41 protein-coding genes, 1 tRNA gene and 1 riboswitch (1 of these 43 running past the window's edge) are annotated in these 49798 nt (G+C 72.7%); of the genes, 24 read left to right on the top strand and 18 right to left on the bottom strand.

Going from position 1 to position 49798, the window contains the following annotated elements:
• Positions 1 to 88: 88 nt before the first annotated feature.
• A complete protein-coding gene (locus NE235_RS30885) occupies positions 89 to 880 on the bottom strand; it encodes an SDR family oxidoreductase (protein WP_252809158.1) in 792 nt (263 codons plus the stop codon).
• A gap of 287 nt (positions 881 to 1167) precedes the next feature.
• Positions 1168 to 2307, bottom strand: coding sequence for a helix-turn-helix domain-containing protein (locus NE235_RS30880; protein WP_252809156.1), 1140 nt, complete (start codon positions 2305 to 2307; stop codon positions 1168 to 1170).
• 126 nt (positions 2308 to 2433) lie between these two features.
• Here NE235_RS30880 and NE235_RS30875 point away from each other — a divergent pair, with 126 nt between their 5' ends.
• Positions 2434 to 2769 carry a hypothetical protein gene (locus NE235_RS30875; protein ID WP_252809154.1) on the top strand — a complete coding sequence of 112 codons (336 nt, stop codon included), beginning with the start codon at positions 2434 to 2436 and terminating at the stop codon, positions 2767 to 2769.
• Positions 2770 to 3001: 232 nt separating this feature from the next.
• On the opposite strand, the gene NE235_RS30870 is transcribed toward NE235_RS30875, so the two are convergent.
• Complete coding sequence (locus tag NE235_RS30870) at positions 3002 to 4228, bottom strand: MFS transporter (RefSeq protein WP_252809152.1); 1227 nt, start codon at positions 4226 to 4228, stop codon at positions 3002 to 3004.
• Between the two features lie 250 nt (positions 4229 to 4478).
• Between NE235_RS30870 and NE235_RS30865 the strand changes: the two genes are divergently transcribed.
• Positions 4479 to 5123, top strand: a complete 645-nt coding sequence (locus NE235_RS30865) for a hypothetical protein (RefSeq protein ID WP_252809150.1) — start codon at positions 4479 to 4481, stop codon at positions 5121 to 5123.
• Between the two features lie 2 nt (positions 5124 to 5125).
• Positions 5126 to 5710 carry a TetR/AcrR family transcriptional regulator gene (locus tag NE235_RS30860; protein WP_252809148.1) on the top strand — a complete coding sequence of 195 codons (585 nt, stop codon included), beginning with the start codon at positions 5126 to 5128 and terminating at the stop codon, positions 5708 to 5710.
• On the opposite strand, the gene NE235_RS30855 is transcribed toward NE235_RS30860, so the two are convergent.
• From NE235_RS30855 to NE235_RS30845, 3 genes are all read right to left on the bottom strand, one after another.
• Complete coding sequence (locus tag NE235_RS30855) at positions 5711 to 6289, bottom strand: Uma2 family endonuclease (RefSeq protein WP_252809147.1); 579 nt, start codon at positions 6287 to 6289, stop codon at positions 5711 to 5713. It lies immediately after the preceding gene.
• Between the two features lie 89 nt (positions 6290 to 6378).
• Entirely contained in the window at positions 6379 to 7404 is a 1026-nt protein-coding gene (locus tag NE235_RS30850; protein ID WP_252809145.1) for a hypothetical protein, read from the bottom strand.
• A 180-nt stretch (positions 7405 to 7584) separates the two neighbouring features.
• A complete protein-coding gene (locus NE235_RS30845) occupies positions 7585 to 9045 on the bottom strand; it encodes a benzaldehyde dehydrogenase (RefSeq protein WP_252809143.1) in 1461 nt (486 codons plus the stop codon).
• A gap of 162 nt (positions 9046 to 9207) precedes the next feature.
• Here NE235_RS30845 and NE235_RS30840 point away from each other — a divergent pair, with 162 nt between their 5' ends.
• Positions 9208 to 11292, top strand: a complete 2085-nt coding sequence (locus NE235_RS30840; protein ID WP_252809141.1) for an ArnT family glycosyltransferase — start codon at positions 9208 to 9210, stop codon at positions 11290 to 11292.
• A 65-nt stretch (positions 11293 to 11357) separates the two neighbouring features.
• Here NE235_RS30840 and NE235_RS30835 read toward each other — a convergent pair whose 3' ends face one another.
• Positions 11358 to 14267 carry a glycoside hydrolase family 35 protein gene (locus NE235_RS30835; protein ID WP_252809139.1) on the bottom strand — a complete coding sequence of 970 codons (2910 nt, stop codon included), beginning with the start codon at positions 14265 to 14267 and terminating at the stop codon, positions 11358 to 11360.
• A gap of 199 nt (positions 14268 to 14466) precedes the next feature.
• On the opposite strand from NE235_RS30835, the gene NE235_RS30830 reads away from it, so the two are divergent.
• A tRNA-Arg gene (locus NE235_RS30830) sits at positions 14467 to 14543 on the top strand.
• A 958-nt stretch (positions 14544 to 15501) separates the two neighbouring features.
• Here NE235_RS30830 and NE235_RS30825 read toward each other — a convergent pair.
• The 3 genes from NE235_RS30825 to NE235_RS30815 all read right to left on the bottom strand — a co-directional run bounded on the left by NE235_RS30825 (position 15502) and on the right by NE235_RS30815 (position 18109).
• Positions 15502 to 16128: a TetR/AcrR family transcriptional regulator gene (locus NE235_RS30825; RefSeq protein ID WP_252809137.1), complete on the bottom strand. Its 627-nt coding sequence runs from the start codon at positions 16126 to 16128 to the stop codon at positions 15502 to 15504.
• Between the two features lie 89 nt (positions 16129 to 16217).
• Positions 16218 to 16880 (bottom strand): response regulator transcription factor, encoded by a 663-nt coding sequence (locus tag NE235_RS30820; protein WP_252809135.1) that lies wholly within the window; start codon positions 16878 to 16880, stop codon positions 16218 to 16220.
• A gap of 14 nt (positions 16881 to 16894) precedes the next feature.
• On the bottom strand, positions 16895 to 18109 hold the full coding sequence (locus NE235_RS30815; protein WP_252809133.1) for a sensor histidine kinase: 1215 nt from the start codon (positions 18107 to 18109) through the stop codon (positions 16895 to 16897).
• Positions 18110 to 18217: 108 nt separating this feature from the next.
• Between NE235_RS30815 and NE235_RS30810 the strand changes: the two genes are divergently transcribed.
• A complete protein-coding gene (locus NE235_RS30810; protein WP_252809130.1) occupies positions 18218 to 19159 on the top strand; it encodes an ABC transporter ATP-binding protein in 942 nt (313 codons plus the stop codon).
• A gap of 2 nt (positions 19160 to 19161) precedes the next feature.
• Positions 19162 to 19896 (top strand): ABC transporter permease, encoded by a 735-nt coding sequence (locus NE235_RS30805; protein ID WP_252809128.1) that lies wholly within the window; start codon positions 19162 to 19164, stop codon positions 19894 to 19896.
• A gap of 34 nt (positions 19897 to 19930) precedes the next feature.
• On the opposite strand, the gene NE235_RS30800 is transcribed toward NE235_RS30805, so the two are convergent.
• Positions 19931 to 21043, bottom strand: a complete 1113-nt coding sequence (locus tag NE235_RS30800) for an alpha/beta hydrolase (RefSeq protein ID WP_252809126.1) — start codon at positions 21041 to 21043, stop codon at positions 19931 to 19933.
• Positions 21044 to 21174: 131 nt separating this feature from the next.
• On the opposite strand from NE235_RS30800, the gene NE235_RS30795 reads away from it, so the two are divergent.
• Positions 21175 to 22305, top strand: coding sequence for a sensor histidine kinase (locus NE235_RS30795; RefSeq protein WP_252809124.1), 1131 nt, complete (start codon positions 21175 to 21177; stop codon positions 22303 to 22305).
• Positions 22293 to 22946: a response regulator gene (locus NE235_RS30790; protein WP_252809122.1), complete on the top strand. Its 654-nt coding sequence runs from the start codon at positions 22293 to 22295 to the stop codon at positions 22944 to 22946. The genes NE235_RS30795 and NE235_RS30790 overlap by 13 nt, the downstream gene beginning before the upstream one ends.
• A gap of 55 nt (positions 22947 to 23001) precedes the next feature.
• Here NE235_RS30790 and NE235_RS30785 read toward each other — a convergent pair whose 3' ends face one another.
• Positions 23002 to 23247: a DinB family protein gene (locus NE235_RS30785; RefSeq protein WP_252809120.1), complete on the bottom strand. Its 246-nt coding sequence runs from the start codon at positions 23245 to 23247 to the stop codon at positions 23002 to 23004.
• 333 nt (positions 23248 to 23580) lie between these two features.
• Between NE235_RS30785 and NE235_RS30780 the strand changes: the two genes are divergently transcribed.
• Positions 23581 to 25239: a catalase gene (locus tag NE235_RS30780; RefSeq protein WP_252809119.1), complete on the top strand. Its 1659-nt coding sequence runs from the start codon at positions 23581 to 23583 to the stop codon at positions 25237 to 25239.
• 1324 nt (positions 25240 to 26563) lie between these two features.
• The gene (locus NE235_RS30775) at positions 26564 to 26869 is read left to right on the top strand and encodes a hypothetical protein (RefSeq protein ID WP_252809117.1); all 306 of its coding nucleotides are present in this window, start codon (positions 26564 to 26566) and stop codon (positions 26867 to 26869) included.
• Positions 26870 to 27235: 366 nt separating this feature from the next.
• Here the strand turns inward: NE235_RS30775 and NE235_RS30770 are convergent, their stop codons facing one another.
• Positions 27236 to 28003, bottom strand: coding sequence for a bestrophin-like domain (locus tag NE235_RS30770; protein ID WP_252809115.1), 768 nt, complete (start codon positions 28001 to 28003; stop codon positions 27236 to 27238).
• Between the two features lie 443 nt (positions 28004 to 28446).
• Between NE235_RS30770 and NE235_RS30765 the strand changes: the two genes are divergently transcribed.
• The 7 genes from NE235_RS30765 to NE235_RS30735 all read left to right on the top strand — a co-directional run bounded on the left by NE235_RS30765 (position 28447) and on the right by NE235_RS30735 (position 36634).
• Complete coding sequence (locus NE235_RS30765) at positions 28447 to 29346, top strand: isocitrate lyase/PEP mutase family protein (protein WP_252809114.1); 900 nt, start codon at positions 28447 to 28449, stop codon at positions 29344 to 29346.
• Between the two features lie 239 nt (positions 29347 to 29585).
• The gene (locus NE235_RS30760) at positions 29586 to 30452 is read left to right on the top strand and encodes an SIS domain-containing protein (protein WP_252809112.1); all 867 of its coding nucleotides are present in this window, start codon (positions 29586 to 29588) and stop codon (positions 30450 to 30452) included.
• Positions 30449 to 31330, top strand: coding sequence for an ROK family protein (locus tag NE235_RS30755; RefSeq protein WP_252809110.1), 882 nt, complete (start codon positions 30449 to 30451; stop codon positions 31328 to 31330). The genes NE235_RS30760 and NE235_RS30755 overlap by 4 nt, the downstream gene beginning before the upstream one ends.
• Positions 31327 to 32424, top strand: a complete 1098-nt coding sequence (nagA, locus tag NE235_RS30750; protein WP_252809108.1) for an N-acetylglucosamine-6-phosphate deacetylase — start codon at positions 31327 to 31329, stop codon at positions 32422 to 32424. Before NE235_RS30755 ends, nagA begins: the two co-directional genes overlap by 4 nt.
• Positions 32421 to 33353 carry a 1-phosphofructokinase family hexose kinase gene (locus NE235_RS30745; RefSeq protein ID WP_252809106.1) on the top strand — a complete coding sequence of 311 codons (933 nt, stop codon included), beginning with the start codon at positions 32421 to 32423 and terminating at the stop codon, positions 33351 to 33353. The genes nagA and NE235_RS30745 overlap by 4 nt, the downstream gene beginning before the upstream one ends.
• On the top strand, positions 33263 to 34090 hold the full coding sequence (locus NE235_RS30740; RefSeq protein WP_252809104.1) for a class II fructose-bisphosphate aldolase: 828 nt from the start codon (positions 33263 to 33265) through the stop codon (positions 34088 to 34090). Before NE235_RS30745 ends, NE235_RS30740 begins: the two co-directional genes overlap by 91 nt.
• Positions 34091 to 34207: 117 nt before the next feature.
• Positions 34208 to 36634, top strand: a complete 2427-nt coding sequence (locus NE235_RS30735) for a transglycosylase domain-containing protein (protein ID WP_252809102.1) — start codon at positions 34208 to 34210, stop codon at positions 36632 to 36634.
• Between the two features lie 77 nt (positions 36635 to 36711).
• On the opposite strand, the gene NE235_RS30730 is transcribed toward NE235_RS30735, so the two are convergent.
• On the bottom strand, positions 36712 to 37077 hold the full coding sequence (locus NE235_RS30730) for a hypothetical protein (protein WP_252809100.1): 366 nt from the start codon (positions 37075 to 37077) through the stop codon (positions 36712 to 36714).
• A 122-nt stretch (positions 37078 to 37199) separates the two neighbouring features.
• A riboswitch (SAM riboswitch) is annotated at positions 37200 to 37313 on the top strand.
• Positions 37314 to 37357: 44 nt separating this feature from the next.
• Between NE235_RS30730 and NE235_RS30725 the strand changes: the two genes are divergently transcribed.
• From NE235_RS30725 to NE235_RS30710, 4 genes are all read left to right on the top strand, one after another.
• Positions 37358 to 38608, top strand: coding sequence for an aminotransferase class V-fold PLP-dependent enzyme (locus NE235_RS30725; RefSeq protein WP_406567654.1), 1251 nt, complete (start codon positions 37358 to 37360; stop codon positions 38606 to 38608).
• 228 nt (positions 38609 to 38836) lie between these two features.
• Positions 38837 to 41896: an SseB family protein gene (locus NE235_RS30720; RefSeq protein ID WP_252809097.1), complete on the top strand. Its 3060-nt coding sequence runs from the start codon at positions 38837 to 38839 to the stop codon at positions 41894 to 41896.
• Entirely contained in the window at positions 41896 to 42261 is a 366-nt protein-coding gene (locus NE235_RS30715; protein WP_252809095.1) for a hypothetical protein, read from the top strand. Before NE235_RS30720 ends, NE235_RS30715 begins: the two co-directional genes overlap by 1 nt.
• Positions 42262 to 42424: 163 nt before the next feature.
• Positions 42425 to 43435 (top strand): hypothetical protein, encoded by a 1011-nt coding sequence (locus NE235_RS30710; RefSeq protein ID WP_252809093.1) that lies wholly within the window; start codon positions 42425 to 42427, stop codon positions 43433 to 43435.
• A gap of 125 nt (positions 43436 to 43560) precedes the next feature.
• On the opposite strand, the gene NE235_RS30705 is transcribed toward NE235_RS30710, so the two are convergent.
• Together NE235_RS30705 and NE235_RS30700 are read right to left on the bottom strand one after the other, a co-directional pair.
• Positions 43561 to 44868 (bottom strand): carotenoid oxygenase family protein, encoded by a 1308-nt coding sequence (locus NE235_RS30705; RefSeq protein WP_252809091.1) that lies wholly within the window; start codon positions 44866 to 44868, stop codon positions 43561 to 43563.
• Between the two features lie 74 nt (positions 44869 to 44942).
• Positions 44943 to 45524 carry a hypothetical protein gene (locus NE235_RS30700; RefSeq protein WP_252809089.1) on the bottom strand — a complete coding sequence of 194 codons (582 nt, stop codon included), beginning with the start codon at positions 45522 to 45524 and terminating at the stop codon, positions 44943 to 44945.
• Between the two features lie 76 nt (positions 45525 to 45600).
• On the opposite strand from NE235_RS30700, the gene NE235_RS30695 reads away from it, so the two are divergent.
• A complete protein-coding gene (locus NE235_RS30695) occupies positions 45601 to 46152 on the top strand; it encodes a PadR family transcriptional regulator (RefSeq protein ID WP_252809088.1) in 552 nt (183 codons plus the stop codon).
• A 72-nt stretch (positions 46153 to 46224) separates the two neighbouring features.
• On the opposite strand, the gene NE235_RS30690 is transcribed toward NE235_RS30695, so the two are convergent.
• Together NE235_RS30690 and NE235_RS30685 are read right to left on the bottom strand one after the other, a co-directional pair.
• Positions 46225 to 47106 (bottom strand): TrmH family RNA methyltransferase, encoded by an 882-nt coding sequence (locus NE235_RS30690; protein ID WP_252809085.1) that lies wholly within the window; start codon positions 47104 to 47106, stop codon positions 46225 to 46227.
• Between the two features lie 45 nt (positions 47107 to 47151).
• A complete protein-coding gene (locus NE235_RS30685) occupies positions 47152 to 48135 on the bottom strand; it encodes an endonuclease/exonuclease/phosphatase family protein (RefSeq protein WP_252809083.1) in 984 nt (327 codons plus the stop codon).
• Positions 48136 to 48511: 376 nt separating this feature from the next.
• Here NE235_RS30685 and NE235_RS30680 point away from each other — a divergent pair, with 376 nt between their 5' ends.
• Positions 48512 to 49798: the 5' portion of a substrate-binding domain-containing protein gene (locus tag NE235_RS30680; protein ID WP_252809082.1), read on the top strand. Its footprint extends 1251 nt past the window's final position; the window shows 1287 of its 2538 coding nt (coding positions 1-1287); it begins with the start codon at positions 48512 to 48514; the stop codon falls past the right edge of the window.

The raw sequence follows: 49798 nt of genomic DNA, 5'->3' as shown, positions 1-49798 counted from the left end.
CGAGTGCCCGGCCACGGCCCCGCCGAAAAACACCTGCGCGCCGCCCAGGGCCAGACGATCGAAGGGAGACGGCGCAACGCTCGGACACTCAGCCCTGTTCGACCGGGACGACGACGAGCTCGGCCACGTTGACGTGGGGCGGGGCCGCGACCGCGAAGGCGATGGCCTCGGCGATGTCCTCGGGGTCCAGCGGACGCATGCCGGCGCGCATCTGCGCCAGAGCCTCCGTCATCTCGGCGTCCCGCATGTCCGCACCCAGTTCGGTGAGGGTCACCCCGGGCTCGACGTTCTTGACGCGGACGCCACGCGGCCCGAGCTCGGCCCGCAGGTTGCGGGTGAGGTGGGCGACGGCGGCCTTGGTCGCCGAGTAGACCGACCAGCCGGGATAGAGGGCGTGCCCGGCCACCGAGCCGACGTACACGAGGTCCGCGGGACCGCCCTTCGCCGCCGCGCCGATCAGGTCGTCGGTGAACGCGCGTGACGTGTGCAGCAGGCCGCGCAGGTTGACGTCGATCATGCGCTCCCACTCGTCGGTTCCCGCCGTCTCGAACGGCGCGCCGAGCATCACCCCGGCGCTCGCGACGACGAGGTCCACCGCCCCGAGTTCCGCGCCGACCGTACGGGCCGCGGCGCGAACACCCTCGGGATCGGTGAGGTCGACGGCCAGCGGCAGCACGGCTCCCGCCGCCGTAGGCCGCATTTCGTCGGCCAGTTCCTTCAGGCGGTCCTCGCGCCGGCCCAGCACGGCGACGGACGCCCCGCCGGCGGCCAGCCGACGGGCGGTCGCCGCGCCGATCCCACTGGAGGCACCGGTCACGACCGCGACGCGACCGGCGAGAGGACCAACTGCGCCATCGGACCTGATTGTTGCGTTGCTCATGCCGACCACCCTGCGGCCGCACCGCCCGTACGATCCAGACCGCGCCCCGCCCGGGACCAGCGCTCATAGGAGTCCCCCGGCCACCTTCCCTACGTCCGTACGTCGCGGACCCGGCTGCGGCGAAGTGGTACCGATCACTGCATGAGACCGGCAGCGAGGCATGCATGAGACCGGTACTCACCGCTGCATGAGAGCGGTACTGGCTCCATCTCCGGATGACCGGGCTGACCGCACGCGAACGCCGGTGCCGGGCCTCTGCTCAGCCCGGATCGCGATCGCTGGGCCGGTCAGGCTTTCACCGAGGGCTGTACGGCTTTCAACTGCTCACGCGCCTCCCGCATCTCCGGCACACTCGCCCACCGCGCGGATTCCGCCAGGATCTCATCGACCTTCTGGTCGAATCGGCACGAGGTGATCAGAGGACTCAGCCGGGCGACGGCCCGCATCTGGTGCGCGGCCCGGTTCGGATCGGCCGCCCGCAGCGCCGCGTGCGCGCTTTCACCGAGCCACAGGCCATGGAGGAGCGGGAGCCCCTGGAAGCGGCGCACCGCTTCATCGAGGTAACGCTCGCCCTCTTCATGGTGACCGAGGTGACTGAGAACGATGCCGGAGCTTCCCAGAATCATCGCTCCGCTCTTGGACGAGGCGCCGTCATAGCCGTGCGCGATGTCGAGCAGGTTGCGGGACCGGCGCTCGGTACCGCCTGCGTTCGTCTTAGCGAGACAGACGCCCAACCGGACGCTCAACCGCGCCTTGCACTCATCCGTGAGCGCCGGAAGCCCGAGACCGCGTTGTGCGTACATGGCCGCTCGCCGGTGGTCGCCTCGGTAAGAGCTGACCTGGCTCAACAACTCGAACGCGTTAGCCGTGTCCTCAGCATGATCGGCCCTTTTCGCCAGAATCAACGCGAAGTTGCCCGCCTTTTCCGCCTTGTCGAACATACGGGCGTCGTACAGCACCACGGATGCCGCGCGGGCCAGGCCGGCCGATGCCACCTGAACGTCCGGGTCGAGTGCGTTGATCGAGTGCCCGATCCTACCGAGGTGCCGTAAAGCGGTCGCGACCAGCGGAACTCCGCCGATCTCGTACCGCGTGGTGCGAAGTTGTGTCGCCAGCGCACGGAGATAATGCGGATCTTCATAGGGGCCGACCTTTGCCGACGGCAGAAGTGCGACCGAGGCCGCCGTTGCGATGAATGATCTCCGCTTCAAGGGATCCTCTTCCTCCCCTATAGGCGTTATGCGCAACTCCCAGCCTACGCGGGCGAGAAGCCTGCTCGCCTTGATGATCCCTGGATCGCGCCGTTCACGCGAGACCTGCGAGACCCAGACCTGCGACATGCCCAGCTCCCGGGCGAGTTTCACCTGGGACCACCGGCGGCTTTTCATGATCAATTTGAGGGCTTCTGCCAGGCTCCGCGCTTCCACGGCGACAGGCTATAACCGGTCGCGATTACGCACTACCCGATTACAGGAGGTGGCCGAAACGATAAGGCGACGCCGAGAAGAGACGAGTATTCCGCCCCCCGGAAACCTTGATCGAAAGGCACGATTATGGCCGCACAGGAGCCGGACGGCGAAACGTCCAGAGAAGCACGACTCATCGCGACCCGACTGGGCGAACTCTCCACCGCCCTCACCGAACGGGGCCTGACCGTCCGGGTCGGCGCGGCGGCGGTGATGGCGTGGAATCCGGCGGCGTCACGACTGTCGCAGTACGTGGCACTGTGCGGTCACGCGGACCGCTCACTCCATTGGTACTGGTGCTGGACCGGCCCGTCCCGGAAAGCGCCACTGGAGACGGAGTACATGTGCGCGGCCGAGGAGATCACGCACGCGGCCGACCTCATCGCGAAGGTCCTCCGCGTCGGCGACTCCGAGGACGGCTGACCGATGGAGGCCGGCGGTCTTCCGGGTCCGCGCGACACACGCGTCGACCACGAACCCGGTCCCCGACGGGGAGACCTGGGCGGGACCGACCCGGCGCTGTGGCTGGCCCGCCTGCGCCGGGAGTTCCCCCGCTGGGGGATTCTGCACGACCCCTTCGCGCCTGCCTGGATCGCCGTACGAGGCCGCGCGCAGATGGAAGTGACGCGGACGGCCTTCGAACTGCGTGACCGCCTCAGGTCGCACTCCGGCCGGCCGGATGGGTCGCGATGACCCGGCGATGACGGCCCACCACGGTCATCACCATGATCACGGCGGTGGCCCCGCCGAGCAGCATGGCGGCCCGCAGGGACGTGCGATCCACGACGAGGCCGCCGACCAGGGCGCCGGTCGACAAGGTCGCCTGAAACGAGGCCGTGAACAAGACCGAGGCCGCCTCCGGCGCGTGCGGGGCCGCCTTGACGAACCAGGTCTGCGAGCAGACCGGGACAGCGCCGTAGCCCACCCCCCACACGATCAGCAGTACGGTGGCACCCGGCTCCCACCGGCCGAGGTACGGAAGCGCCAGCGTGGCCGCGGCGATCAGGCCTCCGGCGACGCCGAACGTGATGTGCGGACGCCGGGCGACGGCGGCGCCCGCCAGGAAGTTCCCGGCGAGGCCGGCGACGCCGTAGGCCAGCAGGAACAGCGTGATCCGCCCGGAGGACACCTGGGTGACCCGCTCCAGGAAGGGCGTCACGTAGGTGTAGGCGCCGAAGTGCGCGAGGACGGCGAGAACCGTCACCAGCAGCGCGTACCGGGTGTCCACGCCGCGGAGCGTGCCGCGGAGGACGGCGAGCCGCGTGATCCGCTCGGCGGGCAGCGGGGGCATCAGCACGGCGAATGCGACGAGCACCGCCACGGACAGCAGGCCGAGCGCCACGAAGCTGACCCGCCACCCTCCCAGGTCCCCGATCAGCGTCCCCAACGGCACGCCGAGAACCGAGCCCAGCGGAACGGCCGAGAAGATGACGGCCGTCGCCCTGCGCGCGTTCCCCTCCGGGACCAGACGGCCGGCCAGTCCCGGGCCGATGGACCAGAAACCGCCGATGACGACGCCCACGAGGACGCGTGAGACGAGCACCGCCCAGTACGTCGTCGCGGTGGCGGCGATGAGGTTCGCCGACGCCAGCAGGAGCATGAAGGCGCACAGCATCAGCCGCCGATCGATCCGGGCGGTCGCCACGGTGACCAGCGGCGCGGAGACCGCCGCGAGGTAACCGGGCATGGTCATCATCAATCCGGCGGTGCCGTCGGAGACGGTGAAATTGGAGCCGATGGACGTCAGCAGTCCGATCGGCAGGATCTCGGTGGTGACGATCGAGAAGATCCCCAGCATCACCGCCAGCACCGCGGGCCACCCGGCCCGTGCCGACCGGGCCGATGTGGCGGAGTCACCGGCCGAAGTGGTGAGCGTGGACATTCGAACCCCGTCCTAGGAGGGATGTGACAGCGATGTCCTCCACCCAACCGGCGTCCGTGGCCGGGTGCTGGCGAGTTCGCGGCGTCACCGTGGCCGCCGAGGGATGACGCCGGATCCTCGCTCGCCGGGAAGAGCCTCCTCGGCGGCGGGCTGACGCCTCGGGCTGATCGGCGAGACACCTTGCGGCGCGAAGTTAATGCGACTAACTTGAAGTTAATCGCATTAACTTCTGCTGTCTCGAGGAGCACCAATGCACGTCTCGGCCGCCGCGCCCGTTCGTCCCCGCCTCTTCACCGTCCCCGCCGTCACCGGCGTGGCGTACGCGCTGTCCTGGGTCGCCGGGCTGTCCCTCGGAGCGCCCAGCCCGAAGCTCACCGCCTCCGGGAGCGAGATCGTCACGGCCTTCGCGGGGCACGAGGGCGTCGTGGCGGCCCAGTTCGCCTTGACCGAGGGCCTTCCGGCGGCCGGCCTGGCGATCGTCTCCGTCGCGCTGGCCCGGGCCGCGCGCCGCGACGGATCGGCCGGCACCGCCCGGACCCTCGGGATCGCCGGCGCGATCGCCGCGACGATCTCCCTGATCCAGTTCGTGCTCGGCGTGGCGCTGTCCCGTACGACCGCGCCCGGCACCGCGCACCTGCTGTTCCAGGCGGGCGACCGGCTGGACGGGGTGAAGATGCTCGCCCTGGCCGTCGTCGGCGCGGCCGCCGCCGCGTCAGGGGCGCTCCCCCGGTGGCTGCGGTACGCGGGAGCCGCGCTCGCCGTGTCCATCGCGGCGTCCGGCGTCGTCTACCTGTTCCTCCTGCAGAGCCTCGCCCTGCTGGCCGCGCCCGCCCTGATCCTGCTGCTGGTCTTCGTCACCGGCGCCGGGGTCGTGCTCGGGCGATACGGTCGGTGACCATGCCCCGCGTTGGACTGACCCCCGAGCGCATCGTCGCCGAAGCGGCGGCCGTCTCCGACGAGGTGGGCCTGGACCGGCTCACCCTCGCGGCGGTCGCCCAGCGGTGCCGTGTCTCCCTCCCCGGCCTCTACAAGCACGTCGACGGGCTCGAAGCCGTCAAACGGGACGTGGCGCTGCTGGGCATCCGTGAACTCACCGGCGCCGTGACCCGGGCGGCCGTCGGGCTGACGGGCCGGGACAGCCTGCGGGCGGCGTCCCGCGCCTACCGGGCCTACGCCGTCACCCATCCCGGCCGCTACGCCGCGAGCGTGCAGGCCCCGGCGCCCGGCGACGAGGAGTACACCATGGTGAGCGATCAGGCGGTCGCCGTAGCGGCCGCCGCCATCAGCGGCTACGGACTGGAGGGCCCGGACCTGATCCACGCGATCCGCATGTGGCGCACCGTCTGCCACGGCCTCGTCTCGCTGGAGGCGGCCGGCGGCTTCGGCCTCCCGGAGTCCCTGGACCTCACCTTCGACCATCTCATCGACGCCCTCGACACGGCGTTCCGTACTCTGGCGTCCCACCGCCGTCCGGAGCGGTGATCAGCGGAAACGCCGGCCGAGCAGCCGCGCGGGGTCGAACTCGACCGGGAACGGATCGGTCAGCTTCACGAGTTGCCCGGCATCGACGTGAGCGACGCCGACATAGGCGCCGTCACGCAGGCTCAACACCTCCACGTACGGCGGATTCACCCCGATCAGCTCGATCCGGAGGAAGGTGGGGATGCCGGCCGCCGCGTAGATGCGCGGCTTGTCCTGGTAATCCCGTCGCCGGTTCCCTTGACTGACGATCTCTGCGACGAGATGCGTCTGCTCGGGCAGTAGCGCCGCCACCCCCGCGAGGATGGCGTCGGCGTCACCCACCACGATGTCGGGAATCGGCACCTCGGTCGCCGTTCGGATACCGCAGGGTCCGACGATTTCCATGTTCTCCGGCGCGGCCGCCGCCAGAATCGTCGACAGCCTTGCCGAGCAGACCTGGTGATCCGACAGCGGAGGCGGGCTCACGACGAAGCTCCCGTCGATGAGCTCGACGCGCCGTCCCTCGATCTCCGGGAGATTCAGCCAGTCAGCGACTGTGTAGTAACCGTGCGCGGAGGTGACCGGGAACGGCATCGCCATGCGCTCTCACACTCCGAGATTGATTCGTGACCCTTCGATGCGAAGGGTAGCGAGCGTCGAGCGGTGACACCCGGCCGTTCACGAGAGGATCAGTCTTTTTCGGTGACAGGCGACGGCGGACGGGACCCGTGCGCTCTCCGGGCCGCGCAGGCGATGAGGAGGACGGCGGCGAGGGCGAGGGTGGCGTTCATGATGTAGTCGGCGGTCCGCTTTGGACCTGACTCGGGGCGCATGGCGATTCCGGTCCAGGCGTAGGTGAGGAGCGCGCCCGAGGCCAGGGCGAGCCGGTGCGTGCGGCCCCAGCCCCGCCGCCGGGACCAGCGGCCGACCACGAGGACTGTGGCGGCCGGCAGGGCGACGGCCGCGGCGACGCTCCACCAGCCGGGCAGGTCCGCGGTGGACAGGAACGCGCCCGAGGCGACGAAGGCGACCAGCCCGGCGACGACCGGTCGAGGAGGGTTCCCGGGAAGCGGGCCGGCGGGTCGCCGGCGGAAGGCCACCACGATGAGCACGGCGATGACGGCTCCGGTGCCGAGCAATTGGGGCGGGGTGGCGAAGAAGTGCTCGTCGTGATGGGTGCCCCAGATGGTCACGGCCGTGCCGAAGACGAAGACGGCGGCGGTGACGACGAGTCCGCGGCGGCCCAGCCAGGGCGTCTCGGAGCGTTCGGGGACGAGCGCCTCGACCAGCGTGATGCCGACGTTGGTGCTCCAGACGGCGTGCATGGTGAGCACGCCGATCGTGAGCCAGCCGCCCATCCCGAGCGCGGGGATGTAGGTGTCGCCCATCTCGTCGTTCCCGGCGTAGTGCCGGTTGAACAGCATCTGGTCGGCCAGCCCCTCTTCGAGGAGGCCGTACGCGACGCCGAGGATCAGCATCGTGGCCGGTCCACGCCCGGCCCGCCGCGCCGTCTCGCGGATGAGCAGGGCGCCGCCGCCGTAAAGCGGGGCGAGCACGGGCAGGAAGGCCACCGTCTCCTCGACCCGCAGATTGCCCAGCAGCAGTTCACCGATGGCGGGGGCGAGGATGAAGAGGGCGACGGCCGGGGCGACGCGCCGCCGCAGCGGCGGCCGGCCGGGCCGGGTCGCGGCCTGTCGAACGTCTCCGTCCTTCATGGTGCGAGCCTGCCGGTCCGGTGGGCATCCCCGATAGCGCCGTCGGTCCAGGGGCCCGATCCGCCGGTCGGCGTCCGCCCGACGAAGGTAGGGGCGCGCCGGTCTCCTCCGGACCGCGGCCGTCGGCCCTCCGGCGAGGCGTCCGCGCCCCACGGCCGGTCGGCCCGGGCGGTTCGGTGCTCAGAAGGGGTAGCGGGCGATGTCGCCCTGCATGGTCACCCACTGGGTCTCGGTGAACGCCTCGATGTTGGCCGCGGCGCCGCCGAAGCGCGAGCCGGTTCCCGACGCGCCGACTCCGCCGAACGGGGCGACGGCCTCGTCGTCGACGGTCTGGTCGTTGATGTGCACGATGCCGCTCGGGATCCGGTCGGCCAGGTCGAGGGCCTTCATGACGTCACGGGTCAGGATGCCCAGCGACAGGCCGTACTCGGTGCCGGCGGCCAGGGCGACCGCCTCCTCCGCCGAGCCGAACGCGCTCACCGGGGCGACGGGGCCGAAGACCTCGTTGGCGTACGCCGGGGTCCGCGGGGTGACGTCGGCGAGGACCGTCGGGCGGTAGAACAGTCCGTCGTAGGTACCGCCGGCGGCCAGCCGGGCGCCCGCGTCGACGCTCGCGGTGACCAGCGCGTGGACGTGGTCGCGCTGGTGCTCGTCGATGATGGGGCCGAGGGCGACCTGGTCGGTGGCGGGGTTCCCGACGGGCAGGCCGTCGGCCTTGGCGGCGAGTCGTTCGACGAACTCGCCGGCGACGCGCTCGTGCACGAGGTGCCGTCCGGTCGTCATGCAGATCTGCCCTTGGTGCATGAAGGAGCCGAACGCCGCCGCGGACACGGCCAGGTCGAGGTCGGCGTCGTCGAGGACGATGAGGGCCGAGTTGCCGCCGAGTTCCAGGTGGGCCCGTTTGAGGTGGCGTCCGGCGGCCGCGCCCACCGCGCGGCCGGCGGCGGTGGAGCCGGTGAACGAGATGACGCGGACGTGCGGGTCGGCGACCAGCGCCTCGCCGGCGTCCGCGCCGCCGGGGAGCATGTGCAGGACTCCCTCGGGCAGCCCGGCCTCCTCGAACACGCGGGCCACCACGACGCCGCCGGCCACGGCCGTACGCGGGTCGGGTTTGAAGACGACGGCGTTACCGAGCGCGAGGGCCGGGGCGACGGATCGGATGCCGAGGATGAGCGGGAAGTTGAACGGCGCGATGACCCCGACGACGCCGGCGGGCACCCGGCGGGCGAGGCTGAGCCGCTTCTTCGCGGTGGGCAGGATGTCGCCGAGGGGGTGGGAGGCGAGCGCGGAGGCCTCGTAGCACTCCTGGGCGGCGATGTGGGTCTCCAGGGCCGCCTTGGGCGGGATCGCGCCGGTCTCGCGGACGATCCACTGCTCGATCTCGGCGGCGTGCCGCTCGAACAGCAGGCCGGCGCGGCGGAGCACGGCGGCGCGCTCCTCGAAGGACGTGGCGGCCCACGCGCGCTGCGCCTTCGCCGCCTCGGCCGCGGCCCGGGAGATGTCCTCCGCCACGGCGATGCCGGCGCGGGCGAGTTCGGCGCCGGTGGCGGGCTCGACGACGGCCGTGTCTCCTCCGGACGATTCGTACCAGCGTCCGCCGAACACGGATCCCTTCCAGGGCGTTTCGTCGAGCAAGGCCATCTCTGGGCACCTTTCGTGCTGTTCAGGGGGTTCGCCAGCCTACGCCGGAGATGAGGCGATGCCCATGCCGTCTTCCGGGCGCGACGGCGGATTCTCAGCCGCCTTTAATCGTCGGCTCAGGGACCGCTGACGTCCGCCGCCGACCGTGGTCCCATGACATCGATGACCTCCGGACCACCCCGGCAGGCCGAGCCCGAACACCGCGTGCGGGACACCGGCCGCCTGGCGCGCCGGGCGCTGCGCGGGCCCGACGGCGACCCGGTGTGGGCGCGGCCCGCGCTGCTCGCCCTGCTCACGGCCACCGCGGTGCTGTACGTGTGGGGGCTGGGCGCCTCCGGCTGGGCGAACTCCTTCTACTCGGCGGCCGTCCAGGCCGGCACGCGCAGCTGGGCGGCGTTCTTCTTCGGATCGTCGGACGCGTCGAACTTCATCACCGTCGACAAGACGCCGATGGCGCTGTGGCCGATGGAGCTGACCGCCCGGGTCTTCGGGGTGAACGCCTGGAGCATCCTGGTGCCGCAGGCGCTCATGGGGGTCGCGACGGTCGGGGTGGTGTACGCCGCGGTGCGGCGCTCGCTCGGCCCGCGCGCTGACCGCACGGCGATCGGCGGGGCGCTGCTCGCGGGGGCCGTCCTGGCGACCACGCCGGTGGCCGCGCTGATGTTCCGGTTCAACAACCCGGACGCGCTGCTCGTGCTGCTGCTCACGCTCGGCGCGTACGGGGTGGTGCGCGCGGTGGAGGGCGCGAGCACCCGGTGGCTGGTGTTCGCGGCGGCCTGTGTGGGGCTGGGCTTCCTGGCCAAGATGCTGCAGGCGTTCCTCGTCGTGCCGGCGTTCGCGCTGGTGTACCTGCTCCTGGCGCCGGCGCCCGTACGACGGCGGATCGGGCAGCTGCTCCTCGCGGGGGTCGCGCTGGTCGTCGCGGCGGGATGGTGGGTCGCGATCGTCGCCCTGGTGCCGTCGGGCTCCCGCCCGTACATCGGCGGCTCCCAGCACGACAGCGTGCTGGAGCTGGCCCTGGGCTACAACGGCCTCGGCCGGCTGAACGGCGACGAGACCGGCGGGCTCGGCAACCTCAACCAGGACGCCGGGCCGATGCGGATGTTCGGTAGTGAGCTCGGCGGGCAGGTCGCGTGGCTGCTGCCCGCGGCGCTGGTCCTGCTCGCCGCCGGGCTGTGGCTGACGCGCGGCCGGGAGCGCCGCCGCGAGCTCGCCGGGTTCGCGCTGTGGGGCGGCTGGCTGCTGGTGACCGGCCTGGTGTTCAGCCTCATGCAGGGGATCTTCCACGGGTACTACACGGTCGCGCTGGCCCCGGCGGTCGCGGCGCTCACCGGGATGGGCGCGGCGGTGCTGTGGCGGGAACGGCGCCGGCCGGTCGCGTCCTTCACCCTCGCCGGAACGGTGGCGCTGACCGCCTGGTGGTCCTATGTCCTGCTCGGCCGTACCCCGGACTTCGTGCCCTGGCTGCGGTTCGTCGTCCTGGTCGGCGGCCTGCTCGCCGCCGCGCTGCTCGCCTCGGCCGGTCGCGCCCCGCGCCGGCTGCTCGGCGCGGCGCTCATCGTCGCCGCGCTGACGTCGATCGCCGGACCGGCGGCGTACGCGGTCGAGACGGCCGGTACTCCGCACACCGGGGCGATCCCGACGGCGGGACCGTCGTCCGGGCGCGGCGGGATGCCGGGGTTCGGCGGCCGTGCCGGGGGCATGGGGCGCGGTTTCCGGCCGCAGGGCGGTGGCCGCGGCGGGTTCCCCGGCGGCGGTCTTCCGGGCGGCGGGTTCCCCGGTGGGCCGCGTGCCGGTGGCGGGGGGTCGGCGCAGCCGCCGGGCGGCGGCATGCGCGGGCCGGGCGGCGGCGGCCCGGGCGGGCTGCTGAACGCCACCACCCCGAGCGCCGCCCTGACGGCCGCGCTCGAGAAGAACGCCCGCTCGTACACCTGGGTCGCCGCGACGGTCGGGTCGAACAACGCCGCCGGGTACCAGCTGGCGACCGGCGAGCCGGTGATGGCGATCGGCGGGTTCAACGGCACCGACCCGGCGCCGGGCCTGCGGCGGTTCCAGGAGTACGTCCGCGCGGGGCGGATCCACTACTTCATCGGCGGGTCGACGACGGGGATGGTGCGGGGTACGAGCTCCGGCGGCAGTGACGTGGCCCAGCGGATCGCGGCCTGGGTGCAGCGGAACTTCACCGCCGAGACGGTCGGCGGCACGACCGTGTACGACCTGTCGTCCCAGGTCGAGGGCACGGCGTGACGGGCACGGGACAATCGCGGACCGATGCGCTGACCCACCTGGCCGGCCGGTCTTCGACCGGGTGATCAGCGTGGGGTGGTGACGTCCGCGACCCGCAGGCTCGTGGCCAGGTCGGCGTACTGCCGCAGGGCGACCTGGCCGAGACCGCCGGTCTTCCCGTCCTCGTTCCACACCGCGATCGCGAGGGTGTTCCGGCCGTTCGCGCGCAGGATGCCCGGCGGGATCGGGAAGCTCCGCTGCGGGCCCACGTCGTTGACGTACCGGCCGAGCTGCCAGCCGTTGACGAACAGCAGCGCGCGGTAGTGCCGGGAATGGTCGTCGGTGAACGTCACGCCGAGCGGCACGTCCTGGTCCTTCGGCAGGTTCAGGTCGAAGGTCGTCTTGTACCAGGAGACGCCGGGCCTCGTGTCGCGGCGCGGCAGGGTCGTGGCCGTCCAGCCGGCGTCGGCACCGCCGGGCAGGTGCCAGCCGTTCCGCTCGCCGTACAGGCCGCCCGTGTTGAAGGGGCCGCGCGCGGGGTCGGGCAGCTCCTCCCCGCCCTCGCCGCCCTGGATGCGCCAGGTGAGCGGGGCGGCCGATCCCCGGAGCTTCGCGCCGGTCAGGCCGCGGGGCTCCTTGTGGGTGTCCGTGGCGTCGAAGTCCTCGTTGTGGCCCATGTTCTCCACGAGCACGGACAGCACGTTGTCCCGGCCCTTCGCGGCCGCGCGGGCGGGGAAGGCGAACGTGTGCCGGCCGTCCCCACTGCTGCCGAGGAACTTCCCGTTCAGCCAGACCGAGTACACGCCGGCCTTGCCGGTTCCGGCGGTCAGGGTGACGCCGGTCTCCCCGCCCTTCGCCGTGAAGTGCGCGCGGTACCAGACGTCGCCGTAGTGGAAGCCGTAGTCGTCGGCGTACAGCACCGGCGCCGTGGCGGGCCGTGTCGGGTTGTTCGTCGTCGTCCTGTTCGCCACGGTCCAGCCGTGGTCGTCGAAGCCCGGCCGCGCCTCGGGCGACTCCGCGCGCACCTTCCAGCCGGTCAGCGCGGGAACGGTGACGCGCCGCGGCCCCGCGAGCCGCCCGGTGAGGGTGTCGTCTCCGGTGGTCCGTACGGGCGCGCCGTTCCACGTGACCGTGCGCACGGACGTCGCGGCGAAGACCTCCAGGCCGGTCACCGCGGAGGTGTCACCGGTGAGGGCCAGCGCCGGACCCTGGACCGCCGCCGACCGCAGGAGCTCCGGTCCCCGGACGAGCACGGGCCCGGCGGCGGTGTCCTGCCGCCAGAACCGCGCCGCCTCCTGGTCCGTCGCGAGGAGCAGCAGGACCGGCACGCCGCCGCGCGGCGTGACCAGCACGCGCGCCAGCCCCTGGTGCGTGTAGTTCAGCCGCAGATCCCCGCGCCCGGCGTTCCAGACGTGCCGTACCTTCCCGGACAGCACGGTGACCGACGGCGCGGCGTCGTAGTGCAGCACGGTCTCGCCGTCCTCACCCCGGCGCCCGTACAGCAGCGCGACGTCCCGGTCGCCGATGCGGCCGTGCGTCATGATCTCCGAGGTGGAGTACCGCAGCTGCTGCGACCCGAGGTGGTACCCGGCGACCAGCAGCTTCGCGTCCCGGCCAGCGAGCTTGATCTTCGTGCCCGGCTCCTGCGGCACGGACGGGTAGGACACCGCCGCGCCGCCCTGCCTCCCCGCCGTCAGGTCGATCGGCACGTGCGTGGTCTCGGTCGTGGTGGACGTCGCGTCCCGGTGCCGCAGCACGGAGAAGCGGGTGCCGTCGTCCGGGTTCGCCCGCGCGGTGAGCGTGACGTCGGCGTTCGTCGGCTTGCCGGCCGAGACCGGGTCGGTCTTGGTCAGCGGCGCCACCGCCTGCGTGAGGTACCCGAGCCGCTTCGCCTCGTCGTACTTCGGCGTCAGCTCCCGGTCCTCCTTGATGGCCGACCCGTAGTCGTAGGACGTGTAGACGTGACTCGGGTCGGCGAGCCAGCCCCACGAGGTCCCGCCATACGTCATGTAGAAGTTCTGCATCGTGACGCCGGTCGCGAGATTGTGCTTGTAGAAGACCTTCTCGAAGTCGGGGCCGGTGAGCGTGCGGCACTTGTCGTAGCCGGGGCCGCCCCACGGGTCGTACGCCCCGCCCTGGAACTCCGGCGTGAAGATCGGCGCGTCGTCCCGGAAGCGCGGCAGGGTCGCCAGCCCGTTCCATCGGTCCGGAGTCGAGCAGTTGAACTTCTGCGGGTAGCTGTCCTGGCCCGGCAGGTCGACCGACCCGCCGCCGGTCGCCCACTTCGAGGCGCCGCAGCAGTGGTTGTGGGTGAACGGCACGTCGATCCCGTCGGCGCGGACCTGCTTCTTGAGGTCCTTCATGTACGCCTTGTCGGTGTGGGTGCCGTACTCGTTCTCGATCTGGTAGAGGATCACCGGTCCCGTACCGTCGGTGTACTGGTGCTTGGCGATGATCGGGTCGACGTGGCGCAGCCACTCGCGGTACGCCTGGGTGTAGTCGGGGGCGCTCGACCGCGCCCGGCCCTTCTGCGTCGTCAGCCAGCCCGGGAAGCCGCCGCTGTCGGTCTCGGCGTTGATGTACGGCCCCGGGCGCGCGATCACGTAGATGCCCACCTGCTGCGCGATGGTGAGGAGCCGCTCGATGTCGCGTACGCCGGTGAAGTCGTACACGCCCTGCTTCGGGGAGTGGTAGGCCCAGTCGAAGTAGATCGACGTCGCGTTGTACCCCGCAGCCTTGAACTTCTCCAGCACGTCCCGCCAGAGGTCCGGGCTCGGCAGCCGCCAGTAGTGGAACTCCGCCGACCACAGGTAGACGCGGTTCCCGTCGAGCTTCAGCGAGTAGTGGTCGTACGTCACCGTGTGCGCGGCGTGCGCCCGCCGCGCGCCGTCCGGCCCGCGCCGCGCCGCCAGCGTGACCGCGCCGCCGCACACGACGGCCAGGACCACGGCGACGAGGAGGACGAACCGACGGCGGACACGGGGAAGTGAGCGCACGACGGCACCTTTCGCTCCAACAGGCGGGGACCTTCCGACACAGGCGGAGTCAACAAGAGGCGCAACATCCGTGTCAACGACGGCGCGGCGGATGTCGGCCGCATCAGGCCACCCCGCAGACCATGCCTTTGGTCGTCCCTGTCCTCATCGGTGACGCATGAACGCCGTGAAGTCCGTACACTCGGAGCCGATCGATTGAGCGCCCATAGCTCAGCTGGATAGAGCATCGGACTTCTAATCCGACGGTCGGGGGTTCGAATCCCTCTGGGCGCGCCACCTCTGCCAGGCCGATCGAGGCCCCGACCTGCGGAGCCGAGCAGGGTCGGGCCAGCACCTTCGCGAAGGACATACCCGCACCGGAGTTCTGCCCGAGCGCATCGGGGTGGTCCATCATCGCCGCCTGCGAGTAGCGGGAGGCACCCGCCGCGCTCGTGGTCCACGACAGACGCGAGTCAGCGATCAGCGCCCGCACCTCGTCGTAGCCGCTTACTAACCAGGCCGGATCCTCCGCCGGGGTCCGCACCGCCCTGACAGGCGCCGATGCGGCATGCATGCTCGCCATCACGCCCTCCCTGATTCCATGCGGTCACTGAGGCGATCGGCGGTGACACTAGCCGGTTCCGGGCAGGGTGTCCTCGTGCTGGAGGTGGAGATCGGGGGGTGGACACCTGCCTGGGAAATCTCCACCGCGGTTCCCTACTGCGAGCCGACGACACACTCGGGGCGGTGTTCGTAGCGTCGTCATCAGCGGTTATGCCGTCGCGATAGTGACCATCGAAGGAGCACCACCCATGTTGATCGGATCCCTGCTGACTGCCGCTGGCCTGTTGTCCGGTGCGCCAACCGCGGTGTGGCTGACCGTGGCTGTCCTCGCCGTGGTGGGCGTGATGGCCTTCAAGGTGCGGAGGCGCCGACGGCGTTAACCACGGCCGCCACCGCTCCAGCGCCTGTGACAGGCCCTGATCCAGCCCGGTGACCCGCAACGTCTCCATCAGCAGCAGGCCCCCGGCCTGACCGACGATTCCCTTACCGTCCGAAGACACCGTGATCTTGGGGCGGCGACCGGTAGGCTGCACCTGAAAAGTGCCTTTCAGCATGGGCGGACAGGACTCTCGACAAGCCCGATCCTCCCAGCTCAGAGGCACTTTTCTCATGTAAACGATCAGATCGTCCAGCGCCCGCGTGAAAGCGCGAGGCTAAAGACTGAGCCAGCCCACCAGGCCGTCAGGGGTCTTCACTGGGATATGGGGAGAGATGGCCGGACGGGCGACGGAAGTGGCACCGGGGCCGGGTCCGCTCGGAAGGACTGGATCATCAGGGCCGCGAAGCGGCGCGAGGCCGCGACGCGTGCCTGCGGCGAGTCGGCTCGGATGCCCTCGTTCGCCATCAGCGCCAGCACGACGTCCTCCAGCACGACGTCCTTCCGGATTCCGCCCGCCTCTTTCGCGCGGCTGAGGAGTTCGGCGAGCCCGCGCAGCGCGCGGCCGCGGCCCTCGGCGAAGTCGAACACCCGGGGGAACTTCGAGGTGAGCGCGCGGGCGAAGCCCCGGTCGAGGGCGTGCACCTCCATCAGCCTCTCGATCACCAGGCGGAACCCCTGCCAGGGGTCGGCGGCCGCCAGGCCCTCCTCGACGATCGTGAGGCACGCGGCCATCCGCTCGGCGAAGGCCGCCGCCAGCAGCGCCTCCTTCGTCGGGAAGCGCCGGTAGACGGTGGCGACACCGACCTGCGCGCGCCGGGCGATCTCCCGGATCGGCACGTCGAATCCCTCGGAGGCGAAGGCCGCGCGGGCCACCTCCAGGATGCGTTCCTGGTTGTCCCGTGCGTCCGAGCGCAGTTCGTGAACCACTGGGGCCGTCACCGCTCTCACTCTAGGGGAACCGGACGGGGTGCTCCGATACGGTCCGCGCCGGCCCGCGAAGCCCAGCCCGGGGCACCGGCCCGCGGACCTCAGCCCGGGGAGACGAAGCCGGACTCGTACGCCGTGATGACCGCCTGGGTACGGTCTCGGGCCCCGAGCTTCGCCAGGATGGAGCTCACGTGCGACTTGACGGTCTCGGCGCCCACCACCAGGTGGGCGGCGATCTCCGCGTTCGACAGGCCGCGCGTCATGAGGCGCAGCACGTCCTCCTCGCGCCGGGTCAGCGCGGCACGGCTCAGGACCGCCCGGGCCTCGGCATTGCCGTCGTTCTCGCCGTACGAGGCGGCCAGCCGCCGGACGGCCGCCGGGAACGGCAACGAGTCGCCTTCGGCCACGAGCCGAACGGCGTGCACGATCTCCGCCGGCCTGGCCCGCTTGAGCAGGAATCCGTCGGCGCCGGCGCGCAGCGCGCCGTACACGTTCTCGTCGTTCTCGAACGTCGTCACCATGATGATCTTCGGTGGGTCCGGGACCGTGCGCAGCACCGCCCGGGTGGCCTCGATGCCGTCCATCAACGGCATCCGCACGTCCATGGCGACGACGTCGGGGCGCAGCCGCCGGACCAGCGGGATCACGGCCGCGCCGTCGGCCGCCTCGCCCACCACCTCGATGTCCGGCTGGGCCTCCAGCACGGCGCGCAGGCCCGCCCGTACCAGCGGCTCATCGTCGACCAGGAGGATCGTGAGCGGCATCCGGTCAGCGTAGATCACCGGATCGGCAGGTCGACGTGCAGCAGCCAGTCGCCGCCGTCCCGCCCCGCGCGGGCCTCGCCGCCGAGGAACGCGGCTCGCTCCCGGACCCCCCGCAGCCCGCTTCCACCGCTCGCACCGGACGCCGAGGCCGCCGCCGTCAGGGGGTTGCGCACCTCGAGCCGCAGCCGTTTCTCCTCCACGACGATGCGGACCCGGACCGGCACGGAACCCGCGTGCCGCAGCACGTTGGTGAGGGCCTCCTGGAGGATCCGGTACCCCTCGCGGGACACCGGGCCCGGCACCCGGTCCAGTGGGCCGGTCACCTCGGCGTCGACCTGCGCGCCCGAGGACCGGGCGGAGTCCAGCAGACGGTCCGCCTCGCCGAGGGCGGGCCGGGCGGCGGCCGACCGCCCGGTGTCGCGCAGCACCATGAGGACCCGTTCCAGGTCCTCCAGCGCGGCCCGGCCGGTCTCCTCGATGGTCTCCAGCGCCCGGTCCGTGAAGCCCGGGTCGGCGGACGCCCGGGCGGCGCCCGCCTGCACCACCGCGAGAGTCAGGGCGTGGCCGAGGGAGTCGTGCAGTTCCCGGGCGATGCGATCGCGCTCCAGCAGGCGTTCGGTGCGCTCCTCCAGCGCGGCGAGGCGCTCCTTCGCCGACGGTCCGAGCAGCCGGCGGGCGGCCCTCGCCATGAGGGCGCCCGCGCCGGTCACCACCACCGCCAGCGCGAGCAGGGAAACCGGGATCAGCAGGGCGTACGCCCAGCCCGTGCCGGAGACCGGCACCAGGGAGTCGGCGACGTCGGGCTCCCCGGCGGCCGCCCCGGCGAACGACAGGGTGAACGCCAGCAACTGCTCCGTGACCGCGGCGACGGCGAGCCCGGCCTCCACCCGCAACAGCAGCCAGGCCCCGGTCCTCGCGCGCTGGCTCCATGAGGTGGATGGAGCGGCGGAGATACCCGGGTCCTCCTCGCTCCGCACCCGTGCGTGCGCGCCGGGGAACAGCATCAGCCTCGCCTGCAGTCCCTCCGCCCGGCGTATCCCGGGCACCAGGGCCACGGCCAGGATCAGCGGGATCGGCAGGACGGGGACGAGCGCCCAGTCGGACGCCGTCGGGCGGCTCAGCCCGGGATAGATCATGGCGCAGGAGAGGGGCACGATCGCCCCCATGAGCAGGTGCAGCCAGCGGGTGTAGGTGACCGCGCGGGTCAACGGCGACAGGAGGCCCGGCATCCGGTCATCGTCGCAGAGCCGGATCCGGCCGGTCTCCCCCCGTACGGGGGAGACGATCTCCTCCGGCGGGGGGCGCGGCGCCCCGCCCGCCCGGGCGACGCTGAGGCCATGACCAGCATCGACCTCAAAGACCTCACGAAGGAGTACGGCGGGACCCGGGCCGTCGACCGGCTGACGCTGAGCGTCGAGCCGGGCCGGGTCACGGGGTTCCTCGGCCCGAACGGCGCCGGCAAGTCGGCCACCATGCGTCTCGTCCTCGGCCTCGACCGCGCCACGGCCGGAACCGCCACGGTCGGCGGCCGGCCGTACGCGACGCTCCGGGAACCCCTGCGCACGGTCGGCGCCCTGCTGGACGCGCAGGCCGCCCACGGTTCCCGTACCGCCCGGGACCACCTGCGGTTCCTCGCCGTCAGCAACCGCATCCCCGCCCGGCGGGTGGACGAGGTGCTGCGGGACACCGGGCTGGCCCCGGCGGCGCGCCGCCGCGTCAGGACGTTCTCGCTCGGCATGCGGCAGCGCCTCGGCATCGCCGCCGCGCTGCTCGGGGACCCGGCGGTGCTCCTGCTCGACGAGCCGGTCAACGGCCTGGATCCCGAGGGCATCGTCTGGATCCGTGAGCTGCTGCGCCGGCTCGCCCGCGAGGGCCGTACGGTCCTGGTCTCCAGCCACCTGATGAACGAGACCGCGACCTTCGCCGACCACCTCGTCGTCCTCGGCCGGGGCCGGCTCCTCGCCGACCTCCCCATGCGGGACTTCCTCGACCGGCACAGCCCCGCGCGCGTGCGCGTACGGTCCGGCGACCCCGCCCGGCTGCGGGCCGCGCTGCGGGCCGCCGGGCACACGATCGCGGACGGAGACGACGGCCGGCTGATCGTCCACGGCGCCGACGCCGGGCTGGTCGGGGCCCTCGCCGCCCGCGAGGGCGTCACCGTCCTCGAGCTCGCCGACGAGCGCGCGTCCCTGGAACAGGCGTATCTCGCGCTCACCGCGGAGGAGACCGAGTACTCCGCCGCCGTCTCCGCCGCTCCGACCGGTCTCCAGGGGGCCTGACCATGTCCGTCACCGCGGTACTCCACTCCGAGTGGATCAAAATCCGGTCGGTCCGGGCGAGCTTCGGATCGCTCGTCGCGGTCCTCGCCGCGACCCTCGCCATCACCGTGCTCGCGTTCGCCACCGTGGGCCGGGCCGAGGCGGACGACGGCGGAGACCCCGTGCTCAGGGCCTTCTACGCGATCAACTTCGCGCAGATCGCGGCCGTCGCGTTCGGGGCGACCGCGGTGTCCTCCGAGTACGCGAGCGGCGCCCTGCGCGTCTCGCTGGCCGCCGTACCGTACCGGGACCTCTTCTACGCGGCCAAGGCGGCGATCCTGGGCGGCAGCGCTCTCGCCGTGGGGCTTGTCACCTCCTTCGCCACCTTCTTCACGGGGCAGGCGTTCCTGGGGAGGTACGCCATCGGCCTCGGCGAACCGGGCGCGCTGCGGGCCTGCGCCGGCGCCGGGATCTACCTGGCGCTGATGGCCCTGTTCGCCGCGGGGCTCACTTTCCTGCTGCGCAGCGCCGTGGCGGTGCTGAGCCTGCTCATCCCGTTCATTCTGATCGTGTCTTTCGTCGTCGGCGACGTCGCCGGGGGAATCGCCGCCTATCTGCCGGACCGGGCCGGGCAGCAGGTGCTGCACCAGGACCCGGTGGGAGACGTGGGCCCCTGGACCGGGCTCGCGGTGACCGCGCTGTGGGCGGCGGCCGCGCTGCTGGCCGGGTGGCAGGCGGTGCGCCGTCGCGACGCGTGACGCCCGGCCCGCAGGCATCAGGAGGTGCCGGGCGTCACGTGCGGGAGGCCGGCGACGCGACCCGCGTGACGAAGGCCTCGACGGCGTTGACGACGGCGTGGAACCGCAGGGAGTCGAACAGATCGAAGGCGTGCTGCCCGCCGGGCAGTTCGGCGTAGACGACCGGCCGGTCCGAGACCTCGCGCAGGCGCTCGGCGAAGTTCCGGGCGTCCTCGGCCGGAACGAGGGTGTCGTGATCCCCGTGCACCAGGAGGAACGGCGGCGCGTCCGGGCGGACGTGGGCGACCGGCGAGGTCCGGTCGTCCATGCCGAAGTAGGACCCGTAGTAGCCACCGAAGCCGATCACCGCCGTGACGGAGGTGTCGACGCCTTCGAAACCGGGCTGGAACGCCGGATCGTCCGGCGTCAGCGCGGCCAGGGCCGACAGGTGAGCGCCGGCCGAGCTGCCCGCCAGGACGATCCGGTCGGGGTCGGCGCCGTACGCGGCACCGTGCTCCCGTACCCAGGCGATCACTCGCTTGGCGTCCACCAGGTGATCGTGGAAGGTCGCGTGCGGGCGTAGCCGGTAGTTGGCGCTGACGCACACCCAGCCCTGCTCGGCCAGGCGGTACAGGAGGGGCAGGGACTGGCTGTTCTTCCGGCCTCCCTTGTACCCGCCGCCGTGGAAGTGGATCAGGACCGGGGCTCCGGTGGGCCGGGAACGATGGCGGTAGAGGTCCAGGCGGTTGCGCCGTCCGGCGGGTCCGTACGCCAGGTCGGGGATCCGTTCGACGGTGTGCCGCCGCCGCAGGAAGGGGCCGAGGAGGATGCGCCCGTACGGCAGGCGGCGCGAGACGGGCACCGCTCCCATCGCCTGCCGTACGGCGGGCAGGGCCCGGCCGCCGCGCCAGGCCACCAGGCCCAGGCCCGCCGCGGTCACCGCCGCCGCCCCGGCGGTGAGAGGCGAGGTGAGGTCGCCCTGGACGAACGCCAGGACGGTCGAGGCCAGGAGCCAGGCGAGCCCCATGAAGGGGAGTTCGCCCAGGACCACGGCCAGGTAGAAGGCCAGCATGGCCACCGGCCGGGGCCGGCGCGGGGCGATCAGCGAGAACAGCGTCCAGACCGCGAGGAGGGCCACGGTGGTCAGGTAACCGTAGGGAAGGTTCACGCCGGTCAGCCTCGCCCGCCCGGCGGGTCCGCCGCATCGGGCGCGCGGTCGCCTCTGGTCCTGCCCCGGTGGGGCCCGGCTCCGACTTTGGTAGGTGACGAGCCGGCGGCGCCGAAGGTTAGCTTGAGCCGGTGAGTGAGATCCGATCTTCGCGTACGGTCGCCGTGGCGAGCGTGGTCCTCGTGGTCGGAACGCTGACCACCGTGCCGCTGTGGGGGCGTACGGGCGGGCTCCCCCTGTGGCTGGACGTCGCGGCCGCGGTGGCGAGCCTGGCCACCGCGCTCGCCCAGCTGTGGTGGCCGGTCCCCGGGGCTCTCGCCGCGACCCTCCTGGCCGCGGCCTCGCCGGTCGCCACACCGGCGGCCACACTGGGGGCCCTGCAGGTCGCCCGGCGCAGGCGGTTCCCCGTCGCGGTGGCCGTGGCCGTGGCGGGCGTCGCGGCGCACGTGCTGCGAGGACTCTGGCGGCCCAACTCCGGGATCTCCCCCGGTTGGTGGCTGCTGCTGATCTGCGTCGCGTACGGCGCGCTGCTCGGCTGGGGCGCGCTGGCCCGCGCCCGCCACGCGCTGCTCATCTCGCTGCGCGAGCGCGCCGAGCGTGCCGAGGCCGAGCAGGGCAGGCTGGTCGCCGAGGCCCGCATGGCCGAGCGGCGCACGCTCGCCCGGGAGATGCACGACGTGCTGGCCCACCGGCTCTCGCTGGTCGCCACCCACGCCGGGGCGCTGGAGTACCGCCCGGACTCCTCCCCCGAGCAGCTCGCCCGGGCCGCCGGGGTGATCCGCACGGGCGTGCACCAGGCGCTGGAGGAACTACGCCAGGTGATCGGCCTCCTGCGCGAGGACGACGACGCGAACGACGACCTGGCGGTCCAGCCCACGCTGGCCGACCTGCCGCGCCTGGTCGCCGAGGCCCGCGACGCCGGGCAGCCCGTACGGCTGCGCGAGGAGGTCACCGACGCCACCGCCCTTCCGGCGGCCGCCGCCCGGACCGCCTACCGCGTCGCGCAGGAGGGGCTGACGAACGCGCGTAAGCACGCGCCCGGCCGGCCGGTCGACATGGTGCTGCGCGGTGGCCCCGGCGACCGCCTCCTCATCGACATCCGCAACCCGCTGCCGGAGGCCGCGTCGGCCCCGGTCGCGCCGGGCGCGGGGCTCGGCCTCGTCGGGCTGACCGAACGGGTACGCCTCGCCGGCGGACGCCTGGATCATCTGATCGTCGACCGGGAGTTCCGGCTGCTGGCCTGGCTACCATGGCCCGCGTGATCCGCGTGCTGCTGGTCGACGATGACGCCATGGTCCGTGCCGGGCTCGCCATGATGCTGGACGGCGCCGCCGGGATCACCGTGGTCGGCGAGGCCGCCGACGGTCAGGAGGCCGTCACCGCCACCGACGCCCACGCCCCGGACGTGGTCCTGATGGATCTGCGCATGCCGCGTGTGGACGGCATCGTCGCCACCCGCCGGCTGCGGGCCCGCGCCCGCCCCCCACAGGTGATCGTGCTGACCACCTTCGACACCGACGAGAACATCCTGCACGCGCTGCGGGCGGGCGCCAGCGGGTTCCTGCTCAAGGACACCTCGCCCCCGCAGATCGTTGAGGCGGTCACCCGGGTCGCGGCGGGCGACCCGATCCTGTCGCCGCGCATCACCCGGCGGCTGATGGACCGCACCATCGTCCAGGCCGGGGCGTACGAGCGGGCCCGCGCCGCGCTGGCCGCCCTCACCCCACGCGAGCACGAGGTCGCCGTCGCGATCGCGCGTGGCCGGACGAACGCCGACATCGCCGCGGAGCTGGCCATGGGCATCACGACGGTCAAGGCCCACGTCTCCAGCATCCTCACCAAGCTCGGCCTGGACAACCGCACCCAGATCGCGCTCCTGGCCCACGACGCCGGCCTCGCCTGACCGGGCCGGCCCGGTCGCGGCACGCGGGTGCGGTGGATCCGCCGGACGGGGTGGATCAGCGGGTCCACTCCGGGTCTCGGCCCAGGTAGCGCAGCAGCGCGGCGGTGGCGTCGTCGGCCGGTCGCGGGTCGAGCGCGGGCGCGTAGGCGAATCCACGGAGCGGCTCCGCGAGCGTCTCGGCCACCGGCAGCAGGCGCTCGGCCAGCCCGGGGGCGAGCGGCGACGGACGGCCGGTGGCCACCGCGATGTCCCAGGCGTGAACGGCGGCGTCCAGCGCGGCCGGCCCCGACCGTACCGCCACGCTGCGCCACCGCTACCTGACGCCACTACTGGACGCCCTGCGCGCCGGCACGCCGGCCAGACCGCTGCCCGGCCCTCCCCCCCAGCGACGAGGAGATCGGAGCGCGGTGGCGGCACACCGGCCCTTCCCCATCCCCCCGGAGTCGCTCTCGCCGGTGACTCTCCGTTCACCTCAGGGTGGTCGGCGCAGGCACGTCCACTAGTAGGCGGCGGGACATCTCCGCTGATCAGAAGGGATGAAATCGACGAAAAACGGCAGTGCCGCGACGCTTGAACCGGTGACAGCGGGTAGGGGGCCAGGGACGAAGACACGAATCCCTAGGAGGCCGTCACAATGACGGACGTATCCAACGTGGGCCCCCGGCCGGATGATGATCGTGAGGTACTCACCAACCGGCAAGGGCACCCGGTCTACGACAACCAGAACCAGCGGACGATCGGTGCCCGCGGCCCGGCGACGTTGGAGAACTACCAGTTCCTGGAGAAGATCAGCCACTTCGACCGCGAGCGGATCCCCGAACGCGTCGTGCACGCCCGTGGCACCACGGCGTTCGGATACTTCGAGGCGTACGGCCGGCTCGGCGACGAACCGATCAGCGCCTTCACGCGCGCGAAGCTGTTCCAAGAGGCCGGGAAGCGCACCCCGGTGGCGGTGCGGTTCTCGACCGTGATCGGCGGACGGGACTCTTCCGAGTCCGCGCGCGACCCGCGCGGGTTCGCGGTGAAGTTCTACACCGAGGACGGCAACTGGGACCTGGTCGGCAACAACCTGGCGGTGTTCTTCATCCGGGACGCCATCAAGTTCCCCGACGTGATCCACTCACTGAAGCCGGACCCGGTCACGTTCCGGCAGGAACCCAACCGGATCTTCGACTTCATGTCGCAGACGCCGGAGTGCATTCACATGCTGGTGAACCTGTTCAGCCCGCGCGGCATCCCCGCCGACTACCGCCACCAGCAGGGCTTCGGCGTGAACACCTACAAGTGGGTCAACGAGCAGGGCGAGACCTGCCTGGTGAAGTACCACTGGATGCCCAAGCAGGGCGTGCGCAGCATGACCGCCGCGGACGCCGCCGCCGTGCAGGCGGAGGAGCTCGGACACGCGACGAAGGACCTCCGGGACGCCATCGAGCGCGGCGAGTACCCCGAATGGGAGCTCCTCGTGCAGACGATGAGCGACGAGGAGCACCCGGAGCTGGACTTCGACCCGCTCGACGACACCAAGGTCTGGCCGGAGAACCGGTTCCCCGCGCGTCCGGTCGGCCGCATGGTGCTCGACGAGTGCCTCGGCAACAACTTCGCCGAGAACGAGCAGATCGCCTTCGGCACCGGCGTCCTCATCGACGGTCTGGACTTCAGCGACGACAAGATGCTGATCGGCCGCACGTTCTCCTACAGCGACACGCAGCGCTACCGGGTGGGCCCCAACTACCTGCAGCTCCCGGTCAACCAGCCGAAGCACGGCCGGGTCCGCACCAACCAGCGCGACGGCCTGATGACCTACTACGTCGACCAGGGCGGTGAGAATCCGCACGTCAACTACGAGCCGTCGATCACGGGCGGACTGCGCGAGGGAGAGTTCCCGACCCACGACGAGCAGGGACCGACGATCACTGGCCGGCTCACCCGCAAGCGCATCCCCCGGACCAACGACTACGTCCAGGCGGGCCAGCGCTATCTGCTCATGCACGACTGGGAGCGCGACGACCTGGTCCACAACCTCGTCACGATGCTCTCGCAGTGCGAGCGGCCCATCCAGGAGCGGATGGTCTGGCACTTCCTGCTCGCCGAGGACGATCTGGGCCTGCGGGTCGGGGAGGGCCTGGGCATCGGCCCGGACGACGTCGCCCACCTCGAGCCCCTGGCGAGCCAGGACCTCACCGACGAGGACCGCGCGCGGCTCGAGAAGCTCGGCCACAACGGCCCAAGGGATGTCAACGGCCTGCAGATGACCCACTGCGTCCCGAACGAACGAGCCGTCAAGGTCGGCTGACCGACCGGAGGACCGCCTGCGATCGGCACGTCAGGTGCCGTGCCGACCGCGGAGTCGACCGTGCGCGACACGGCATCGCCCAGTCGGGTGTGACGGCCGGCTCGGGCACAGCGGCAGTGCCGTCGGGCCGGAAGACCGACTGGAGCTGGGAGACCTTCTCGAGCGACGTTCCGGCGCGCGGGCCGTCGTCCTTGCTGACGACACAGCACGCCATCTCGGGCAAAGCGGGCACCGCCGGGGGCACCTTGTTCCCGTCAGCGGCTACTGAGAGAAGAATCCTCTCGGCTGAGTAGACGCCCCTGAAAAACAAGCCGCCACCCCGGCGCCTGCCGGAACCAACCCCGCACTGTGCAGCTGGAACACACCCGGCCAACGGCTAGCCGCAGGCATCACGAGAACTGAGTCAGAACCCGGGCTCTTCCCTGCTCAGATGATGGCGCCGGATCGCTTGGCCGGATCGATCAGCCGCCTTGCCGCCGGTGTTGACGCCGAAGCCCGGCGAACAGGTCATCGGCCCGTCAACGCCGACGGCACCGGAACCGTCCCGACGGCGACCTGACCGTGGTGGCGGTGCGGTCGCCGCGTAACCCGAGTTGCCGCGTCACACGGTGGCGAACGCGAGGCCGGCACCGACGGCGACCATGACCGCCAGGACGACGATGACCGTGAGGGTGGCCAGCGGCTTCTTCCGATGATGTAGGTGCACGGCCGTGGGCTTCTCGGGTGCCGGGGCCGGAGTGGACGACGACGTCGGCGGGTGGCTTGGAGTCGGCCGTGGTTCTGGAGCCGCTGGACGCGGGGCGGCCGGACGGACGGCGACCGGGCGCACCGGCACGGCCGGTGCCGCCGGTACGGGTGGCGCGGCAGGCGGAGCGGGGTTCGGCGGCGGGGTGGCGGGCGGCGTCGCCGGCGGTCGAGGGGCGGGCGGGGAGACCGGCGGAGCCGGTGGTGCAGGTGGGGCGGGCGGCACGGGTGCCGGTGGCGCGGCGCGCCGGCAGGCACCGACGGCGAGGCGGACGTCCAAGGCGCGCAGCAGGTCGAGATCGAGGCAGACCGAGAGAGTCGCGGAGAGCAGCGGCTGTGCTCCACCCACCGCGAGGGAGACCGGCCGTGGGGTACCGGCGGCGACGGAGATGGGCAGCAGACCGCCCGCCACGGCGGAAAGCGGACCGGGGTCGCCGACGGTCACGGGCAACAGTCCAGACACGCCGATCAAGGGAGGCGGTCCGGACTCGCCGATCGCGGGCAGCAGACGAGAGCCGCCGGTAGCGGGGGTCGGCCTGAGACCGCCGGTCACGAGGCGGGGCCCCAAGCCGTCGGGCGCGTGCAGGACCCCAGGGCCGCCGGGCGCGGGCAGGAGGCCAGAACCGCCGGGTGCGGGCTGGAGCCCAGGGGCGCCGGTCTCGGGGTGTGGCCCGGAGCCGTGGGGTGCGGGCAGGAGGCCGGGGTCGTCGGTGGCCGTGGCGGCGAGGCGGTGATCGGCCGGGACGCCGGAGGGGCCGGGATGCCCGGGGATCTGATCGGCATGGTGGGCCTGTGCGGGAGCGCGCCGACCGTGCCGATGGTGCGGGTGGGGTTCACGCGGGTCGGCCGGGTCCTCTCGGGCGGGCCGGGCGGAGAGACGTGGTGACCGGGCCGACGGGCCTGCGGGATCGGTGGCGGGCGGGCCACCGGAGGACGACCGCGCGGAATGCGGGCGCCCGGATGGTGACCCGTGGGAGTGCAGGCCGCCGGAGGACGGCCTGCGGGAGGACAGGCCGTCGGAACGGGCGCCTGGGGAGGTCGGGCCGCTGGGTAGCAGCCCGCCGAGCAGGCCACCGGCGATCGGGGTCGCGGAGGGTGCGTCGTCGGAGGATTCGGCCGAGGAGACCCGGTGCACCGGGCCGGAGGGGCGGGTCTTGGCGGATCGGGCCCCGTCGTCGGCCAGAGCGGGAGTCGACATGAGGCCGATGAGGGAGCCCGTGGCCAGGACGCTGATGCCGCGTGCGCGCATGGGTCACCGGCTCTCGGGAATGCGGGGGAACTCCTGTTGCGCCGACGTGAACGCGTCCGGCTTGACGCGGAGCGCGCCGTCGAAGACGTGCGAGATGTCGAACGTGAGGTAGACCCCAATGGCGAGCATCGCCGCCATCGCGGCCGCCGGGATGAGAGCCGAACCTCGGGGCCGGGCCCCGGCGAGGAAGGGGAACGCGGCGGCGAGGAGGGCCGTGATGACCGTGAGGGCCAGCAGGCCCTTCGGCGGGCTGGCCTTGGCGTCGACCGCGCGCTGGCCGCGGGCGGCCGACATGTCGCGGATCCGGTCGAGGAGCGTGCTGCGGGCGGTCTCCGCGTTATTGCCCGAGACCTGGAGGCCGGTGACCTGGGCGCGCAGCGTGTCCAGGCGCGCCCAGCCCTCTTGGCTGAGCCGTCCCTTCTGCATGACGTGCCATTCGTTGTCGACGACGAAGCGCACGTAGTCGCGCAGCGAAGCCTGAACCTGGGTGCCGGCCGGCGACGGCAACGCCGCGGCGGCCCAGTAGGCGTCGACGATCGCCTGACTCTCGGTCTGGGTGTTCTGCCGGGCGGAGTCGGCCGTGGTCCATGGAACGACGATGGCGATCGCGAAGACGAGCAGGAAGAGGGAGGACAGCATCGAGCCCGCGTGACCCGCGGTCGTGCTGCCCGGGCCACGGTCGTCGGCGCCGTGGCGCGCCTTCCGGAAGAGGAAGGCGGCTGCGAACACGGCTCCGACGGCCGCGGCTACAGCGAGGGTGAACACGAGCATGACCGTCTCCATGGCTTGCCGTTGATGAGACGTGCGTACGCCGACCTGTAGCGCACCGTCACATGACTATCACACTACGTATCCTTTTAGTAGCGGCAACGCCTCCTGTCCGGAGACGGCCAGCAGCAGAGAGTGACTTACGCCGAAATGTGTAGGTTTGCGAGGTCGCCTGCGGTCAGCTCTCCCTGGGCGCGGGTCAACTCTCCCCGGAACCTTTCCGACTCCCGATCACAGCCACCGGCCGACGGCCTTTACAAAGTATGTTCAGCCCCTTTCCGGTATTCCCCGCTATCTCCGGCCGGAGGTTAGCGACCCTTCACCGTTGCGCCAGCCTCCTCGCTCTTACCCGGCCTTTACCGTGGGCGGCGCACGACGGCACGGTCACGGACGACGCAGGGGCGCTGAGCTCGTACGACATGCGGGGGTAACGGATGGACGCGAGTGTGGACCGGTTCGTAGGGCCGGAGTCGCGAAATGGGGCGGGACGGCGTCTCCGTGACGCGATCGGCGGTGATTCCGTCACGCCGCTCATCGGGGTCTTCGACATGTTCTCGGCGTCCGTGGCGGCGCGGCACTACGACGGGCTGTTCGTCTCCGGTTTCGGATTCGCCGCCTCGCACTACGGCCTTCCCGACATCGGCTTCATCGCCTGGCCGGACATGGTGGGCTTCGTCCAGCGGCTCCGGCTCGCGTTCCCCCGGCACCACCTGCTCGTCGACATCGACGACGGCTACGTCGACCCGGAGGTGGCCTGCCACGTCGTCGAGCACCTGGAGGCCATCGGCGCCTCCGGTGTCGTCATCGAGGACCAGAAGCGCCCGCGGCGCTGCGGCCACGTCGACGGCAAGCAGATCCTGCCGCTCGAGGAGTACCTGGAGAAGCTGCGGCTGGTCCTGCGGACCCGGCGGGATCTCGTCGTGGTCGCGCGGACCGACGCGACCGACGAGCGCGAGATCGTACGCCGTGCGGAGGCGCTGGCGGCCACGGACGCCGACGTCATCCTCGTGGACGGGGTGCGCAGCGCCGAGTGGATCCGCAAGGTCCGCGCCGTGACCGGCGGCAAGCCGCTGCTGTTCAACCAGATCGCCGGGGGCAGGTCCCCGCGGTTCTCGCTGTCCGACCTGGCGGCCCTCGGCGTCGGCGTCGCCATCTACAGCACGCCGTGCCTGTTCGCGGCGCAGGCGGCGATGGAGGGGGCGCTGGCCCGCCTGAAGCAGGAGGACGGCCGGTTGCCGGCGGTCACGGACGGCACGGTGGGCGCGGACGGCGCGGTCGGCGTCGCCGGCTGTCTCTCACTGCTGGAGCGCAACCTCAGCCGGCACCACCCGCGCGACCACGCCTGATCCGTTCCGGCACCGGTCACGCGCCCGTCCGGCGCGCCGCCGGCCCGTTCGTACGCCGCGGGTCACGGGCTCGAACCGGCCCGTGACCGGCGGGTTCGATCCGGTGACCGTGCCGCTGCGCACGGTGCCGCAGGCCGCTTCCGCGAACTCCATCCGCTCAAGACTGTTGGCGACTCCGTGTTCATTAGTGCATGATGCAAGCACGAAACGCTCAAGAACGAGCAAACGCGGAGGCGGGTTTGGCGCAGCAACACGTACTGGCCGAAATCGAGAGTCAGCCTTCCTGCTGGCGGCGGGCCGCCGACCGGCTGGCCGATCTACGGGGCGCCCTGCCCCGTGACGGCGAGCGGGTGGCGGTGTTCGGTTGCGGCACGTCCCTGTACATGGCCAGGGCGTACGCGGCGCTGCGGGAGAGCCGCGGCCTGGGCGTCACCGACGCCTTCCCCGCCTCGGAGCTCCCCTTCGGCCGCGACTACGACCGGTATGTCGCCATCAGCCGGTCCGGCACGACCACGGAGGTACTGGAGGCGGTGGAGCGCCTGCCGAACGTCACGGCGATCACCGCGATCGACGACGCGCCGTTCGCCGCCGGCACGCGGCAGATCGTGCTCGACTTCGCCGACGAGGAGTCGGTCGTGCAGACGCGCTTCGCCACGACGGCGCTGGCGCTGCTGCGCGCCTCGATCGGCGACGCCGTGCCCGCGGACGACGCCGAGCGGGCGCTGGCCGAGCCGCTGGACCCCGAGTGGCTGGCCGCCGAGCAGATCACCTTCCTCGGCCGGGGCTGGACCAACGGCCTGGCGGAGGAGGCGGCGCTGAAGGCCCGTGAGGCCGCGCAGCTGTGGACCGAGTCCTACCCGGCGATGGAGTACCGCCACGGCCCGATCAGCATCGCCCAGCCGGGCCGGCTGACCTGGATGTTCGGCACCGCTCCCGAGGGCCTCGCCGAGGACGTCGCCGCGACCGGCGCGACGTTCGTGACCAGCGACCTCGACCCGCTCGCGCACCTGATCACGGCGCAGCGGGTGGCGGTCGCCCACTCCGAGGCAAAGGGACTCGACCCCGACCGCCCGCGGTCGCTGACCCGCTCGGTCGTGCTGAAGTGATCGTCGCTCTCGACGTCGGCGGCACGTCGATGAAGGGAGCGGTCCTGTCCCCCGGGCTCGACCGGGTCGCCGCCGTCCGCCGGCCCACGCCGCAGGGCGAGGCCGCGGTGGGCGCCGTGCTCGAGACCGTCGCCGAGCTGACCGAGCAGGCGGGCACCGCGCAGGCCATCGGCCTCGCGGTGCCCGGCATCGTCGACGACGAGCGCGGCGTCGCCGTCTGGTCGGAGAACATCGGCTGGAACGACGTCCCGTTCCGCGACCTGATCGCCGAGCGCACCGGCCTGCCGGTCGCGGTCGGCCACGACGTACGCGCCGGGGGCACCGCCGAGATCCGGCTCGGCGCCGCCCAGGGCGCCCGGAACTCCCTGATCATGCCGATCGGCACCGGCATCGCGGCGGCGATGGTGATCGACGGGCACCTGTGCGTCGGCAACGGCTACGCCGGGGAGATCGGGCACATGTCCGTCGGCGTGGACGAGCCGTGCGTCTGCGGCGGCACCGGCTGCCTGGAGGCCGTCGCCTCCGCGGCGGGGGTCGCCCGCCGCTACGCCCGCCGTACGGGGCGGGAGGCGACGGCCGGCGACGTCGCCGCCCTGGTGAGCGAGGGTGACGCCGACGCGACGGCGATCTGGGACGAGACGATCAGGTTCCTCGGCACCGCCCTGGCCGCCGCGGCCGCACTGATCGCGCCCGAGGTCATCGTCATCGGCGGGGGGCTGTCGCGGGCGGGCGACCTCCTGCTCGGCCCGCTCGCCGACGACCTCGCCGGGCGGCTCACCTTCCACCGCAGGCCGCGCCTGACGATCGCGGCGTTCGGCGACGAGGCCGGGTGTGTGGGTGCCGGACTCTGGGCACGCGACCTATTGGAGCGACGATGACGGTGCTGAGCGCGGACAAGGTCGTCACCCCCGGCGGGATCCTCGAACCCGGTTGGGTCGGCGTCGAGGGCGGCCGGATCACGCGCGTCGAAGAGGGCGTTCCGGAGCGGGCCGACCGGCACGCCCACGTGATCGTGCCCGGCTTCGTCGACATCCACTGCCACGGCGGCGGCGGTGCGTCGTTCGACTCGGCGGACCCGGACGAGTGCGTGCGCGCGGCGGCGTTCCACCGGGAGCACGGTACGACGACGCTGGTCGCCAGCCTCGTGACCGCGTCGCCGGCCGATCTGGAGCGCCGGGCGTCGGTGCTGGCCGAGCTCGCCGACGACGGCGTGGTCGCGGGGATCCACTACGAGGGGCCGTTCCTGTCCGTCGCCCGTAAGGGCGCCCACGACCCCACGCTGCTGCGCGACCCGGACCCCGCGACCGTGGAGCGGCTGCTCAAGGTCCCGAACGTCCGCATGATGACGCTCGCGCCCGAGCTGGACGGCGGCCTGGACGCCGTGCGCCGGGTCCGTGACGCCGGGGTGATCCCCGCCGTCGGGCACACCGACGCGACGTACGACGTGGCGGCGGAGGCGACGCGGGCGGGTGCCCGGGTCGCCACCCACCTGTTCAACGGGATGCGCCCGCTGCACCACCGGGAGCCGGGGCCGATCCTCGCGCTGCTGGACGCGCCGGAGGTCGTCGTCGAGCTCGTCGGCGACGGCGTGCACCTGCACCCCGCGATCGTCGCGCACGTCGCCCGGGTCGCGGGCGGCGCGCGGACCGCGCTGGTCACCGACTCCATGGCGGCCGCGGGTATGGCCGACGGCGAGTACACCCTCGGCGGCCTCGACGTCGAGGTGCGCGACGGCGTGGCCCGCCTCACCGAGAGCGGCTCGATCGCCGGCAGTACGGCGACGACCGCGGCGGTCTTCCGGCAGACGGTGCTGGCGTCCGGTGTCGGGCTGGAGGAGGCCGTACGCCTCTCCGCGACGACGCCGGCCGCGCTGCTCGGCCTCACCGACCGGGGCGCGATCACCCACGGGCGCCGCGCCGACCTGGTGCTGCTGGACGAGGACCTGCGCGTCCAGGACGTGGTGACGGCGTGATCGTCACCGTCACGCCGAACCTCGCGCTCGACGTCACGTACGAGGTGCCGGAGCTGCGGCCGGGCGGGACCCACCGGGTCGAGGCCGTGCACGCCCGCGCGGGCGGCAAGGGCGTGAACGTCGCCCGCGTGCTGCGGTCGCTCGGCCACGACGTCCTCGTCCTCGGCCTGGCCGGCGGGACGACGGGCGACGCCGTCCGCGCCGACCTCGACGCCGCGGGGCTCGCGCACGACCTGGTCCCCATCGCCGGGGAGACGCGCCGTACGGTCACGGTCGTCGCCGGCGGTGACGCGACGCTGCTCAACGAGCCCGGCCCGGTCGTCGGGCCGGAGGAGTGGGCGGCCCTCGAGGCGCGGATCCCCGACGCGGACGTCGTCGTCATCTCCGGCAGCCTGCCGCCGGGCGTGCCGGCCGACGCCGTCGCCCGGCTCGCCCGCCGCGACGTGCCCGTCATCGTCGACACGTCCGGCGAGGCGCTACGGCACGCCGCGCCGTACGCCTGGGCCGTCAAGCCGAACGCCGCGGAACTCGCCGAGCTCACCGGCACCGCCGACCCCGTCGCGGGAGCCCGCGCGCTGCGGGCCCGCGCCGTCGTCGTCTCCCGCGGCGCCGACGGCCTGATGGCCGTCACCGGCGAGGAGGTCCACCACGTGCCCCCGCCGCGGGTGGTCAGCGGCAACCCGACCGGCGCGGGCGACTCGGTCGTCGCCGCGCTCGCCGCCGGCGTCGGGACCCCCTGGCCCGACCTGCTCAAGGACGCCGCCGCCCTGTCGGCGGCGGCCGTCCTCTCCCCCGTCGCGGGTTCCTACGATCCCGCCGCATACGAAGGATTCCGCAGATGCCTCTCGTCTCCGCAGGAGAGTTCGTCGTCGCCGGAGCGGGCGTCGGCGCGTTCAACGTCATCCAGCTCGAACACGCCGAGGCGCTGATCGCGGGGGCCGAGGCGGCGGGCCGCCCGGTCATCCTGCAGATCAGCGAAAACGCCGTGCGCTACCACGCGGCGCTGGAGCCGATCGCGGTGGCGTGCCTCGCCGCCGCGCGCGCCGCCAAGGTCCCCGTCGCGGTGCACCTGGACCACGCGACCTCCCCCGAGCTCGTACGGGAGGCGGTCGGGCTGGGCCTCGGCTCGGTGATGTACGACGCGTCCGCGCTCGACTATGACGCCAACGTCGCCGCGACCGCCGAGATCACCGCCTACTGCCACGAGCACGGCGTGTGGGTGGAGGCCGAGCTCGGCGAGGTCGGCGGCAAGGACGGCGTGCACGCGCCCGGCGCGCGCACCGACCCGGAGGAGGCCGCGCGCTTCGTCGCGGCGACCGGCGTGGACGCGCTCGCGGTCGCGGTCGGCACCTCCCACGCGATGACGGACCGTACGGCGGCGGTGGACCTCGGTCTCATCGCGCGGCTGCGCGACGCCGTGCCCGTGCCGCTCGTCCTGCACGGATCCTCCGGGGTGCCCGACGAGGACCTGACGCGCGCGGTCGAGGCGGGGATCGTCAAGGTGAACATCGCCACTCACCTCAACAAGGTTTTCACCGCCGCGGTCCGGGCATACCTCGCCGACCATCCGACGGTTGTGGACACCCGAAAATATCTGGCGCCGGGGCGGGACGCCGTGGCACGTGAGGTGACGCGGTTGATCGGCACGGTGCTCACCAGGGGCTGACGGGCTCTTTATCCTCCGTGGCTTAGGATCGTCAAGCCCTCGGGCGCCGGGCATGCCGATCGGTGCAGCCCCGACCCTACGGTAAGTTCGAGGGTTCACGCAGGTCACGGGGGACTAGTGAGTGAGAAGGACGCCGGCGTCGACGCCGGCGAAATCGCGATGCAGTCAGAGTCCGCGCCAACTTCGGAGCCGTCCGGCGCGTCCAACAGTGGAGGCGCCGGCGGGCCCGAGGCCGCGGCAGGACAGGAAGACGCGGCCGATCCGCGCGGCGTCGCCGTGCCGGCGCAAGCCGTCGAGTCCGGAGCCGCTGATCGCCATGACGCCACTCGACCCGACATTCCCCCGCCCGCGCGACCCCCGGCGGGAAGCCTGCCGCCGGTCGTGTTCGACGAGAGCCCGTCGGCCATGACCGCCGTGCACGCTCTTCCCGAGGGTGAGAAGTCCGAGCCTCCGAAGAAGCAGAAGAAACCGAAGAAACAGCGGAGCCGCCGGGCGAAGTGGCTCCGGCGCGCCACGTACGTCCTGGGCGTGCTGATCCTGCTGCCCGTCGCCGCCTTCATCGTCGCCTACCTGCTGACGCCCGTCCCGAGCTCCGCGCAGCCGCAGGCCGTGAAGGAGGCGTCGGTCTTCTACTACGACGACGGCAGCGTCCTCCTGCGGACGGGCACCAACCGGCAGCCGGTGCCGCTGTCCCAGGTGCCGAAGCAGGTGCGCGACGCCGTGATCTCGGCGGAGAACCGCAGTTTCTACAGCGACCCCGGCGTGTCCTTCAAGGGCACCGCGCGGGCGTTCTGGGCGACGGCGACCGGCGGGTCGCTGCAGGGCGGCTCCACCATCACCCAGCAGATGGTCCGCAACTACTACAGCGGCCTCAGCCAGGATCGCACCGCGTCGCGGAAGCTCAAGGAGATCATGATCGCGCTCAAGGTCGGGCGCGAGAAGGACAAGAGCTGGATCCTCCAGCAGTACCTCAACACGATCTACTTCGGCCGCGGCGCGTACAGCATCGAGTCGGCCGCGCAGGCGTACTACGGCAAGGACGTCCAGAAGCTCACGCCGGCCGAGGGCGCGTACCTCGCGGCGGCCATCCAGGTGCCGACCTACGCCTCGGACCTGTCGTCGAGCAGCGCCCTGCAGTACATGCAGGCCCGCTGGAGGTACGTCGTCGACGGCATGGTGCAGATGAAGCGCATCACGCCGCAGGAGGCGGCGGTCATGCGCTTCCCCACGCCGATCAAGCCCAACCTGAAGAACCCCTACAAGGGTGCGAAGGGGTACGTGTACGAGCTCGTCAAGGCCGAGCTCAGGCGCATGGGCTACACGGACGACCAGATCGCCAAGGGCGGGCTGAAAGTCCGCACGACGTTGAACAAAGATCTCATGGCCGACGCCAAGGAGGCGGTCGAGGGCGCCATGCCCGCGGGCGTCTCCAAGAAGGTCATGGCGGGCCTGGTGTCGGTCGACCCGTCGACCGGTGAGATCAACGCGTTCTACGGCGGTAAGAACTACCTCGACCAGCAGCTCAACGCCGCCTTCGACGCCAAGGTGCAGCCGGGTTCGGGGTTCAAGCCGTACGTCCTCGCGGCCGCCCTGAACGACGGGATGTCGCTGGACGACTACGTCGACGGCAGCAACGCCCAGACCTTCGGTGGCACCACGATCCACAACGACGAGGACGAGGACTTCGGCATGGTGAACCTCGTCACCGCGACCGAGAAGTCCATCAACACCGCGTACATCAACATCGCCCAGAAGATCGGGAACGACAAGGTCACGAAGATGGCGGAGAAGCTCGGCATCCCCGAGTCACAGCTCACCGCCAACGGCGCGAACACCGCCGTGACGTACCCGCTCGGCGTCATCGACGTCAGCGTCGAGCAGCAGGCCGCCGCGTACGCCGCGTTCGCGTCCGAGGGCGTGTACCACGCCCCGCACGTCATCAAGTGGGTGACCGACCGGGACGACAAGAAGCGCACCCAGCCGACCGACGGCACGCGGGTCTTCTCCAAGCAGGTCGCCCGCGACGCGACGTACGCCATGCAGAAGGTCGTCGACAACGGCACCGGAACGAACGCGTCACTGCCCGACCGGAACGCCGCCGGCAAGACCGGCACCACCAGCAGCGGTCACCAGGTCTGGTTCAACGGGTTCATCCCGCAGCTGGCGGCCTCGGTGGGCGTCTTCCGTACCGACAACAAGGCGCTGAGCCTGCCCGGCTACTCCGTTTACGGCGGTGACCTGCCGGCGAAGATCTGGCACGACTACCTCGTTCAGGCCGACAAGGACATGCCGGTGAAGTCGTTCGGCGACCCGTCGGTCAACCTCGACCAGCCGCAGTACCCCACGTACGCGCCCGTCCAGCCGCGGTGGCCGCGGCCCACCTTCTCGCGGCCCCGGACGACTCCGGCGTCACCGCCGTCGGGCCCGGCCTCGCCGCCGAGCCGCCCGACGCACGGGCCGACGGGCGGCCCGCCCACCGGCGGCCAGCCGACCGGTCAGCCGACGGGCCACGGGGGCGACGGCGGCGACCCGAACTCCATGTGAACAGGTCCGAGCGCCCTCGCGGGCGCTCGGACCTCTTCTTCGGCGATGGCCGCGGTCTTCAGCGGCGACTTCGCTTCTCAGTGGCAGGCCTTGTCCAGGACGGCGGGCTGCCGCTGAACGGCGGCCTGCATGCCGGAGATGTCGCGCGGGGTCATCTTCGTGCTGACACCGCGCCACTCGGCGGCCATACCGCGCAGCGTGGTGCTGAGCCGGTGGTCGTCGGACTCGCGGGCGAGCGCGTCGAACCGGGTGGCGAGGGTCGCCGCCGCCTGCTTCCACCCCGTGATGTCGTCCGGTGAGATCCGGTTCAACGTCGCGTTGTAGCTTCCGACCGCCGTGACGGCGTCCTTGCAGACCCGGCCCTTGTTCGTCCCGGCGGCACAGCCGGCCGCGCACACCGCCACCAGCGCGACCCCCACCGGCAGCCGCCATCCACTCCGCATCGCCCCGCTCCCTTCGATGGTCCTCTGCCGCTATTAGACGCACAGAACCGGTCGCATGATCGCGAATAGGCAGCGTCCGCGCGAATAGGCAGGGTCCGGGCAGTGCCCTATAATCGCGATCAGGTCACGAGTGCCAGCGTCAAGCCCCGGCTTGCTGGCCGGCAACCCTCCGTCCGTGGCGGGGTGCCCCGGGTGATGACAGGGTCCGGCACGACCGTGCCGGACAAGCGCGGACCCCTCCCGGGGTCCCAGGCCCCGCTGGAGGTGCGTGTTGTCCGTTGTGCTCGATCTGCCCGCCGTCACCCGTCCCGCTGTCGCCCTGCGCGTCGTCGGCGCGGGCGTTCCCGTTCCCGTCGCCGGTGGCGGCACCGTCCCGTACGCGAACCTCGACTACGCGGCGAGCGCGCCCTGTCTGGAGGCGGTACGCGACGCGCTCGACGCCGCCCTCCCCTACTACAGCAGCGTGCACCGCGGAGCGGGCTACGCGTCGCAGGTGACGACGGACCGGTACGAGCGCGCCCGCGAGATCGTGCGCGCCTTCGTCGGCGCGTGGCACCGGGACGCCGTGGTGTTCACCCGCAACACCACCGACGCGATGAACCTCCTCGCGCACGCTCTGCCGCGCGGGACCACCGTCGTCGTCTTCGAGTCCGAGCACCACGCGACCCTGCTGCCGTGGGGACGCGGCAGCCGGGTCGTACGCCTGCCCGCGCCCGACTCCCCCACCGCGGCGGTCGCGGCCGCCGGGGAGGCCCTCGCCGCGGCGCCCGCCGGGCCGCGCCTGCTCGTCGTCACCGCCGCCTCGAACGTCACCGGTGAGCTGTGGCCCGTCGCCGAGCTCGCCGCCGTCGCCCGCGCGCACGGCGCCCGCATCGCGGTGGACGCGGCCCAGCTCGTTCCGCACCGGCCGTTCGACATGGGCGCGCTCGACGTGGACTACGTCGCCTTCTCCGGGCACAAGCTGTACGCGCCGTTCGGCGCGGGCTGCCTGGTGGGCCGCGCGGACTGGCTGCGCGCCGCCGAGCCGTACCTGCTGGGCGGCGGGGCCACCGTGAGCGTCGGCGAGCACGTGACGTGGTCCGCGGACCCGCAGCAGCGGCACGAGGCCGGCACGCCGAACGTCCTCGGCGTCGTGGCGCTCGCCGCCGCCTGCGAGGCGCTGACCGACTGGGACGGCCTCGTCGCCGAGGAGGAGCGGCTCCTGCGGCGGCTGCGGACCGGGCTGGCGGCCATTCCCGGCGTACGGGAGCTGTCGCTGTGGGGTGACCGGCATCCGCGCGTCGGCATCGTGTCGTTCGTCGTCGAGGGCCGTGGGTCCCGCGCCGTCGCCACGGCGCTGTCCGAGGAGTACGGCATCGGCGTCCGCGACGGGAGGTTCTGCGCGCACCCGTTCGTCCGGCGGCTCGTCGGGGCCGGAGAGGGCGGCTGCGGTGACGGCGACGGCACCGCGCTGCGGGCGAGCTTCGGCATCGGCACGACGGACGAGCACATCGACCGGCTGCTGACCGCTTTGCGCCAGCTGTCCCGCTGAGCGCGGCTCGCCGGAGGCGGCCCCTCACGACGGCGGTGCGCCGCAGGTAGGGGCCGTCCGCGAAGGGTGCGGAGCGGCGACCGAGCCCAGTCGCCCAGGGTGGTGGAATATGACCGAAGAGGGCAATTAGTCCGGATTGATGCGTGCGACTGGTGGTACTCGTGCGCACCGCCGGTTTGCTCCCGGTACGGTGGACACCTTGTGCAAAAAGCTTCCGGGGGGTGGCCGATGACCGACACGTGGGAGCCCGCTAACCAACTCGAGCAGCAACTCGGCGAAGTGCTGCGCGCCGGGGACCAGAACGCCTACTTCCGGCTTCTCAGCGTGGCCGAGCTCGTCGTCCCGGTGCCGCAGACCGACCCTCCCTCCTCCGGGCAGCCCGCGTTCACGTGGCCGACCAGCGTCCACGAGGGACGCACGCACGTGCTCGCGTACACCTCCGTCGAGGCGGCCCACCGCCACCTCGGCCCCGCTTACGAGCACTTCGTACGGATGTCACTGGCGGCGATGGCACAGTCCTGGCCGGACGCCGACTGGTGGCTCGCGGTCAACTCCGGGCTGCCCATCGAGGCCTACCTGCCCGCCTGGTTCATCGGCCAGATCACCGCGGACCAGGCGAGGGCCGAGCAGCGGTCCGGCACGCAGGAGACGGGCGCCGCCCCGGCGGCCGAGCCGTTCCCCGTTCCCGAGCCGGGCACGTCCCCGGCCGGCCAGGAGAACGACGGCCCCGCACACGCCGCACCGGGCGGCCCCGACACCGGCACCGGCACCGGCACCGGCCAGCACCCGATCCCCTTCGGAACCGACCCGGGCACCGGGCCCCAGCCCGCCGCCGCCGGACAACACCCCACCCCCTTCGACACCGACCCGCAGGCCGCGCCGGACGGGAACGACCCGGGCTCCCGGCCGACGACGGCCTGGCCCGCGACGATCGTCGACGTGCACACCGTGTCCGACGCGTACGACGGGCTCGGCTCACACCCCACGCCGAGCGGCCACTACGCCGGCCCGGCGGCGTCCGGCCCGGCCCCGGTTCCTCCCTCCGCCGAGCCCGCACCCGCCCCCGTGCCACCGGCCACCCCGGCATCCGTGCCCCCGGCCACGCCGCAGGGCACGGATCCGAACCTCGCCCCGGCCGCGGACGCGCCGACGGCCTCATGGCCGGACGTGCACCAGCCGGCGCCGGGCGGGATGCCGATCGTGTCCGAAGGACCCGGATCCGGGTTCCCCGGCGCGCCGCAGGCCGGTCACCCGGCGGCGCCCGGCCCGGACACCGCGCCGCCGGCCGGAGACGGCCCGCCGCCGTCGCACCCCTCTTTCACCACCGCGAGCGCCGTACCGCCCGCGCCCGGCACCCCGTACCTGGCCGAGACCGCGCCGCAGCCGATCATCTCCGGCGACGAGCCGCTGCCCACCGGCTCCGGCGACGTCCCCGTCGCCCCCGCGAGGGCCCAGGAGTTCACCTCCGCTCAGGCTCCGGACTCCAGTGGCCCACCGGCCCCAGCGCCGTCCCAGGAATTCCCCGCGCAGTCCCCGGACCTCGGCTCCGCGCCGTCACCCGGGGCCGCCGGCACGCCGGCGCCGGAGGCCGCCGCCGCGCCGTTCCCGGAGGCGGCCGCACCGCCCGAGCCGCGGGCCCCGTCCTCCGACGTGCCCCTCACTCCGCACTTCACGGCCGGCGCCGAGTTCGTCCCGCTCGACGAAGAGGAGCGCCTGCTCTACGAGGCCGCCGCGCGGGACGACCGCGAGGCGTTCCTCCGGACGCTGCTCGGCGTGCGGCAGATCTGGGTGCCCATGGTCGAGGGCGGCGACCTCATGCTCGGTCCCGGGCGCCCGGGCTTCGAGTGGTACACCAGCGAGTCCGGCGGCCGGACCGTCGTTCCGCTGTTCACCGGGCCGAGCCGGATGCGCGAGGCGATGGGCGGCCACCCGTTCGTGCTGTCGGACCTCACCAAGGTCCTGCGCTTCTGGCCGGACCCCGCCTGGGACCTCGTCATCAACCAGGGCTCCCCGATCGGCGCCACCATCCCCGGCGAGCGCATCACCGCACTGTCGCGGCAGGTCGACGACGCGGCGGCGGCACGGCTGGCCGAGAACTTCCCGGCGCAGAACGACGCCGAGCGGCGGCTGCTCGAGGCCCGGAACGACCCGGCCATGCGCCTCTCGGTGCTGCTCGAGGCGTCGGTGTTCCTCCCCGTATGGAGCCGTACGCCGCCGACGGTGCAGACCCCGCCGAACGACCCGGCGTTCCCGTGGTCGGCGGTCCCGGTCCGGGGCCGCACGTCGCTGCTCGTGTTCACCTCCTTCGACTGGATGAAGGAGGCCGTCGGCACGACGGGCTTCGTCATGCCGAAGTTCGCCGACCTCATCGCCGCCTGGCCGGAGCCGGGCTGGGACGTCTCGGTGAACCCCGGCACGCCGGTCGAGATCGCGCTGTCCGCGGACGAGATCGGCGTGATCGCCGGCCGGTCCGCCACGCGGCCTCCGCAGGAGGCGCCCACCGGCGCTCCCCAGGACGCGCCGGCCGAGGCACCGCAGGCGCCCGCCGCACCGCCACAGCCGGTCGCACCGCCACAGCCGGTCGCACTGCCCCAGACGCTCAGCGTGCCGCAGGCGCCAGACGCGCCGCAGCCGGTGACGCCGAGCATGCCGCAGGCGCCGGACGCGCCGCAGCCGGAGGCCGCAGCGGTCGTGGCGGCGCCCACCGCCCCGGCCGAGGTGCCACCGGCCGAGCCGCAGCCGGCACCGCTCCCGGAACCCGCGCCGCAGCCCGTCGCTCAGGAGACCGCCCCGCCCGCCACGGAGGGCGAGTTCACGATCATGCAGAAGGTCCTGGCCCACGACCAGGTCCCCTGGTACCTCGACAAGGCGTACGACCGCGTCGCCGGCTTCGTGCACCGCGTCCCGGACGTCATCGACCTCAACACGCCGCGCCGGCTCTACGAGTGCCTGGGTCTGCTCCGCGACGGGGCGCCGTTCAGCCCCGACGACGCCGAGGTGCACGTCATCCGGTGGCCGGCGTTCCGTGCGGGGATCTACCGCACGCCCTTCGGGGGCACGTCCGAGGACGCGCTCAAGGAGTGGGGCGAGGACGGCTGGGTCGTCGAGGCGCCACCGTTCACCGGAGACGGCTTCGCCTCCGGCAGCGCGGGCAGCATCCCCGAGTACAAGGTCGAGAGTTTCCGGCTGCCGCACGGCTCGGAGATGTACGCCATCAGCAGTGACGCGTCCGAACGCTTCGTCGCGAGGTACGACGCGGATCGGCTCGTGTGGGAGAACGAGAAGTGATGAAAGACGGCTACGTCGCCCGCTGGCAGGGCCGCGACTACGACGCCGTGCCCGGTGTCGACGGTGAGGTCCGGCTGTACTCCGCCGGGCCGGCGGAAGGCTTCGCCGAGATAGGGCCCGGCCGGTTCCTGCGGATCGTCCGCGAGGACGAGGTCGAGAGCCTGCGTTACCTACGGACCCGTTGCACCTGGCGCGGAGAGCCGTTCGTCGTCATCGGCGAACACGAGGGCTGGGTGCGCGTCGAGTACAGCGGCGGCCGCGCCCCCGTCGCCGCGGCCCTGGGACTTGAAAGAGTCGACATCGGCGTCTACCAGGCATGGGTCGCTCGAGATGAGATCACCGGGCTTCACCAAGAGCTCATCTGAAGGTTGCTGCGATATAACCTCGGTAGCACGGTTGATTGATCGGCTTTGACGTGATCGCATGATTCGTACCCACCGCCCCTGGGTAGGCAGGGGTGGGCGTCTTTGCGGTGCGATTGGGAGGTTGTGAGCTGTGCTCGCACGATCGGCACGAAACCCGCTGGTCATGGTTCTCGGCGCAGGGATCGTCCTGATCGTCGGCAACGCCCCACCGGCCCTCGCGGGCACCCCGACGCCAACGCCTGACGATTCCTCGCCTTCGGCGTCGGCGACGCCGACGAAGACCACCAGCGAGACCCCCACGCCGGACCCGACGACCACTCCGCCGAAGCCCTCGCTGGCGAAGCTGGCCGTACAGTTCGCGGGTACGTACCCGAACCCCGGACGTCCCGGTTCGAGCTTCTCCATGGACGTCTACGTCACGGCCTCTGTCGCCACCGCGAAGGACGTCGTCCTCACCCTCACCGGCGACAGTCGCTCAAAGATCGTCAGCGACAGCTCCGGCAGCCGCGTCTACAAATTCGACGAGCTCTCCAACAGGCGACGCGTCGCCGTCACCGTCACCGTTCTCTCGGGCGCCAAGGACGGTACGGCCACCATCCGCGCGTACGCAGACGCCAGCAACGCCGCCAATTCCGACGAGGACAAGCTGTCCTTCTCGGTGAAGAAGGCGAAGACGGCGACGCCGTCGCACTCCACTGGGTCCGGGTCGGGATCCGGTACCGGGTCCGGGTCGAACTCGAACACGGGTGGGTCGAGTTCGACGACGACTCCGTCGGGGAGCGTGAACAACAGCACCGGCACCACGACCGGGACGACCGGGACGACCGGGGCGAACACCTCGCCGCAGACGGCCCCGCAGGCCGGTGCGTCGCTGCCGGAGATCGGGCAGCAGAACCAGACGCCGGGCCAGGCCAACCAGGCGCCGACGACCGCGCCGCTCATCCAGAATGCCGGGAACACGCAGTCGATGCAGAACGCCGCCGACGAGGCGAGCGAGCTGACGTTCGACAAGCTGGCCAGCACGCAGGCGGCGTGGCTCGCCGCGCTGCTGGTGGCGTTCGGTCTCCTGCTCACGCAGGTGCGGCTCGGCAAGGCGCACAACCGCAACGCGAAGGCCGCTCCCAAGCCGAAGGGTACGCACCGCAAGTCCCGTGGCGGCGGCCGCGCCCTCTGACTCCAGGTCTCAGCGCACGAACGACTCCGGCCCCGGCGATCGTCGGGGCCGGAGTCGTTCGGCTGAAGGGGACGTGGCAGGCGCGGGTCGACGCCTCCTCGTGGGGGGCCGGGAAACAGCGGGGGTCAGTCCTCCAGCCAGCGGCCGTGGAAGCCCAGGGGGACGCGGCGCGGGAGCCGTACGGAGGCGACGAACTCGAGGTCGGCGGCGTCGAGGACGAGCAGTTCCGAGCCGTCGCCGGAGTGGTCGGTGACGATGGACAGCAGCCGGCCGTCGTCCTCGGCGCGCGCGCCGGGCGCGGGCACGTACACCGCCTCGCCGGGGGCGCCGCCCACGTCGCGGACCTGGGAGGTGCCGGTGCGGGTGTCGTACTTGACGACGGCGTCGTCGGTCACCGTGTACAGGAAGCGGCTGGACCGGCCCAGCCGGGTCTCGTCGAAGGTGGGGAACTCCACGGAGCGGTCGTCCAGCGGCTCTTCCCTGAGCGCGCCGGTCGCGGGGTCCAGGGTCCAGCGGTGCAGGTACGCGCCGCCGCTCGCGGCCGCCGAGGCGGCCGGGTCGGCGCTGCCGCCGATGCCCGACCAGAGGGCGGCGAAGCCGGCGCGGGGGTAGCGGACGGCGTCGAGGACGATCCGGCCGTACTCGTCCTCGTAGGCGTTGCCGACGTGGAAGACGTAACACGGGTCGATGTCGTACCAGTGGGTGGCGCCGCCGTCCCGGGGCATCACGCCGAGCCGCGCGCCGTACGCCTCGTCCCAGCGGTACGGCATGCCGGCGCCGAGGAGTTCCAGGTCGAAGACGACGGGCAGGTCGAGCCAGAGCACGTGCCGCTCGGTGACGGCGAAGTCGTGGATCATCGTGGGCCCGGGGACGTCCACGACCCGGCTCTCCACCAGCTCGCCGGTCGCGGAGAGCCGGTGGTAGGTGAGGTACGGCGGCACGAACCCGTATCCGAAGAAGTGCAGCTCCCCGGTGACCGGGTCCTCTTTGGGATGGGCGGTCATGGCGGTCGTCAGCCTGCCGCCGAAGTCGCAGGGCCCGACCGTCTCCAGGTCGGGCGTCATCTCGTACGGGAGGCCGACCTCGACGAGCGCCATGATGCGGCCGGCGTGCCGGATGACGCTCGTGTTGGCGGGCGTGGCGGTGAGGTCGACGCCCTCCGGCCCGACGAACGGCGCTCCTTCGAGTCTGCGGGTGCGGACCCAGCGGTTGCGGTACCACTCCGCGCGGCCGTCGCGCAGGCGCACGCCGTGCAGCATGCCGTCTCCGGTGAACCAGTGGCCGGGGTCGCGGCCGGGCAGCGGGTTGGGGCCGTTGCGGAAGTAGCGGCCGGTCAGGTCGTCGGGCAGGGTGCCGGTGACCGGCAGGTCGACGGCGTCGGTCTCGTCGGCGACCGGGGCCTTGAGCCCGCTGAGGTAGTCCGGGAGGGTCATCGTGGTCTCCGTTTCCACCGGCCGCCGTCCGGCCGGTGTGCTCGCCGCGGGATGGGCTGGGGCGGACGGCGCGCTCACCGGGCGGCGGCGCGGTGGCGGGCGGCGACGGTCGCGGGGTAGCGGGCGGTGAACAGCGCGGGCAGGACGAAGCCGGCGACCTTGACGGCGATGATGGCGGTCGTGGCGTGCGGCGCGGCCTGGGCCAGCAGCGCCAGGACGACGCCCGTCACGGTGAAGGCCGCCGCCCATACGGCGGTGATCACCGCGTTGACCCGGTAGAACACCGGGTGGTCGTGCACTTCCGGGGGCGTCATCGTACGGGCGATGCCCAGCGTGAAGGGGTGGCGCACGGCCAGGGAGCCCCAGGCGACCAGGGCGAGCCACTCGTCGGACACGGCCGATCCGTACGCGCCGAGCGGGGCCTTGGCGGTGGTGAACGCCGCGATGGCCAGCGCGCCGAAGAACACGACCGAGGTCCCCTCGATGATCAGTGCGTCCCAGGGCTTGCCGCCCCGGCGGTCGGCCGCCAGAAGGGCCACGGCCAGGACCGCGCCGACGAGCGCGCCGTACCGCGAGTCGTGCGGCGTGCTGATCACGGCGAAGGCGATCCAGGGGAGGAAGGTGCGGAGATATCCGAGCACCGGGGGCTCCTTCATGACGCTCCTGTTGTGACATGTCGAAAGTAGAACCTCCACTGGCGACATGTCAACAGTGGAATGTAGGCTCGGCGTCATGAGTCTTCGCCACGCCGTACTCGGACTGCTGTCCTCCGGACCCGCCAGCGGCTATGACCTGCTGAAGATATTCGAAGTCTCGCTCGCCAACGTCTGGCCGGCCACGCAGAGTCAGCTCTACGCCGAGCTCGGCCGGCTCGCCGACGCCGGTTTCGTCGAGGTCGCCGCCGAGGGCCCGCGCGGCCGCAAGGAGTACGCGATCACCGACGCCGGCCGCGCCGAGCTGCACCACTGGCTGACCGAGGTCGAGCCGACGGGGTTCAACCGCAGCGACATGCTCCTGCGCGTGTTCTTCCTCGGCGTGCTCGACGCCGAGGAGGCCCGGTCCTACCTTCGCGGCCGGGCCGAGAGCGCGGACCGGCGGCACCGGGCCCTCACCGAGCTGCGGGAGGTCGTCGCGCAGGGCGACGATCCGCTGTCGGTCCACGGGCTCCTGGCCCTCGAGTGGGGGCTCCGCTTCGCGGCCACCCAGCGCGACTGGGCCGAGTGGGCCGAACGGGAGCTCGACCGGATCCGCACACCGGAGGACCGCCGGGCGACCGCGGGCTGACGGCTCCGCGCCCCCGCTCGCGGCTCGCACACCGGGCGGCGGGCGGGCGGAGCACGGGCGCGACGTCCCTGGTCACTCCCCCACCGGGAGGGACCGCATCAGTTCGTGGCAGGCGATCGCGGTGGCGGCCACGACGTTCAGGGAGTCGACGCCCAGATCCATGGCACCGGCGCTCATCGGGATGCAGACCGGGTGGTCGGCCTCCCGCAGCCACCGCGAGGACAGGCCGTCGCCCTCCGTACCGAGCAGCAGCGCGGCCCGCTCGCCCACCGGCGCCTTCTCCAGCGGGACGGCCGACTGGTCCGGCGTGAGGGCGAGCAGCGTGAAACCCGCGCCGCGCAGTTCGGCGAGCCCGTCGTGCCAGTCGGCCATCCGGGCGTAGGGGATGGCGAAGACCGCGCCCATCGACACCTTCACCGCCCGCCGGTACAGCGGGTCGGCGCACCGCGGGGACAGGATCACGGCGTCGACGCCGAGCGCCGCCGCACAGCGGAAGATGGCCCCGACGTTCCCGTGGTCGACCAGGTCCTCCAGCACGAGGATCCGGCGCGGCCGTGCCCGGCCGTCCCGCCCCGCGTCCTCTGCCGGGGTGTTCCCGGCGGGGCGGGCGCCGGCCAGCACGTCGGCGACCGAGGGCAGAGGCAGGCGTTCCATCGAGGCCAGGGCGCCCCGGTGCACCGCGAACCCGGTGATCCCTTCGATCACGTCGTCGTCGGCCACGTAGACGGGGGCGTCACCGATCACGTCGGACAGCGGCTCCGCCCATCGCCGCGCCATCAGCAGGGACCGCACCGGGTAACCGGTGGTGACCGCCCGCCGGATGACCTTCTCCCCCTCCGCCATGAACAGGCCGTGCTCGGCCTCCAGGCTCTTGCGCAGGTTGACGTCGCGCAGCCGGGTGTAGTCGGCGAGCCTCGGGTCGGCGGGGTCGGTGACGGGGATCAGGTGGGCCATGGCCTCAGTATCCCGGGCGCCCGGCGGGTCACCTCCGGCGGCCGGTCAGGGCAGCCGCAGGACGGCGAACAGTGCCCGGTGGTCGCTGCGGGCCTGCCCGTAGATCTTCACCCGCAGCACCGCGCAGCGCCGGTCGGCCAGCACGTGGTCGATGGTGATGGGCGGCCACGGCCGGAACGTCGGCACCAGGCCCTGCCCTCGCGCGTCCGCCGCGTCGACGTATCCGCTGTGGATGACCTGCCGGAGCCACGCGTGGTCGAGCGTGGCGTTGAAGTCGCCGGCGAGGATCCCGACCCGGCCGCCGGGTGTCGCGCGGGGCAGCCGCGGCAGATCGTGCCGCCACGCGTCGAGGTCCGGGCCGAGCGGGGCGGGCGGGTGAACGGCCGTCATCCGTACGGGGGCGGTGCCCGGCACCGCCACGAGGGCGCTCGGCATGCCGGAGATCGTCGGCGGCCGGACGGGCGACGGGGTGAGCGGGTAACGCGAGTACAGCCCGATGCCCGCCGCCCCGGGCCTCGGGTCGAGGATCCGGTACGGGAAGAGGCGCCCGATCCCCGCCGCGTCGAGCCGCCCGGCCGCCTCGGCGGTGAACTCCTGGACGCTGAGGACGTCGGCGCGGGTGCGCCGGGCCAGGTCGACGAGGGTGGCGTCGCCCGCCCCGCCGTACCGCAGGTTCGCGGTGAGGACCCGGAACTCGGGTCCGCTCGCGCGCGGGGTGTCCCCGGCGACCGCGCGCGGCAGCGCGATCCCGGCGAACAGCGCGGTGACGACCACGGCCGCGATCAACGCCGGCCGGTCCCGGACCAGGGCGGCGACGGCGAGCGGGAGCACCATCGCGGCGAGGGCGTACGGGACGGCGGCCATCGCCGGGATGAGCAGCGGATCGAGAGGACCGATCCGGTCGGCGCCGAACAGGCGGGCGAGCGCCCAGAGCGCGAAGCAGGCGACGAGGGTCCGCGCGGCGATCGCCCGCCCCCGGCGGCGCGCCCGTGGCGGGTCGGCCACCGGGGCCGTGAGCGAGTCCGTCATCCGTGCGCCTCCCCCGTGCTCATGCCGTTCTCCTCCACTCTGCCCGATCACCCGGGAGGCGTGACGGATGACGCGCGGCACGGACGCGGGCCGGTGGGGCGGCGCCGTGGCGGGCGCGTCGCGGGGCCCGAGAACACGGAGAAGGCGCGGGCGGAGGCGCCCGGCGGCGGCCTCGCTCACCTGGCCGAGGGGGCGTGCGGCCCGGCGTTCGCGGGGCCGGACCCGGCCACCGGAATGGGATACCGGCGGGTATTCAAATGATCTTCACCGGCATGACCTGCGACATCGCGCAAATGATCATCTTTGTTACGAATTGCGAAGACCGCTACAGTTCCGCTCTAACACTCATCCCTGAAAGCCGCGAGATGGGACAGCCGTGAGCCGACGTCGCCGCAACGAGATGCCCCCGGGTAACACGCCCGGCGACGGCCAGCCCGATCGAACGCCCGGAGGCGGCCGCCCCTCGGGGAACCAGACGCCCGGTGACGACCGGAATCCCTTCGCCCCGCGCTCCCCCGAGGCGAGCGACCCCACGCAGAACCCCGCCGCTGGCCCCGGCGGATACGCCGGCAGCGGTGGCCCGGGCGGGTACGCCGGCGGCGGATACGGTGGCGGCCGTCCGGGTGGATACGGCGGCGGCCAGAGCGGATACGGCGGTGGCGGCCAGAGCGGATACGGTGGTGGCGGCCAGAGCGGGTATGACGCCGGCCGTCCCGGCGAATACGGCAGTGGCCAGGGCGGATACGGCGGTGGCGGCCAGGAGGGCGCGTACGGCTCCTACGCCGCGCCCGGTGAGCAGAACCCGTACGGCACGGGGGGCGGCTCCAACGACTCCTCCTCCTACAGTCCGGGAGGGGGCTTCTTCGGCAGGCAGGGCGGTGGCCTCGCAGGCTCGGGCTCCGGCTACGGGACCGGTCCCGGCCAGGGTGGCGCCGGATCCGGCTATGGGACCGGCCAGGGCGCGGGCGGCCAGGACCGTGGGCCGGGCGGGAACGCCCCCGGCGGGCCGGGAGGCGGAGGCTACCGGTCCGCCGACTCGGGAGGCGCGGGATACGGGAGCGCGGGTTCCGGAGGCGCGGGATACGGCGGGTCGGGGCGCGGCGGGTCGGGCCGGGGCGGCGCGGGTGCGAACGGGCCCGACGACGACCGCCCGCGGTCCGCGCCCGGCGCGGGACGACGCCGCGTGCAGCGCCGCCGTACGATCGGCGCGCTGGTCGGCCCCCTCGCGGGCGCGATCGGCCTGGCGGTCCTGCTCGGCGCGGGGGTCTACGCGCTCGCCGACGGCAGTAAGTGCGGCGGCACCCCGATCGACCTGAAGGTGGTCGCGGCGCCGGACATCGCCCCGGCCATCAGCGACATCGCCAACTCGTTCAACGGCGAGCGGCACTCCGTCGGCGGCAAGTGCGTGAAGGCGACGGTGAAGGCCGCCGACCCGGCGGGCACGAGTACGATCCTGTCCGGTCAGGGAACCGTGCCCGGTGACGTGACGCCGGACGTGTGGATCCCGGACTCGTCGCTGTGGGTCACCCTGGTGCGCAGCTCGCCCAAGGGCGCGTCGAGCGTGGACACCACGCCGACGAGTGTGGCCGAGACGCCGCTCGTCGTGGCCACCTCGCGGTCGTTCGCCGGCAGGCTCAGCAGCCAGGGCGTGCGGCCGACCTGG

It is taken from the genome of Actinoallomurus spadix (assembly GCF_024055725.1).
Taxonomy (GTDB): domain Bacteria; phylum Actinomycetota; class Actinomycetes; order Streptosporangiales; family Streptosporangiaceae; genus Actinoallomurus; species Actinoallomurus spadix.
Note: the sequence above shows the minus strand (reverse complement) of the source record. Positions and strands in the feature narration are given on the sequence as shown.

Coding starts and splice junctions, on each gene's coding strand:
- NE235_RS30805 (WP_252809128.1), top strand. CDS start 19,162: ATGTCCGTCACCGCGGTACTCCACTCCGAGTGGATCAAAATCCGGTCG.
- NE235_RS30860 (WP_252809148.1), top strand. CDS start 5,126: ATGCCCCGCGTTGGACTGACCCCCGAGCGCATCGTCGCCGAAGCGGCG.
- NE235_RS30810 (WP_252809130.1), top strand. CDS start 18,218: ATGACCAGCATCGACCTCAAAGACCTCACGAAGGAGTACGGCGGGACC.
- NE235_RS30715 (WP_252809095.1), top strand. CDS start 41,896: ATGAAAGACGGCTACGTCGCCCGCTGGCAGGGCCGCGACTACGACGCC.
- NE235_RS30720 (WP_252809097.1), top strand. CDS start 38,837: ATGACCGACACGTGGGAGCCCGCTAACCAACTCGAGCAGCAACTCGGC.
- NE235_RS30780 (WP_252809119.1), top strand. CDS start 23,581: ATGACGGACGTATCCAACGTGGGCCCCCGGCCGGATGATGATCGTGAG.
- NE235_RS30690 (WP_252809085.1), bottom strand. CDS start 47,106: ATGGCCCACCTGATCCCCGTCACCGACCCCGCCGACCCGAGGCTCGCC.
- NE235_RS30855 (WP_252809147.1), bottom strand. CDS start 6,289: ATGGCGATGCCGTTCCCGGTCACCTCCGCGCACGGTTACTACACAGTC.
- NE235_RS30770 (WP_252809115.1), bottom strand. CDS start 28,003: ATGCTCGTGTTCACCCTCGCTGTAGCCGCGGCCGTCGGAGCCGTGTTC.
- NE235_RS30875 (WP_252809154.1), top strand. CDS start 2,434: ATGGCCGCACAGGAGCCGGACGGCGAAACGTCCAGAGAAGCACGACTC.
- NE235_RS30845 (WP_252809143.1), bottom strand. CDS start 9,045: ATGGCCTTGCTCGACGAAACGCCCTGGAAGGGATCCGTGTTCGGCGGA.
- NE235_RS30815 (WP_252809133.1), bottom strand. CDS start 18,109: ATGCCGGGCCTCCTGTCGCCGTTGACCCGCGCGGTCACCTACACCCGC.
- NE235_RS30740 (WP_252809104.1), top strand. CDS start 33,263: ATGCCTCTCGTCTCCGCAGGAGAGTTCGTCGTCGCCGGAGCGGGCGTC.
- NE235_RS30865 (WP_252809150.1), top strand. CDS start 4,479: ATGCACGTCTCGGCCGCCGCGCCCGTTCGTCCCCGCCTCTTCACCGTC.
- NE235_RS30885 (WP_252809158.1), bottom strand. CDS start 880: ATGAGCAACGCAACAATCAGGTCCGATGGCGCAGTTGGTCCTCTCGCC.
- NE235_RS30820 (WP_252809135.1), bottom strand. CDS start 16,880: ATGCCGCTCACGATCCTCCTGGTCGACGATGAGCCGCTGGTACGGGCG.
- NE235_RS30840 (WP_252809141.1), top strand. CDS start 9,208: ATGACCTCCGGACCACCCCGGCAGGCCGAGCCCGAACACCGCGTGCGG.
- NE235_RS30710 (WP_252809093.1), top strand. CDS start 42,425: ATGGTTCTCGGCGCAGGGATCGTCCTGATCGTCGGCAACGCCCCACCG.
- NE235_RS30685 (WP_252809083.1), bottom strand. CDS start 48,135: ATGACGGACTCGCTCACGGCCCCGGTGGCCGACCCGCCACGGGCGCGC.
- NE235_RS30850 (WP_252809145.1), bottom strand. CDS start 7,404: ATGAAGGACGGAGACGTTCGACAGGCCGCGACCCGGCCCGGCCGGCCG.
- NE235_RS30870 (WP_252809152.1), bottom strand. CDS start 4,228: ATGTCCACGCTCACCACTTCGGCCGGTGACTCCGCCACATCGGCCCGG.
- NE235_RS30730 (WP_252809100.1), bottom strand. CDS start 37,077: ATGCGGAGTGGATGGCGGCTGCCGGTGGGGGTCGCGCTGGTGGCGGTG.
- NE235_RS30700 (WP_252809089.1), bottom strand. CDS start 45,524: ATGAAGGAGCCCCCGGTGCTCGGATATCTCCGCACCTTCCTCCCCTGG.
- NE235_RS30705 (WP_252809091.1), bottom strand. CDS start 44,868: ATGACCCTCCCGGACTACCTCAGCGGGCTCAAGGCCCCGGTCGCCGAC.
- NE235_RS30695 (WP_252809088.1), top strand. CDS start 45,601: ATGAGTCTTCGCCACGCCGTACTCGGACTGCTGTCCTCCGGACCCGCC.
- NE235_RS30790 (WP_252809122.1), top strand. CDS start 22,293: ATGGCCCGCGTGATCCGCGTGCTGCTGGTCGACGATGACGCCATGGTC.
- nagA (WP_252809108.1), top strand. CDS start 31,327: ATGACGGTGCTGAGCGCGGACAAGGTCGTCACCCCCGGCGGGATCCTC.